At 57.7% G+C, this 44,105-nt stretch carries 40 protein-coding genes, 1 pseudogene and 1 riboswitch (1 of these 42 cut by a window edge); of the genes and pseudogenes, 22 read left to right on the top strand and 19 right to left on the bottom strand.

What is annotated here, in order from left to right; translation table 11 throughout:
- Window positions 1–294 precede the first annotated feature (294 nt).
- The 7 genes and pseudogenes from C816_RS25490 to C816_RS13850 all read left to right on the top strand — a co-directional run bounded on the left by C816_RS25490 (window position 295) and on the right by C816_RS13850 (window position 7,490).
- Entirely contained in the window at window positions 295–912 is a 618-nt protein-coding gene (locus C816_RS25490) for a PLDc N-terminal domain-containing protein (RefSeq protein ID WP_016323031.1), read from the top strand.
- Between the two features lie 9 nt (window positions 913–921).
- On the top strand, window positions 922–1,887 hold the full coding sequence (locus tag C816_RS25485; RefSeq protein WP_305809363.1) for a phospholipase D-like domain-containing protein: 966 nt from the start codon (window positions 922–924) through the stop codon (window positions 1,885–1,887).
- A gap of 109 nt (window positions 1,888–1,996) precedes the next feature.
- Window positions 1,997–2,593, top strand: coding sequence for a helix-turn-helix domain-containing protein (locus C816_RS13865; RefSeq protein WP_207636929.1), 597 nt, complete (start codon window positions 1,997–1,999; stop codon window positions 2,591–2,593).
- A 647-nt stretch (window positions 2,594–3,240) separates the two neighbouring features.
- The gene (locus C816_RS13860; RefSeq protein WP_016323028.1) at window positions 3,241–4,644 is read left to right on the top strand and encodes a YfcC family protein; all 1,404 of its coding nucleotides are present in this window, start codon (window positions 3,241–3,243) and stop codon (window positions 4,642–4,644) included.
- A gap of 157 nt (window positions 4,645–4,801) precedes the next feature.
- Complete coding sequence (locus C816_RS13855) at window positions 4,802–5,992, top strand: metal-dependent hydrolase family protein (RefSeq protein WP_016323027.1); 1,191 nt, start codon at window positions 4,802–4,804, stop codon at window positions 5,990–5,992.
- A gap of 31 nt (window positions 5,993–6,023) precedes the next feature.
- Window positions 6,024–6,167: pseudogene (locus C816_RS25695) on the top strand (GntR family transcriptional regulator); the annotation flags it as partial.
- A 267-nt stretch (window positions 6,168–6,434) separates the two neighbouring features.
- Entirely contained in the window at window positions 6,435–7,490 is a 1,056-nt protein-coding gene (locus tag C816_RS13850) for an aminotransferase-like domain-containing protein (protein ID WP_242832204.1), read from the top strand.
- 706 nt (window positions 7,491–8,196) lie between these two features.
- Here C816_RS13850 and C816_RS13845 read toward each other — a convergent pair.
- Genes C816_RS13845 through C816_RS13825 form a run of 5 tightly spaced genes read right to left on the bottom strand, consistent with a single transcriptional unit; the run spans window position 8,197 to window position 13,287 of the window.
- The gene (locus C816_RS13845; protein WP_016323025.1) at window positions 8,197–8,958 is read right to left on the bottom strand and encodes a DUF169 domain-containing protein; all 762 of its coding nucleotides are present in this window, start codon (window positions 8,956–8,958) and stop codon (window positions 8,197–8,199) included.
- A gap of 12 nt (window positions 8,959–8,970) precedes the next feature.
- The gene (locus tag C816_RS13840) at window positions 8,971–9,897 is read right to left on the bottom strand and encodes a beta-keto acid cleavage family enzyme (protein WP_016323024.1); all 927 of its coding nucleotides are present in this window, start codon (window positions 9,895–9,897) and stop codon (window positions 8,971–8,973) included.
- A gap of 30 nt (window positions 9,898–9,927) precedes the next feature.
- Entirely contained in the window at window positions 9,928–11,112 is a 1,185-nt protein-coding gene (locus C816_RS13835) for a mandelate racemase/muconate lactonizing enzyme family protein (RefSeq protein ID WP_016323023.1), read from the bottom strand.
- A 26-nt stretch (window positions 11,113–11,138) separates the two neighbouring features.
- Complete coding sequence (locus C816_RS13830; protein ID WP_016323022.1) at window positions 11,139–12,359, bottom strand: lactate racemase domain-containing protein; 1,221 nt, start codon at window positions 12,357–12,359, stop codon at window positions 11,139–11,141.
- 49 nt (window positions 12,360–12,408) lie between these two features.
- A complete protein-coding gene (locus C816_RS13825) occupies window positions 12,409–13,287 on the bottom strand; it encodes a DUF6282 family protein (protein WP_016323021.1) in 879 nt (292 codons plus the stop codon).
- Between the two features lie 99 nt (window positions 13,288–13,386).
- Here C816_RS13825 and C816_RS13820 point away from each other — a divergent pair, with 99 nt between their 5' ends.
- Window positions 13,387–14,835 carry a sigma-54 interaction domain-containing protein gene (locus C816_RS13820; RefSeq protein WP_016323020.1) on the top strand — a complete coding sequence of 483 codons (1,449 nt, stop codon included), beginning with the start codon at window positions 13,387–13,389 and terminating at the stop codon, window positions 14,833–14,835.
- Window positions 14,836–14,838: 3 nt separating this feature from the next.
- Here the strand turns inward: C816_RS13820 and C816_RS13815 are convergent, their stop codons facing one another.
- From C816_RS13815 to C816_RS13780, 8 genes are all read right to left on the bottom strand, one after another.
- Entirely contained in the window at window positions 14,839–16,020 is a 1,182-nt protein-coding gene (locus C816_RS13815; protein ID WP_016323019.1) for an amidohydrolase family protein, read from the bottom strand.
- Between the two features lie 41 nt (window positions 16,021–16,061).
- A complete protein-coding gene (locus tag C816_RS13810; protein WP_016323018.1) occupies window positions 16,062–16,985 on the bottom strand; it encodes an AEC family transporter in 924 nt (307 codons plus the stop codon).
- 275 nt (window positions 16,986–17,260) lie between these two features.
- A complete protein-coding gene (locus C816_RS13805; protein WP_016323017.1) occupies window positions 17,261–18,547 on the bottom strand; it encodes a TRAP transporter large permease in 1,287 nt (428 codons plus the stop codon).
- Window positions 18,544–19,152 carry a TRAP transporter small permease gene (locus tag C816_RS13800; protein ID WP_016323016.1) on the bottom strand — a complete coding sequence of 203 codons (609 nt, stop codon included), beginning with the start codon at window positions 19,150–19,152 and terminating at the stop codon, window positions 18,544–18,546. Before C816_RS13800 ends, C816_RS13805 begins: the two co-directional genes overlap by 4 nt.
- Before the next feature lie 49 nt (window positions 19,153–19,201).
- Entirely contained in the window at window positions 19,202–20,380 is a 1,179-nt protein-coding gene (locus tag C816_RS13795) for a TRAP transporter substrate-binding protein (RefSeq protein WP_016323015.1), read from the bottom strand.
- 77 nt (window positions 20,381–20,457) lie between these two features.
- Window positions 20,458–21,204 carry an MBL fold metallo-hydrolase gene (locus C816_RS21910; protein ID WP_016323014.1) on the bottom strand — a complete coding sequence of 249 codons (747 nt, stop codon included), beginning with the start codon at window positions 21,202–21,204 and terminating at the stop codon, window positions 20,458–20,460.
- Between the two features lie 427 nt (window positions 21,205–21,631).
- Entirely contained in the window at window positions 21,632–22,429 is a 798-nt protein-coding gene (locus C816_RS13785; protein ID WP_016323013.1) for an HpcH/HpaI aldolase family protein, read from the bottom strand.
- 103 nt (window positions 22,430–22,532) lie between these two features.
- A complete protein-coding gene (locus tag C816_RS13780) occupies window positions 22,533–23,009 on the bottom strand; it encodes a cupin domain-containing protein (protein WP_016323012.1) in 477 nt (158 codons plus the stop codon).
- Window positions 23,010–23,211: 202 nt separating this feature from the next.
- Between C816_RS13780 and C816_RS13775 the strand changes: the two genes are divergently transcribed.
- Window positions 23,212–24,084 (top strand): hypothetical protein, encoded by an 873-nt coding sequence (locus C816_RS13775; protein ID WP_016323011.1) that lies wholly within the window; start codon window positions 23,212–23,214, stop codon window positions 24,082–24,084.
- 174 nt (window positions 24,085–24,258) lie between these two features.
- Here C816_RS13775 and C816_RS13770 read toward each other — a convergent pair whose 3' ends face one another.
- The 3 genes from C816_RS13770 to C816_RS13760 all read right to left on the bottom strand — a co-directional run bounded on the left by C816_RS13770 (window position 24,259) and on the right by C816_RS13760 (window position 25,646).
- Window positions 24,259–24,630, bottom strand: a complete 372-nt coding sequence (locus C816_RS13770; protein ID WP_016323010.1) for a hypothetical protein — start codon at window positions 24,628–24,630, stop codon at window positions 24,259–24,261.
- 98 nt (window positions 24,631–24,728) lie between these two features.
- Window positions 24,729–24,911: a hypothetical protein gene (locus tag C816_RS13765; RefSeq protein ID WP_051147102.1), complete on the bottom strand. Its 183-nt coding sequence runs from the start codon at window positions 24,909–24,911 to the stop codon at window positions 24,729–24,731.
- Window positions 24,912–25,145: 234 nt separating this feature from the next.
- Window positions 25,146–25,646 (bottom strand): hypothetical protein, encoded by a 501-nt coding sequence (locus C816_RS13760; protein ID WP_016323008.1) that lies wholly within the window; start codon window positions 25,644–25,646, stop codon window positions 25,146–25,148.
- Between the two features lie 465 nt (window positions 25,647–26,111).
- On the opposite strand from C816_RS13760, the gene C816_RS13755 reads away from it, so the two are divergent.
- The 8 genes from C816_RS13755 (at window position 26,112) to C816_RS13720 (ending at window position 36,267) form a co-directional block, all read left to right on the top strand.
- The gene (locus tag C816_RS13755) at window positions 26,112–26,909 is read left to right on the top strand and encodes a tyrosine-type recombinase/integrase (protein ID WP_016323007.1); all 798 of its coding nucleotides are present in this window, start codon (window positions 26,112–26,114) and stop codon (window positions 26,907–26,909) included.
- A gap of 161 nt (window positions 26,910–27,070) precedes the next feature.
- Window positions 27,071–27,176, top strand: a riboswitch (cyclic di-GMP riboswitch).
- A 169-nt stretch (window positions 27,177–27,345) separates the two neighbouring features.
- On the top strand, window positions 27,346–29,661 hold the full coding sequence (locus C816_RS13750; protein WP_016323006.1) for a doubled motif LPXTG anchor domain-containing protein: 2,316 nt from the start codon (window positions 27,346–27,348) through the stop codon (window positions 29,659–29,661).
- A gap of 94 nt (window positions 29,662–29,755) precedes the next feature.
- Window positions 29,756–31,483: a hypothetical protein gene (locus tag C816_RS13745; RefSeq protein ID WP_016323005.1), complete on the top strand. Its 1,728-nt coding sequence runs from the start codon at window positions 29,756–29,758 to the stop codon at window positions 31,481–31,483.
- Between the two features lie 12 nt (window positions 31,484–31,495).
- Window positions 31,496–32,284, top strand: coding sequence for a class B sortase (gene srtB, locus C816_RS13740; protein WP_016323004.1), 789 nt, complete (start codon window positions 31,496–31,498; stop codon window positions 32,282–32,284).
- A 213-nt stretch (window positions 32,285–32,497) separates the two neighbouring features.
- On the top strand, window positions 32,498–33,031 hold the full coding sequence (locus C816_RS13735) for an RNA polymerase sigma factor (protein WP_016323003.1): 534 nt from the start codon (window positions 32,498–32,500) through the stop codon (window positions 33,029–33,031).
- Window positions 33,018–34,163, top strand: coding sequence for a DUF4179 domain-containing protein (locus C816_RS13730; RefSeq protein ID WP_016323002.1), 1,146 nt, complete (start codon window positions 33,018–33,020; stop codon window positions 34,161–34,163). Before C816_RS13735 ends, C816_RS13730 begins: the two co-directional genes overlap by 14 nt.
- Before the next feature lie 117 nt (window positions 34,164–34,280).
- A complete protein-coding gene (locus C816_RS13725; protein WP_016323001.1) occupies window positions 34,281–35,708 on the top strand; it encodes a hypothetical protein in 1,428 nt (475 codons plus the stop codon).
- Window positions 35,709–35,796: 88 nt separating this feature from the next.
- A complete protein-coding gene (locus C816_RS13720) occupies window positions 35,797–36,267 on the top strand; it encodes an LURP-one-related/scramblase family protein (protein WP_016323000.1) in 471 nt (156 codons plus the stop codon).
- A 42-nt stretch (window positions 36,268–36,309) separates the two neighbouring features.
- Here C816_RS13720 and C816_RS13715 read toward each other — a convergent pair whose 3' ends face one another.
- From C816_RS13715 to rimM, 3 genes are read right to left on the bottom strand one after another with little or no spacing between them, the layout of a single operon-like run.
- On the bottom strand, window positions 36,310–37,047 hold the full coding sequence (locus C816_RS13715; protein WP_016322999.1) for a hypothetical protein: 738 nt from the start codon (window positions 37,045–37,047) through the stop codon (window positions 36,310–36,312).
- Complete coding sequence (trmD, locus tag C816_RS13710) at window positions 37,034–37,816, bottom strand: tRNA (guanosine(37)-N1)-methyltransferase TrmD (protein WP_016322998.1); 783 nt, start codon at window positions 37,814–37,816, stop codon at window positions 37,034–37,036. The genes C816_RS13715 and trmD overlap by 14 nt, the downstream gene beginning before the upstream one ends.
- The gene (rimM, locus tag C816_RS13705; RefSeq protein WP_016322997.1) at window positions 37,806–38,312 is read right to left on the bottom strand and encodes a ribosome maturation factor RimM; all 507 of its coding nucleotides are present in this window, start codon (window positions 38,310–38,312) and stop codon (window positions 37,806–37,808) included. Before rimM ends, trmD begins: the two co-directional genes overlap by 11 nt.
- 348 nt (window positions 38,313–38,660) lie before the next feature.
- On the opposite strand from rimM, the gene C816_RS13700 reads away from it, so the two are divergent.
- From C816_RS13700 to C816_RS13680, 5 genes are all read left to right on the top strand, one after another.
- Window positions 38,661–39,503 (top strand): hypothetical protein, encoded by an 843-nt coding sequence (locus C816_RS13700; RefSeq protein ID WP_016322996.1) that lies wholly within the window; start codon window positions 38,661–38,663, stop codon window positions 39,501–39,503.
- Window positions 39,504–39,512: 9 nt separating this feature from the next.
- Window positions 39,513–40,823, top strand: a complete 1,311-nt coding sequence (locus C816_RS13695) for a chloride channel protein (RefSeq protein ID WP_016322995.1) — start codon at window positions 39,513–39,515, stop codon at window positions 40,821–40,823.
- A gap of 830 nt (window positions 40,824–41,653) precedes the next feature.
- A complete protein-coding gene (locus tag C816_RS13690) occupies window positions 41,654–42,181 on the top strand; it encodes an RNA polymerase sigma factor (RefSeq protein WP_016322994.1) in 528 nt (175 codons plus the stop codon).
- Entirely contained in the window at window positions 42,174–43,334 is a 1,161-nt protein-coding gene (locus tag C816_RS13685) for a hypothetical protein (RefSeq protein ID WP_016322993.1), read from the top strand. The genes C816_RS13690 and C816_RS13685 overlap by 8 nt, the downstream gene beginning before the upstream one ends.
- A gap of 43 nt (window positions 43,335–43,377) precedes the next feature.
- Window positions 43,378–44,105, top strand: partial view of a hypothetical protein gene (locus C816_RS13680; protein ID WP_016322992.1) — the 5' portion only. It continues 130 nt past the right edge of the window; 728 of the gene's 858 nt are visible here — the first part of the coding sequence; its start codon is at window positions 43,378–43,380; its stop codon lies beyond the right edge, outside the window.

Below are 44,105 nucleotides of genomic sequence, written 5' to 3'. Positions count from 1 at the left end.
AATGCCCAAACGGTGGATCTTGATCCGGCACTCTGCGTTAAATTTTCTTGCCGGGCGTCAGCCCGCCTGCAAAAATTTGCCTTGATTGGCGAAATAATCTCTCGCCGTTGGGCATTCCGCCATTTTTCAAACAAGGCCTAGCTACTATGCTCATAGGTCTTAAATTTTTTGGCCTCTTGGGTATGCTGGGACTTCCAATCCTGTTGTCGTTTCTGAAAAGACTTCACGATAAAGAAATTATCTGTATCGGCGCTTTAGTTTCAAAAAATGAAATGAAAATGGGGAGGGTAAATCATGAGTACAGAAAAGAATACAGATTTTGAAAGTAAGGGGCTGTCTCTGCTGAAGAAAGGGCAAAAGGGCATTGTCCACATGGTATTCAGCCGTTTGGGGCTGATCGTGCTCCTGCTGTCCATCCAGGTGTTGTTGCTGTTCAGTATCTTTCAATGGTTTGAGGAATTTCTGCCCCATATCTTGGGCGGTACGGCGCTCTTTACCGCCGTCATGGTGTTATACCTGCTCAATAGCCGCCGCCTTGACCCGACATCGAAAATTACATGGCTGATCGTTATTATGCTCCTGCCTGTATTTGGCGCACTGCTGTTTTGGTATACACAGAGCGATATAGGACACCGGGCCGTGAAAACGCGTTTAAGCCAACTGACCGAGCAGACCAAGGAAATCATTCCACAGTCAGAGCAAACCGCAAATTGTCTCGCACAGGAAAACCCAGGGGTGGCAGCTTTGGCCCGCTATATCCACAGGAGTGGCTGCTATCCGGTGTTTGAGCGGATGGCTGCTACCTATTTCCCCATCGGTGAAGAAAAGTGGCATGAAATGCTTCGACAACTGGAGCAAGCTGAACATTTCATTTTCTTGGAGTATTTCATTGTAGATGAGGGTCTGATGTAGGGAAAGGTTTTGGAGATTTTGGCCCGGAAAGCTGCGGAAGGCGTGGATGTTCGTGTTATGTACGATGGCACTTTCGAATTTTCCACGTTACCCCATGACTACCCTAAGCGTCTGAAAGCACTTGGTATCAAATGCAAAATGTTTGCGCCTGTGGCTCCCTTTGTCTCTACGCACTACAACTACCGTGACCATCGGAAAATACTTGTTATCGACGGCCACACCGCTTTTAATGGGGGCGTAAATCTGGCGGACGAATATATCAACCAGATTGAAAAGTATGGTCATTGGAAGGACACAGCAATTATGCTGAAAGGGGAAGCTGTCAGGAGCTTTACGCTTATGTTCCTGCAAATGTGGGGGATAGATGAAAAGGAGCAGGAGTTTGATCGGTTCCTGTCATTCCCCTCCATTCCACCGGAAAATTGCAGCGGCTATGTTCTGCCATATGGTGATTGTCCGCTGGATAACGATAGGGTTGGAGAGCGGGTCTATATGGATATTTTGAACCGCGCACAGCGATATGTCCACATCATGTCCCCATACTTGATTCTGGATGGTGAGATGGAAACCGCTTTAAAATTTGCGGCAGAGCGAGGCGTGGATGTGACGTTGATTCTGCCGGGCATTCCAGATAAATCCGCTCCGTATTCCCTTGCCAAAACCCACTATTCCTCTTTGCTGGAATCCGGTGTAAAGATTTACGAGTACACCCCTGGCTTTGTCCATGCGAAGGTATTTGTTTGTGACGACCAGGAGGCCGTGGTAGGAACGATCAATCTGGACTACCGGAGCCTATATCATCATTTTGAATGTGCTACTTATCTTTACAACACAAGTTGTATCCCTGAAATTGAAAAAGATTTACAGAATACTTTGGAGAAGTGCCGCGAGGTAACGTCCGAAACGATACAGGAAGAAAAATGGACGTTGCGTGTGATGGGATTTGTTCTGAAAACCATTGCGCCGCTGATGTGAAAATAAGTTGTTTATAGAAAACAAGCGGTTTTATTGACGCCAGGATGGTTTTTTACTATAATTAAAAAAAACGGTGCCAGCTTACACACAGGGCATCGTTGGGAAGAGGGTGCGTCAGTTGAGCACACAATTTGGCGGAATCTTGAAAGAGCGTCGAAAGGAGAAGAAGTTGACGCTGACGCAGATTGCAGATCTGACGGGGCTATCCGCCGCTTATCTGAGCCTGCTGGAGCGGAATATGAACAGCCCTACCATTGAGAATCTGAACAAGGTATGCGCAGTATTGGATTTAACGCTTTCTGATTTGATTGAACGGGCATCCGCGCGGAGGGAAATTGTATCACATCCGGGACAGAGAGCGTTTCTCTTTAATGAGCCCGGCTATACCTACGAGGCCGCTTTTGAAGGCTCACGCTCCATAAACTGCATTATTATGACGGTTCGGGATCAGGAAAATCACACCTCTACCGCACATGTGGCTGACGAGATCGGATATGTTGTTCAGGGGGCCATGATCGTAACGGTCAACGGCGTGGAATACGCGATGGCGGCCGGCGATTTTATCTATGTTGAGGCCAATCAAAATCACAGTTACCGCAAGACCAGCGCGGAGGATTGCATCAGCGTCTGGAGCTACGCGGTAAGTCCCGGCCACGATACGGTGGAACAGTATAAAAAATGCCTAAATGACCCAAATACCGGCTGAAGTCTGTTTTCAAACCGGCGGAATGCCGGATCGAGGCAGGCTTTTTTGCCGGCGGTTTGACACAGCCATATTTTGCGTATGCAGCGCAGAGCTGCGGAAAAATATCCGCCGTTTGGACGTTTTGATATTTTACAAACAAGGCCCGGTTGTGCCCCATCATGTCATTCAGAACCTGTATTCGTAATCGAAAATTCCTCGGCCATTTGGTGTTTTCGATTATGAATGCAGTTTTTTTGACTTGCAAATATGGCGTGCACTGCCGTCAGCGGCATTGTCACAGCGAGTGCGGAGCGGGTTTCGCCGCTGGGCGGCGTGGTCATAGCCCAGCGTTCCCATCTTCCCCCGTGTGAATAAGATCCTCTGCGGCCAGACGTTTCCGGAATGCCCATTCAGCGCTTTTATGTAAGTACCATTTTTGGACTACAAAGTAGGAATGCAGATGGAGCTTTCAGGAAAACAGATAAAATGCTACAATAAAAGCACACAAGTCGGTGTTTGAAAATGTTAATATAGCCAAATGTCAGGCGTTTTTCCTCAGCGGCATACTTTTTCCGCCGCGTGTCCGCATAGGAGCTTCCCGCCAGGTAAAAACTGCAGTTGGTTTATTTCCAGCTTTCAAACAGGGCTTAGAGAAAGGGAGTGCAACTATGAAGAAAAAGGAACCATCTCTGGTCCAAGCCAGAGAACCGATGAACCCGATCCTGATCGTCGCAATCATCTTAGTAATCATAGCGATCCTCACCTACATCATTCCTGCCGGCGCATTTGACCGTGTCACCGATCTCGAAACGGGGTACGACATATTGGATGTGGATTCCTTCCACTACATTGACCGGAACCCCATCGGCTTTCTGGCGTTTTTCACTTCTCTCACAGTTGGAATGCAGTCCGCCGCCCCGATCATCTTCTTTTTGCTTGTTGTCGGCGGTTTTTTCCAAGTGGTGGAACACACCGGCGCGTTGAAGGCGGCTATGGCCAACATGGTCAAAACCCTCCACGGCGTGGAGATTCTGCTTATCCCCATCTGCGTCTTTGTCTGTGGTCTGATCTCTGCCACCGCGGGCACCTGGGAGGAGTACTTGGCCATCCTGCCTCTGGTGCACATCGTCTGTGTCAGCGCGGGATTCAACTCCCTGACAGCGGTGGCCTCCATGTTCTGCGGCGCGGGAGCCGGCTTTGCCGGAGCGGCCACCAACGCGTTCACGGTGGGTGTGGCACAGACGATTGCCGGCGTCCCCCTGTTCTCCGGGATTCCCTACCGGCTGGTGATCTGCCTCGTACTGTGCACTGTGTCCTCTGTTTTCATCATGATCTACGCACACCGGATCAAAACCCATCCGGAGCGCAATGAGATGAAAGAAATTGACGATCTGTACATTGAGCCCCTCGACCTTGAGAGCATTCCCAAAATGACGGGTTCCCAGAAGCTGGTCGTTCTGATTTTCGCACTCTCTTTTATAGTAGTGGCTCTCTGCGTGGTCAAGCTCGGTTTTTACATGGACGAAATGGCCGCCATCTTCCTGATCACCGCCCTGATCATCGGCGTGGTGGCGAGGCTCTCTCCCAATGAATTCATCAACGTGTTCCTGAAGGGGGCTGCGGACCTGGTGTGGATCGGCTTCCTGATCGGCCTGTGTATGTCCATCAGCAGCATCATGCAGGACGCCGGCATCCTGGATACGCTGATTTATCATGCGGGCAATCTGCTGCGGGGGCTCAGCGCCAGCGCCTGTGCCTGCGGCATGTTCATCGTGCAGGATCTGCTCAACTGCGTGATTCCCTCCGGCTCCGGCCAGGCCGCCGTTACAATGCCCTTCATGGCTCCCCTTTCCGATATGGTGGGAGTCTCCCGCCAAACCGCGGTGCTGGCCTTCCAAATGGGCGACGCTTACACCAATCTGATTACCCCCTCCTGCGGAGACATGATGGCCGCCCTGGCGATCTGCCACATTCCCTATAAGAAGTGGCTGAAATTCTTCTCTCCTCTGCTGGCCATCTGGGTGGTGCTGGCATTCGTGTTCCTAATCATTGCAGTCAATATCGGGTTCTGAGCCCTTACTGCAAGACAGCGCCGGACGGCAGCGGACGTGCGCCGCCGTCCGGCGTTATCATCAAGAATCTGTACTGCAATTAAAATGCCGGAGCTGCGGGATTTTAATTGTACACATGGGTTCTCCACAAGCTGACATTTCAAAGGAGGCGGAACTGTTGATCCTGCTAAAAAATTGCCGGCTCATTCCGGAGCTGGTGGAAGGCTTCTCTGAAAACCGGGCAGACATTGTAATTGACGATACTTCCATCCTGAATATCGCCCCGGCAGGGAAAATCCACTCGTTTAATGGGCAGATCATTGACGTAATGGGAAGCACCGTACTTCCGGGCTTCTTCGACTTACATACCCATCTGTATATGACCGAGCTGAACATGCTGCTCCTCGACAACAAAAACGAGGTGGACACCTGCTTTGACACCTATGCTTTCAGCCGGGAGTACCTGCGCCAGGGATATACCACCCTTCGGGACGCAGGCTGTCCCTTCCACGTAACCCGGGGATTAATGAAAGCCCGAAAAAGGGGTATTATAAATGTACCCGACATCATCACCGCCGGCCATGCCCTCACGCCCACGGAGAGCGGCAACGACGAGTATAAGCATCTCTATGAGGTGGCCGACGGTCCCGACGAGTTCCGCAAGGCGGCCCGGAAGCAGCTGGAGGCAGGCAATGACATCATCAAGGTCATGGTCACAGGGGCTTTCCTCAATGAGAGCGGCGATCCAGGACAGACCATTATAGCCGAGGACGAGCTGCGCTCCATAGTCGACGTGGCCCGGCGCAAGGGCACCTATGTCATGGGGCACGCCCACGGCGCCGACGGAATCAAGCTGGCAATTCGCTGCGGCCTGCGGACCATTGAGCACGGGTGCTTTATCGACAGTGAGGGCATTGCCATGCTGAAAGACCGGGACGACTGCTTTATGATCCCCACGGGCACTGTGAGCATCGCCAGCACAGACGAGAACATGAACGCTCTCGTCGACGGCGCCTCAGAGAAAAGCCACATCTATGAAGAGCAGGAAAAGGCCTGCGTCAATGCCGCCTACCGCGCCGGACTGAAGATGGGCTTCGGGTCTGATGCGGACTATGCCAATTTCAAGCGCAGACCAGGGCTGGAATTCATTGCCCGGACCGACTGGTACGATTTCTCCTATCTGGACATCCTGCTCCAGGCCACCAAAAACAGCGCCGAGATCGCCGGCATGGCGGACCGAAAGGGCACGATCAAGGTGGGAAAGGCCTCGGAACTGGTAGTCATAGAGGGCAACCCGGACGAGGACATTTACGTTATGCGGAAAAAGCCCCGGTACGTTTTCTTCCGGGGAGAAATAATCGAAAATTAAGCGCGGCCGCCGCGGAGAAAGGGAGAAGCCCGTGCGCATCTCTATTGACAGGGACAGCTCCATCCCCATTTACAGTCAAATTGAGGCTGAAATCAAAAAGAATATCCTGAATAACGTGCTGGTTTACGGAACCCGCCTGCCCTCTGAGCGGCGGCAGGCGTCCAACCTCGGCGTACATCGCAATACCGTCATCAGAGCTTATAAAAATCTGGCGGATCAGCAGCTTATCAGCAGCGATTTTGAGGGCAGAAAGGGCTATTTCGTCATATTCGGCGGCAATAACGCCCAGGCCCCGCCGCCATTCAAGAAGCACACTGCGGTCTTCCGGTACAGCAGAGAGGTCAACCAGTATGCAACGATTTTTGACCAAATTTACTCAGCCTCCTTTTCTGAGGGATACATCTCTTTTGGCGGACACGTGCTTCCAAAAGAACTGATCCCTTTGAAAGAGATTAAAGAGGTGCTCTTCAGCGTAGTGGAACGCCGGGGGGCCGACGCATTTTTTCATTGCTCCAGTACCGGCAGCCTGGAACTGCGCCAGCAGCTCTCTCACACCCTTTTGGAGGACGGCGTTCGTGTGACGCCCGGCAAAATCGTCATCATTAACGAGGCGGTGCAGGGGCTTGAATATGTGTCCAAGCTGCTGGCGGCTAAACACGAATATGTGATCTCCGAGACCCCTATCATGCCAGACACGTTTACAATCTTCCAAAATCAGGGGCTCCGGGTTCTGACCGCTCCGCTGGAGGAGGACGGCGTCAATCTGGTTGAGCTGGAAAATCTCATCCGGCAGTACAGGCCGAAATTCTTTCATACAATGCCCGACTACCACGCGATCACTGGGGCCTGCATGAGCCTGGAAAAACGCTATGCCCTGCTGGAGCTGGCCCGAAAATACGACGTTCCTCTGGTGGAGGAGCGGTGGCATGCGGATATATCCTTTACCAATGATGTTCTCCCCTCCCTGTACGCTCTGGACAGGCGCGAGAATGTGATCTGCATCGACGCGGCGCTGACGCACTTCTACTATGGGGCAAGAATCTGCTATCTGCTGGCGCCCACCGACATGGCCAGACGCATTTCCAAGATTATCAGCACTTCGCTGATCCATCTGCCCAGCCTGGAACAGGCCATGTTTGCGGAGTATCTGGACAGAGGATACCATATCCAGCAGCGCAAAAATATGAACTGCTTTTATCGGGAAAAGTGCCGGCGGCTCTATGAGGCGCTGGAACCGCTGAGAGCGCTGGGGCTTTTTGCCGAGAAGCCCCAGGGCGGACTGGGCCTCTGGTGCCGTCTGCCCAATGGTGTGAACGATATGAGCCTGTATAAAAATTTACGAAACCGGGGGGTGCTGATCTGCCCCGGAAAACTGTTTTACCCCTATGGGACAGGGGATGGCAGTTTTATGCGCCTGTCCTTTTCCAACATCACTGATGAAAAAATTGAGACCGGAGTGCAGATCATTTACGACGAGCTCCGCCGACAGCTTGAATGACCCCGCCCAGTCTGAACGAGTCTGTGAGACTTGACAGATTTGGCGGGGCCGTTTTTATCTTTATACCTTGCGGGGCAATTCTTTCCGATGCTTTCCCCCAAGAAGGGAAACAAGCTGCAAACAGTCTGATTTCCGAATTCACCCCCCTATGTTTCGATCTATATGCTGGAACATTTTATTTCAGCTTTCCATTTCTGGCGGCTTTAGGTCATGTTTGAAAAATGGCGGAATGCCCAACGGCGAGAGATTTTTTCGCCAATCAAGGCAAACTTTCTTGCCGGGCTGACGCCCGGCAAGAAAATTTAACGCAGAGTGGCGGATCAAGATCCACCGTTTGGGCGTTTTGTCTTTTTTCAAACAGGGCCTAGTGTATGGCTGTTCAGACTGTCCTATGAGCGGCGTCCTTTGACTTCTGGTAGAGCGATACCGGGGCCTATTTGAAGGACTGCACCGACGGTATGTGCAAAAATTTCAAGACTCCATCAAAGCGGAGCGTTATTTCGCCGCCATGGAGCACGGCGCAAACACCTGTAAGACCTGTTTGAAAAATGGCAGAATGCCGGATTAGGGCATTCTGCCATTTTTCAAACAAGGCCTAAGAAAATTGAACAAAGAACGGCACATAAACGTCCGAACGGCGTTCATCATCTAAGGTCGGGAGCGCGTCCACCCCAGCCAAGCGCAGACATTCCCCTGATTTTTGCCGCTAAAACTCCATGTAGTGCTTTGGCAGGCCGTCCAGAATATCGCTGGTCAGACTGTAAGAGGCTATGGGATAGCGCAGTCCATTCTTGAACATCCCCTCCACACCCGCCAGGGCCCGGACCAATCCGGCGGGAGTGAAGGTCAGCCGCAGGTCGTTTTCCCCCAAACCCGCAAATTTTTTATCCGCATAGCACGGAAGCGCCAGAGCGGGTTTTCCGGTCAGGAATGTGCGCACCCAGGAATCCGAGCAGGTGGACTCCCCCACGAAGGTGAACTCCAGCTTTTCATACTCCTCAAACTGATACCCCGCAAACAGGATAAATGCCTGTGAGGAGTTGGTGTACAGCACACAGACATCCGGCGCGATCCGCCCCGCCGTCAAAGGGGAGGCCACCAGAGCAATATATTCCGGCGGCATGCAGTCCAACGCCCGGTTATGGGCTTTGGACGCCTCCAGATTGCTGAACCAGACCTGATTGAACATCTCGCCGGAGTACCACTTCTCATCCCGCCGGAACATGCCGTTGATGCCCCGGCAGTAGTTGGCGTGAATGTTTTCGATCCTGCAGGCGCTGGTCCAGTTGAACTGCGCCGCATGGCTTACAATCGTGCAGGGAGGAAGGTGCTTATCATGGATGCGGACCTTGGGGATGGCGTACAGCTCCTCCTCTGTGCGAATCCACTTCATGCCTACGGGAGGCGTCTGCAAACGCAGCATTTTTGTCAGGCGGGCGGTTATATCGCCCCAGTCATATGTATCCATTAGAGTCCTCCCTCAATAGTTCACCTGTGCGCTTCCCTTCAGGCCCAGTATCCGGCGGGCCTCATCGGGTGCGGCAATCTCTCGGCCCAGGGTCTTTGCAACAGAGGCGGCGGCGAGGATCTGCTGCGCGTTGGACTCCGCCAGCCGGTGCGGCAGGATATAGAGGTTGTCCTCCAAGCCCACGCGCACATTGCCGCCCATGGCCAGGGCTGCGGCGGCCATGGGGAACTGATACTTCCCGGCGGCGGCTACGGACCAGTTGAACTCTCCCAGCTGCCGTTCCGCAGTGGAACGCAGGAACACCAGGTTGTCCACCGTGGCGGGCAGCCCCCCCTGGATGCCCAACACAAACTGGATGTAGATGGGACAGGTCAGAATTCCCTTCCGGCGGAAGTAGGCGATGTTGTTAATCATGCCGGCATCGTACACCTCAAACTCCGGAATGGTGCCGTTTTCCGCCATGGTCTTGATATAGGACTCCAGTCCTAGATAGGTGTTGGAAAATACGTTGTCGTATGTGCCGCCCAGGTATTTGCGCTCCCATTCCGGCCCGTCGGGAGAGAGTTGGGGCACCAGCCCGGCCAGGACAAAGTTCATGGAACCGGCGTTGCATGAAGCCAGCTCCGGCTTCAGTGCCGGAACCACGGACAGCCGCTCTTCCACCGTCATCATCTGGCTGGCGCCGGTGGTAATACAGATAATTACATCACACTGTTCTTTGATTCCGGAGACAATCTGACGCATCACATTCAGATCAGAAGAAGGCTCTCCGGACCGCGGGTCCCGGGCGTGAATATGAACTGCCGCGGCCCCGGCCCGGCAGGCCTCCACCGACTGACGGATGATCTCCTCCGGCGTGATGGGGAGATAGGGGCTCATGCTGGAGACATGGACCGCCCCCGTAATCGCGGCGGTCAGGATCACTTTGTCGTTTTTCATAGATAAACTCCTTTTGCGGCCGATGCGGCTTTACTTCACCGTGACCTTGACAGCGGTGTCCATGGCCTCCCGGCTCGGCTCCTGGCCTACGCCGGGCAGATCCGGAACCGTAAAATAGCCGTTTACAGGCTGATAGTCATAGATGCCGGTACGGATATTTTCCGGCAGAAGAGCGGCCTGGTGGTGCTCGTGGATCAAAAAGTTGGGAATGACCGCCTCCAGCTGCAGCGCTGCCGCCGTGGCCTGGGGACCGCCGCAGATGTGCATCTGAACGCCGATGTCATAGATTCGGGCCATATCGCAGATCTTCTTTCCCTCGGTGATGCCGCCGCAGTTGCCAAGGTCCGGCTGAATGACATGGAGGGAGTGATCCTCAAAGAAGGGACGGTAGCCCCAGCGGGTATAGATGCGCTCGCCGCTGGCCAGAGGAATGCTGACCCGCCGGGCGATCTCCTTCATGTTGGCGGGATTCATGGGCATGGTGGGCTCCTCGTAATAGAAAATGTTAAACTCCTCCAGCACATGGCCCAGCTGAACGGCGGAATTGGCATCGGTGAGAGAGTGGACCTCGATGATAATATCCATGTCATCGCCGCCGGCCCGCCGGACGGCCTCAACGCGGTCATGGGCAATTTTCAGCTGCTCTGCCTGGAGGATGCCGCTGCAGGGCCAGCCCTTGTACTTCCCCTCCATGTTGAAGCACAGAGGATCTACCTTTACGCAGTCATAGCCGTCCTCTTTGGCTTTCAGGCACGCCTCGCCGTACTCCTCTGGCCGGGTCAGAGCGCGGGCAGTCTGGCCCCAGTCAAATTGAATCTGACTGGCGTAAGCCCGCAGCTTCGTGTTGGTCTTGCCGCCCAGCAGCATATAGACCGGCACATTCAGCGCCTTGCCCTTGATGTCCCACAGGGCAATGTCAATGGCGCTCATGGCGCCGTATACCACCGGGCCGCCGCCCAATCCCCAGAAGGTGTTGTGAAGACGCGCCCAAATGGCCTCGCTGTTCATGGCGTCCATACCGATAATCAGCTTGGCGAAATCCCGGCACATGCCGAAGGGCGCCTCCTTGGTATCGCCGTAGCAGAGGCCCACCTCGCCGTAGCCGCTGATGCCGTCCTCTGTGTTAACGCGGACAACAATGGGATTCCAGGGGCTGCCGAGAACGGAGGGCCGCCCGATGGTAATCAGGAAGATGTCAATGCTTGTGATTTTCATGTGGTTCACTCCTTAAGATGTTTATTTCAGCGAAAACAGGAAATCGTACCGTCGGGGATAATGGAAGCGGCAGTCCCCGGGCCGCAGCCGGAGAGCAGGTCCATCACGTCCTCCCAGGTCTTGGCAAAGCAGACCTTTTCCGGCTCGTTCAGGCTGTATCTGCTGGTGACGTCCGGGTAAGGCGTGTAGTAGATCACCCGGCCAATATCGCTCTTAGGCCGCTCTTTCCAGGGCGTCCAGCAGGGGCCGCCATAGCTTGTGCCAAAGGCGCTGTACAGATAATGCACCACTTGGCCCATGGGGCAGTGGTTAATCAGCACCAGGTCTCCGCCGGGCTTTAAGTCCATGGCGCCGATTCGCACGGCAATCAGCGCCTCGTTGTATTTGGCGTTGGCGTTGACAAACACAACGTCCTTTTTCTCAGCTGAGGCGGGCATGGTGTTCAGCTCCTGAGAGAATCCCACCGCCTGATAGTACTCCGCATAGGGGTCGCCCGCACAGAGCTCCACGATCTCCAGCTTGGAATTCAGAACGGCGTCTATTTTGAAAAACGGGCGGACCATGTCCGTCATCGCCTCAATCTCCCGGCGCAGTCCGCAGCTCCGGGAAGAAAATGGGAGAAACTCCCGCCGCGAGTGGTTGCTGCGTGTGGTGCGGATGCCGGCGATTCCGGGAAAGAGGAGCTTGCCTCCGCCGCCAAATCCATTGAGGGGATGAGGCGACACGCTTCCGATTCCAATGCGGACATCGCAGTTCATAAATTCGCGGTTAATCAAAACGTCCTCGCCCGCGGAATCCACGCCCACCTTTACCAGGTGCTCATAGGGATTGTGGTTATAGACCGGAAAACGCTCCACAATATTTTCACCCAGCTTGCGCACAAAATCCGTGCGGGTCAGGGGCGCGTGGTTTCCCAGCGCACAGAGAAACCGGATATGCTCCGGCCCAATTCCGCCGGCCAGCAGCTCCTCCACCGCCAGCTCCGCGGGTATCTGAGCAGGGGTTCCGCGGCTGAGGTCGTCAAAGACGATCACCGCCTCCCCGCCGCTCCGCGCCAATTCCCGTATAGAGGGCATTCCAACAGGGTTTTGGATGCGCCGCGCAATTTGGCCGCGGGTCAGCGGCTGCCGCCTGTCAGCCTCCACGGCGTGGAGCGTAATGTCCCAGCTGCCGGGCAGCTCCAGGGCGACGCGGGCATCGGGGTCGTCTCTCCAGGCATTCTGCCACACCTGATATGTTTTCGTCATAGGACCTCTCTCCCCATACGCTGCGGTTTCAGACAGTAGATCCCCACGCTCAGGCCAGCCCCATCAAAATCGCGGGATTTTTCTTTGCCATCACGTCGATCTCCTCTTTTGTGACGCCAAAGCGGTCCATCATCAGGCGCATGAACCGATACATTCCCTCCACCGGGGAGCCGTTGCCCCGCTGGCCCATGTCGGAATCCAGCACCATCCGGTCCCGCGGGACCTCCCGCAGCATCTCCTCCAGCACGGAGGTCGGCAGAGGCCCCAGCTTGGAGCCCTCGGAAAACACGCAGACATTCAGCTCGATATAGGCACCCAGCGCGGCCCACTCCCGCATCTGGCGGTAGGTTGCGCCGATGTGGAAATGGGGGTGGTTCACCAGAATCTTTTTGACCCCCGCCTTGACGGCCGTCCGTACCAGGGCGTCGATCTCCCGGGCGCTTCCGTGCCCCGTTCCCAGGGCGATGTTCTTCTCCGCCATGTACTCCAGCACGCGGACGGCCTCCGGGAGCAGTTCGCCTTTTTCATCCACATAGACTACGGGCGTCTCCGGCACTGACATGTTTCCGGCGCCGGCAAATCCCCCTTTGTGCGCGTCGATGTGGTTTTTGCTGGAGACCGTGGGAAAATAGATCATCTTTGCGCCCATGCCGTACGCCGCATCCACGGCGTTGAGATTGAACACTCCCACGGCGTTGTTCAGGCACAAGCTGCCGAAGATCTCCACACTCCCGTTTCCAAGATGCCTTTGTACCATCTGACAGCCCATCATGCTGGGGAAATAGTGGTCCTTGACCAGAAATCCGCGGTACCCCGCGGCCTCCGCCTCCTTCAGCATATCCGCGGCATCCAGTTCCCGGCTGGCGACGGAGGGACCGGCGTGGACATGGATGTCCAGCACGCCCTTGAGTAATTCATTTCTATCCATAAATATCCTCCTGTTTTAATTTAATTTCAAATTGAATCGTGGACAATTCCTGTCGAAATCTGATATAATAAATCCCACCGAGGGAAAGGGGCGTTTTCTGTGAATTGCTTTTTTAAGGATATAGACTGCCGGGACATCCTGAACGCAGTGAGCGATCCGCTGCATATTATCGACACAGAGGGCATCCTGGTATTTGCCAACACCGCATGGGAGGAGATGATCGGCATCTCCCTGGCCGAGGCGAAGGGCCTGCATATCAACGAGGCCATTGAGAAAAGCAACTCCGGCTTCTACTTCTCGTTCGAGAAAGACGAGGACACCCAAACCACACAGTACACGCATTTTGACCATAAAAATTTTGACTCCGTGGCACTGACGGCGCTCAAACGGCAAAAGCCCATCTCCATGTTCGCCTATCTGCGGGAGCATCAGCGGGTTCTGCTGACCAGCTCTCCCCTCTTTCACAGCGGGCAGATCCGGTATGCGCTGACCATCTGCCGGAATCTGACCGACTTCTCCACGCTCTGTGAAGAGCTGGAAAACGCCATTGAGAAAAACAAACTGATTATGGATGAGCTGGAATTCTACCGCAACAGCATGGTCTCTTCGCAGAATATCATCGGAAAGAGCCCGGCGGTCCAGGGCCTGCTGCAAAGCGTGCAGTATGTGGCGGCCACGGACGCCACCGTTTTGATCACCGGAGAATCCGGCGTTGGCAAAGAGGTGCTGACCAACGAGATCCACCGTCTCAGCAAGCGCACGGGAGAGCCCTTTATCCGGGTCAACTGCGCCTCCATTCCGGAATCGCTGATTGAGAGCGAGCTGTTCGGCTATGAGAAGGGCGCTTTTACCGGCGCCGTGAAAAACAAGCCGGGAATGTTTGAGCTGGCCAACGGGGGTACGCTGCTGCTGGACGAGATTGGGGAACTCCCCAAAGCCCTGCAGCCCAAGCTGCTGCGGGTGCTGCAGGAGCGGGAGATCATGCGCGTCGGCGGCACAAAGACCATCCCGGTGGACGTGCGCCTCATCGCGGCCACCAACCAGGACCTGGCAGCGATGGTCCGGCGCGGCGAATTCCGGCAGGATCTCTACTACCGGCTCAACCTGATCCCCCTCCGCATTCCGCCTCTGCGGGAGCGGGCCGAGGACATCCCCCTGCTGGTACAGCACTTTTTGGACGAGTTCAACGCAAAATACGGCAAAAAGAAGCGGGTGACGGACACTGCCATGCAGACGCTGAAGCTCTACCAATGGCCGGGCAATATCCGGGAGCTGGAAAATCTTTTAGAGCGGCTGGTCATTATCGGAGACGAGACCCGTATCACCTCCAGCCAGATTTCAAAGATTCTGACCGTCCCGGAGCAGGCCGTCTCAGCCGGGGCGGAAGTCTCCGGCCTTGGCCTGAAAGAGCTGATGGAGAACTATGAGCGGGAGCTTTTGCAGGAGGCATTGTCCCGCTACGGAACCACCTATAAGGCGGCCCGGGCCCTGCGCACCTCCCAGCCTACGGTCGCCAGAAAAGCGAAGCAGTACGGACTGGAGTGGTGAGAGTCAGCGCATCATTTCGGTAAAGGCGATGTCGCGCCAGACGGTCCGCCCGGCTTTCAGCGTCATCCTGGGCAAAAGCATCCGCGAGGCCGGCAGACGGTTTCCGTAGGAGTCCTGAAATTCAAACGCGTGGGGCCTCAGCTCCATAATGGCGACGTCCGCCAGCGCCCCGGGACGCAGCGTTCCAATTTGCCCCGCCAGGCCCATCAGCCTGGCGGGCGTTTCCGTACAGCAGCGCACAACGTCGTTCAGCGGCATTCCCAACGCCAGAAAGCGGGACATGGTGACCGGCAGGGAGAAGAGCCGCTCCTGATAGGCGCTGAACGTAATCAGGTCTGTGCTGATTACATCGGGGGAAAAGCCCTGCCGGATGGCCGCCCCGGCCACAGGAAAGCAGCAGTGAATGCGCCCCTGGGCGCTGTCAAACACCACGCCGCGCTTTCTTGCCTCCCAGATTTCGGGGTAGACTCGTCCGGCTTCATCCAGGATGCTGTACGGCCCCATGGCCTGGAAGGTGTGGCACAGCACATCCCCCTCTCCCATGCGGGCGGCGATCTCCGGAAGCGGCTCCAGCGGGCAGGTGGCGTGGAGGGAGAGGCGGGTTTCAAATCTCCGCGCCAGCTTGACGCTCTCCTCCAGCGGGCGGAGCCCCTTTCCCTCAGAGATGTCCCTGCCGATCCGGAGCTTGAGTCCGTAGATATACTCCCTGTACCGCTCGAACAGGTACTCCATAGCCCGCACATCGTAGAGTTCAGGACTGATGTCCTCCATGTAGCCGGCGCCGGCCAGGCCGCCGGAGGCGACATTGATGGAGGCCTTCAATGTGACGGCAGCGGGCATCAGGCGGTGGCGCACAAAATTTTCAAAGGCATTGGTGCCGATGCTGCCCGCGTCGCAGGCCGCGGTGACGCCGCTGGGCAGGCAGTACAGATCCGGCGCAATACCGGAGGTGTTCCAGGAGAAATGCACATGATGGTCGATCAGCCCCGGGAACACATAGTGGCCGGCGCAGTCGATGATCTCCTTGACATCCGCCGGATCGATCTGTCCGTTCTCCGGCGGTTCTGCGATCCGGCTGTTGGTGATGAGAACGTCGGCTATTTCGTCCATGCCGCGGGAAGGGTCCACCACATGGCCTCCCTTCAGCCAGAAGTTGTACTTTTTCACAGGTTCAGAAATTTTCACGATACAGCCCTCCCAAAAAACAATATGGAGATATGCCGCAATCACAAAAATGATATGCAGGCCAGGTTTACCAGGGGGATCGTCAAAACCGAGAGCAGCGTGCTGAAAACCACGCAGGCTGCCGCGAAGTTTTCATCCCTCTGGTATTCCTTTGTGTAGATCACGGTCATGGCGCCTGCCGGAAGCGCGGACATCAGCACCGCCACTCCGCAGACGAGAGGGTCCAGCGGCAACAGGCGCAGCGCGAACAGCAGCAGCCCGGGAATGAGCAGCAGGCGCAGGAGGCAGAACTTCCAGACCTCCGCTTCCCGCAGCATCTCCCGTTTCAAATTCCCCACAACGCCGCCGATCAGAATCATGGAGAGCGGCGTTGTACACGTGGAGAGCGACGCGACGGCCTTTTGCGCGGGAGCGGGAAACCGCAGGCCAAACACCAGCATGACCGTGCCTATGAGAACAGCCCAAACTGCGGGATTTTTCAAAAGGCGAAGGAACCAGCGCCTGGACTGGCCGATGACAAAGTAGGAGATTCCAACGGTGAGGATAAACGCCCGAACGGGAAAAAGCGCGATAGAGAGCAGCAGCGTACCGGCGTCTCCGTAAATTCCGCCGATGACCGGCATCCCCATAAAGTTGGTGTTGGGACAGAGAACGGCGAATTTCAAAACCGCTCCGCGCCGGGGCGGCTGTCTGCCGTACAGCGCCAGGTTCAAAAGGATATAGAAGATATGTACCGCGGTCATGACTGCCAGAATCTGGAGCGACTGCCCCAGAAGGTCTGCGGACGCTCCGCCGGTAAAGGCGTTCAATATGCTGCACGGAAGGACGATGCGGACAAGGAATCCGGACAGGCCGTCTTGAAAGCCTTCGGTGATGAACCCCAGCTTTGTTCCGGCAGCGCCGGCGAGAATCAAAATGAGCAGCGTGGCCTGGAGACTGACCACCGCCGCGAAGGTCTCAAGCATAGCGAAACGGCTCCAATCAAATTTCTGCGGGACTTAGGCCTCGTTTGATAAATGGCGGAATGTCCAACGGTAAGAGATTTTTTCGCCGGGCAGGGCAAAAATTCAGAAAAATTCTTTGCGTATTTCAAGAATTTTTAATGCGGCACAGCGGAAAACGATCCGCCGCCCGGGTGTTTTGACATTATTCAAACACGGGCGAAAAGCGGTGCGGAACGGGGTTCGGCCGGGAGGACGGCAGATTCCGCCGTCCTCCCGCCTGAGGAGAAAAGAAGGGATCACCCAAACAAATTGACAAGAAGCATGCTGACGCCGGGCATAAAGCCCACGATGATCTCCGACAGAACCAGTCCAAAGATAAACGGAGCCGCCGCCTTGGAGATCTTGTCAATGCTCATGCCTGTCATGGAGGCGCCTACGAACAGGTTCGTCGCCACCGGCGGTGTGACGAACGCCACGGCCAGCGCCAGCGTGATGATAATGCCGAAGTGGACGGGATCGATGCCCACAGCCGTCGCAACCGGCAGCAGCAGCGGGGAAATGATAACGATGATGGGCGAGGTCTGCACAAACATACCTGCGATGAACAGGAAGAAGTAGATCAGCAGGACGATGATGTAGGGATTTGTGGAGACGCCCAGGAAGAAGTTCTTGATTACCGTGGTGTAGCCCAGGTAGGCGAATACCGCTCCCAGCGCGCCGGCGGGGGCGAAGCAAAACATCATCCCGCCCAGAAAGTTGACCTTCTGCTTGAACATGGGGATGATCTGGCGGACATCCAGCTCCCGGTACAGGAACAGACCCACAATGAGGCCGTACACGCAGGAAACCACGCCGGCTTCCGTGGGGGAGAATGCGCCGGAGTAAATGCCGCCCAGGATGATGGCAGGCATCAGAACTGCCCACTTGCCCTCCCATATGGCTTTGCCAAAGGCTCTCAGGCTGGTCTTTTTGGGGATCGGACTCTTATAGCCACGCTTTTTGCAGATCAGGCAGTTGGTGATAACCAGGATGGCGCCCACCACGATGGAGGGGCCCCAACCGGCCAGGAACATATCGCCGATGGACACATCGTTGGTCACGCCGTAGAGCACCATGGGGAAAGACGGCGGAACGATGATGCCCAGACCGCCGGCCACACAGACCAGACCCACGGCGTACCCCTTATCATAGCCCTCCCGGACCATCTGCGGAATCATGATGGTGCCGATGGCGGCCACGGTGGCGGGGGCGGAGCCGGATACGGCGCCGAAAAACATGCAGGCAATCACGGTGACAATGCCCAGTGCGCCGGTGATATTGCCGATCAGCGAATCCGCAATGGCCACCAGCCGCTTGGAGAGTCCGCCGCAGTCCATGATGTCGCCGGCCAGAAGGAAGAACGGCAGGGCCAGCATGGTGAAATCGGCCATTTTGGTGTACAGGAACTGGGCGATGAACTCAAAGCTGGTGCACTGCGTAACCGCGATCAAAATCGCCACGGGGATGCCGATAGAAGAACCGATGGGCACGCCCAGGAACAAAAGGACAAACATCAGGATAAAAGCGGCCGCGACCATATTCATTCCTGTACGCCCCCCTCTTCGTTGGATTTTTGCTGCGCCAAATAGGCCTCGCGGGCAGCTCTGCCCTCTTCCCAGATGGCGTCCAGATCAAAGGCCGGCTTGGCCTTGCCCAGCTCCTGCTCCTGCTCCCGGGTCAGCTTAATGATCTCCTGAACAGCGCGCAGAACGCTTAAAGCCAGCATGACGGCCATAAAGATATACACATAGACTCTGGGCATCCGGGTGACAGAGTAGACCTGCTTTAGTTTCAGCATGTTCAGAATGATCTGATACAGGTAGTAGGTCAGCCAGGCGGTGAACGCGGCGTGTATAATCGTATCCAGAATCATCATCACCTTTTTTGCCATAAACGGCACAAAGGTAAGCACCATGTCGATCCGCATATTCTGCCGGGTGGTCACAGCGCCGGAGACGCCGCAGTAGATCAAAATCACATAGCCGATTACAGAGGTCTCCTCGATCCATGCCCAGGATGTCCGAAAGAGATACCGCCCAATAATCTGAATCGTCAGAACAACCGTGATATAGAGAAACGCGGCCAGGCCGATGTAAGTCTCAAAGTGCATCAGCATCTCTTTTCCCCAGTTCTTTTCCGTTCTCAACAATCCCTATCCTCTCCTTTCCTTTCACTTCATCTTGGTGAACCGATGGAATTCAGCCGGCCTTTGCCTCGGCAGCCTCAATGGCGGACATCAGCTTGCTCCAGTTCTCAGCGCCGATGGCCTCCTCGCACATAGCGGTGGTGTTGGGAACAGATTCTGTGAACACCTGATATTCCTCGGCGGTCAGATCGGTAATGTTGATGCCGTAAGCAATCAGCTGCTCTTTCAGGATCTCCTGTGTCTCCACCAGCGTGTTATAGCAGGCCTCTGTGGCATCCTGCGCGGCCTGATCCACCCAGGCCTGCTCCTCGGCGGACAGGGACTGGTAGTAAGCGTCGCTCATGACGAAGATGGAGATGTTGGGCAGATGGTTCAGCATCGTGATATAGTTCTGGACTTCATAGAATTTCCTGGATACGACGGAGATAATGGGGTTATCCTGCCCGTCGCACAGCTTCTGCTGCAGGGCGGTGAAGAGCTCAGAGAAGGACACGGTCATCGTGGAGGCGCCCAACTCCTCGAACAGCGCCAGCTGTGTGGGATCGCTCTGCACGCGAATCTTCAGCCCCCTCAGATCGGCGGGGCTGTGAATCTCCCGGGTGTTGTTTGTGATCGTGCGCATACCAAGATACATAAAGCCCTCGGCGCGGATGCCGGTATCCGCCAGCATCTGCCCGTTCATAATCTGCCCCATCTCGCCGGACATAACCTCATAACAGACTGCGTCAGAGGCGTACAGAAACGGCGTGTTCATGGGGGTAAAGGCGCTGGTGTAGTCACCCCAGTTGCCAGTGCCCACCTCAGCCATCTCAAACGCGCCGGTCAGGATGCCGTTGACAATGTCGTCAGTGGTAGAAGCCAGCTGGCTGGCGGGATAGACCTGCGCCAGCATCTTGCCGCCGGACAGCTCTTCAATGCGGTCCACAAAGGTCTTAAACATAACGCCGGAGGCGGAAGTGCCGTAGTCGCCGGCGCCCATGGACACGGACAGACGCAGAACCTTGACGCCGGGGCCGGCGTTGGTGTAGTCGGGGATCTCATAGACATTTTGCTCCAGGCCCACCTTGACCTCGGCGCTGCCGTCGCCGGAGTCCGTATTGGCTTGCGGGTCGTCCGCAGCGGCCGGATCGGAAGCGCCGCTGTCGGCCGGCGCGCCGCTGAGGCCGCATCCGGTACACAGCATCGCCAGGATCAGGAAGAGCGCAACGATCTTGGTAAACTTTTTTGACATTTCTGTTTCCTCCAAAAAATTTTTTATTTCATCCCACCGGTTTCCGGCAGAGTGATTCGGATTCAACCCGGTATTTCTCACAGAAGAAGACTTTCGCCTGGCCGCATCGCAAGGCAGGCGCAGTCCGGGCAGCGGACGGCAAGATGCTCCCGGAACCGCTCCAGATACTCCTGCGTGCGGTAGTGCATGGGAATCACCGTTTTTGCCCCCAGCATCTCCGCACAGATCGCGGCCGCCGGAGGGTCCATCTCATCCAGGCTCCGCCCGTCCAGATCCACGCCGCCGATGCCGAGAAACGCCAGATCCGGATGGAACAGCTCTCCCCACAGCTTCATATCGCAGGTCAAGGAGGTGTCGCCGCCAAAGAAACAGGTGGGCCCGTCCTTTACACGAATTATATAACAAAGCGGTTCTCCTGTCATACAGGAGCCGTCCTCGAAGCGTTTGAACGCAATATGGCGGGCGTCTACAGCATGGATCGTAAAATCCCCCTGGACATAGGTTGCGCCGCTGGTGGTCAGTTCCATACGCGGGTCCCAGGTTCCGCCATACCCGGCCCGTTCCGCCAGACACAGCGTGCTGTGATCCCCCAGCAGTTTCGTGGTTTTGGAATTGGCTAGAATCTCCAGAGCCTGTCCAAAATGATCTCCAGCGCAATGGCTGACAATAATCAAGTCCACCTGGACATCCTCCGGTTTGACAGGGCTGGGCGGAACCTTAGTCCGGGAATTTCCGGATAAATATGGGTCCGTCACAGCTCTGGTTCCGGTGGGACCCGTCAAAATAAAGGATGCCCAGCCGAGATATTCGACTTTCAGACTCATGTGAACACTCCCCTTTCAAAAGCTGCGGCCAGATTTGGAAAAGTCAATCGCGCTGCAAATTTATAGAAGCAAAAAATATGCCAGAACCAAGCCGTCAAAAATCTTTTTTACAGGTAAAAAACTCCCCCAGGATCTTTCCGTTTTGAAGAAGAATCCCCGTCAAACTGCGCAAAAATTCTAAACTGTTTTGAGAAGATGTACCAATAGGCGGCGGTGCGCAGATAGATGGATTTTTGAGAGAATAATTCAAAATTGAATTGTTTTTATTAAAAACGCAGGTGAGATGACATCAGGTCTGCTTCCATGCCAAAACAATTCATATATAAATCAAAAATTCAAATTTGAATTGCCGCAGTTTGAAAGAAAGCGGGCAGAGTCCTCTGCCCGCTCTCTCTTATCAAACAAAATATTCCTTGCAAAGATTCCATCACTTCAAGACAAATTCCCGGACGCTCTGGATATGCCGGGCTGTGCTGCTGCGGAAAAATCCCAGATCGTTCATGCAGGTGACAAACTGGAATCCCTGCCGAATCCGGCGGGCGGCATCCTCCGCGCTGGCGGTTACAATTCCAGGGATCACATGGTTTTTTCGGCAGGCCGCCAGAATCGCGTCAATGGCCGCCACGATCTCCGGCGCGTCTACTGTGTGATTGGCTGCGGAATCGGCCTTAAAAGCAATCCCCATCTCCAAGGACAGATCTCCTGTCCCGATAAAGATCACATCCAGACCCGGCGTCGCGGCAATGGCCTCGATATTTTCCAATCCCTCCAGAGATTCGCACTGGGCAATGGACAGGCAATTCTCATTGGAGGCGTGAACATAGTCCTCATAAAGGCCCCAGCGGGGTCCGCGGCCCCCGTTGGCCCCGCGCTTACCCAAGGGCGCATATTTTGTAAAGTTAACCAAATTCTCCGCCTGTGCGCGATTTCCAACCAAAGGCGCCATCACTCCCTGCACGCCGATGTCCAGCATCCGGCTCATCATGGGGCCGTCGTCCGGATCATATACCCGAACAAGCGGAGCTGTCCCGTACATCTCCGCGGCCCGGCACATATGGACGATGGACTCCGATCCCGTCTCGGCGTGCTCGCAGTCGATCATTACAAAATCCAGCCCGTTCAGCCCCAGAATTTCGCAGTTTGTAGAGGAGCCGGAAGCAATAAATGCCCCCAGCGCATATCCGTTGGCCGCAATTTTCTCCCTGACAAAATTCCGCATTTTCATGCTGCATCCATCCTTTCAAATTCAGCGGCGAACATATAAAAACGATTTGGGCATGGGAACCGGGAACTCCCATGCCCAATTTCGTCCCATCGCCGGAAAAATATCAATCCCGGACCTCCGCGGTCTTGTCCTGCGGCTCTGTCAGATCAGGGACCTCCCGTCCGCCGGCATCCCAGTCAATGTCATACTCCGCCTTCAGCCACGCCTTGTATTCGTCACAGCTGGAAGAGCGCTTGGGGGACATGATGTCCATCTGGTAGCAAGGTCCCTGAGAGCGGTATACATGGGCGTAGTGGACGTAGTGAGGCGGGACATTTACCCAGCAGCCGGGAGAAAGACGGTAGGGTACGCCGTCCACCCAATAATCGCACTCTCCCTTTACCACAGTGGCGATCTGCTCATTGGGGTGCGTATGGGGTCCGATGGGCATTCCGTTGAACATCTGTCCAATACACATGTGCATATTGACCGCTTCCATCGCAAAGCATTTCATGTAGCACATCACTTTTCCGTCCACATCTTTCTTGTGGTTGGGCATCCACGGCAGGTCGTTGTAGTTTCCGTACATAATCTTAGCCATCGTAACAATTCCTTTCTTCTGCATGATTTTTCGGTGCCGGATGGTGCGGCCGCTGACCACACCTCAAAAAGAAATTAAGCAAACTTTATGCCAAATTCACCGTGATGCGGCAGCCCTTTCCTCTCCCAACAATGGCATAAAATTTGCTTGTATTTTGAAAACGTGATCTCCGCACGGACACTATATCGAAAGGATGTTTTATATGAATTCAGAAATTACGCAGACGGTATTTGGAAAAACGGAAACCGGCGAAACCGCCCTGCTCTACCGCATTCCCAACAATACAAACGACTATATCGAAATCACCAACTATGGATGTACTATGAAAAGCATCTGCATCCATGACGGCCAGGGATCTCTGCGGAACGTTCTCTCTGGCGGCGAAAATTTGGAGACCTGCCAGCAGTCCGCAGAGGGGCTGGGGATGATTCGTGACCACCTCTCCCCCGCCCTATCCCAATGTCTCTCCCATAAACTTTGGCAGACGCAGGAAATCGGTCAAAATCATATCTTTCTCACCTGCCGCCTCTCCGAGGCTGAGAGCGGCCTGCATACGGCGCTGACCGTTGGGGCCCGGATTATGTGGGTGAATTTGAACCGGATCGTCATCGACCTTTTCTCCGCCCCAGAGCGGGGAGCGCTGATCGCGCCGGAATGCAATCTGGTATTTCACCTGACAGACACGGACGACTACGCTCTGCGCTCTTTTTGTCCGCAGATCCTCTCCGGCGGCCAGACACTGCCGGTTGAAAAAACCGTCTATGCAGAAATGGCGTTTGTCCCGCTGGCGGAAAGCGCCCCCACCCTTCTCTCCTCTCCGGAGGAGGTAAAGCCCATTGCGGAGCTGGCAAGCGGCGCCGCCGGTCTGACCATTTCCGCTTATGGCAATATGGACTCTCTATCGGTCCAAAAGCTGCCGGAAAGCAGCGCCGCCCTCACGCAGGCCATGCTGTACGGGATAAGCCTGAAAAGCGGCGAATCCTTCGCCGGACGGCTGATTTATGGCTTTGACAGGCTGTACTCCCCGGATGAAATCAACAGTCCAAAACCGTCCCCATTCGACATCTTCTTATGATTCCCTTTCATGCGCTTCACGATATGTCCTGCGCCCGTCTCAGAAGAAAAACGAAAATTTCCTGAAAAAATTTTACCGTTCCGAAAAATAAGAGAACAGTGAGAGAAGCTGCATACGCTCTCTCACTGTCCCCGTCTGCCCCTAAGGCTTAATCTCGACTCACAACCGCGGGTTTCAGCCGTGAACTCCCCTAATCAGCGGAATCAGTATCAGCAGCATCACGATCCCCGCCAGACCAATCACGATGCCCATAACCATCTGATGAGACACCATCGTCATGCACATCCCAACACCCAGCAGCAGCGCGCCCAGAACACCCGCAAAAACGGTAAGCAGCGTCTTTCTACTGAACTTGATGGGGGCCTTATGTTCCATTTTTTGCCAGATCAGCAGAGCGGCCAGCAAGATCGCCAGGCCTATCACGCCGCAGACCGTGCCCTGGGTTTCCATTCCCCACTCCGGCAGCAGGACCATGCACATCCCCAGCGCGAAAAACACACCGCCGGCGGTTCCTAAAATCAGCGCCACAAAGCTGCTTTTTTTCATAATAAACATCTCCTGTTTTTAATTTGGCCTTGTTTACAAAATGTCAAAAACCCAAACGACGGATCTTTTTCCGCCGCCGGGATGATATTTCCCATCCCTCAGTCCTCGCTGTTGGGCGGGACCTCGCCGTTCCGTCCGCTGTCCTCCGCCTTTTCCAGGAACGTATCCACGAACTTCCTCTCGATCTTTTTGTAACCGCCTACTGCGGTCTCCTCAATCTTCTGATAGGCCCCAATCACGGCCTCCGCCTGTTTAAGCGGCTTCAGTCTATATTCGCTCACTTTACAGGCCGCAGCCGCCTCAGTTTCACGAAAGGAAGCGGCCGCCATTTCGTCCCCCCGGGAATACTCGGATGAAACTTTTTCATAATATTGTCCTCACTTTCAAAAAAATTGCTTTGAGTTCTCAACCCATGTGCCGATTATAGGCCCCTTTTGTTTTCACATTGCTTGAATTCTGTTTGAGAAATATGAAAAAGACGCTCCCTCGCGGATTTTTCCGGAGGGAGCGTTCGTTCAGTTCAGCAGTTTATTTCCCTGTGTGCAGATCTCATAGATCTCATCGTATTTCCGCTCAATCAGCTCGGCCACAACCCTGGACCGGCGGGACACGATTTTCTTGTAGACGAACAGGGGCGGTATCCAGCCCAGAAATCCAGGGACTGCCAGAATAATTGTCGCGATCCAGAGCGGCGGAACGTGCACCGCCGCGAAGGTAGCGCCCGCCATGAAAGCGGTTCCCACCACCCAAACGCACAGGGCGGCAGCGGCCGCATTCGTTGTTTTGGATTTCTCCAGCGCGGTAATCTCGTCCATACACGCCTCAAAATGACGCTGTAAGCGGGTCAATTCCACTTTATTTACGATTTTCCGCTCCCGCCTCAGAACAATTGCTCCTCTGGTCTCCTGTGTCCGCTCGTCCGGAAGCCATCCGAAATTCTGATAGCAGTCCAGACAAAACGAGGCCCGCTCTCCGCTGGCAGAAATCTCCTTGTAGTCGTTACCAACAAATTCCATGCCTTTCCTTCTTATTTCGCTCATCTCACTCGCTCTCTTTTGCCGGTATTGTCACTGTAAATGCGCTGCCCTCCCCTGGCCTGCTTTCAACGCAACTGTGCGCTTTGGCTTTCTCAAATATTTTCCGCCGTCCTGACGCCGGCAGACGCCGCGCTGTCCGGCTATTTTTCACAATAGAGCTCTGAAAATGTCAATATATCCCCGATGTCAAGAAATCCGGTGGTAAAAAAACACAGTTGGAGCAGTGTGCCGCAGCTGACACGCCAACGTGCGGAAGCTGGCAGGAAAGCGTACTTTCCTGCCAGCTTCCGCCTATTTCAATATATAGTAATATATCACAGAAGTTCCAGGATTTCAACACCGTATCCGGGAAATTTCTCCTCCCAATATGCCTTGCCAAAAAGTACACATTTTCGCAAGGCACATACGCCAGGCCTGTCCTCCGTCCTGAGGGAGGTGTTTCTAGTGGCAGTCCTTACACCCGGACTGATCGAGGAATTTCTGACCAGCCAGGAGCGCCGGGGGATTGGAGCCTCATCTCTGGAGGCCTATCGGCGGAATTTGAAAAAGCTCTACGAGTATCTGCCGGAGGGAAAAACGCTCACCGCGGAGACGGGCAGGGCTTGGAAGAAGTGGCTGGAGGCCCAGGGGGTCTCGCCCCGGAGCATCAACAGCCGCCTCTCGGCGCTGAACAGCCTGTGCGGCTATCTGGGACACAGGGAATTTCAGGTTCTCGACTTCGCGGAGGGACAGGAAGTCCTCCAGCCGGAACTGACCCGGGCGGAGTACCTGCGTCTGCTCCAGGCGGCGCGGGCGCTGGAAAAGGAGCGGGTCTACCTGCTGACAAAGACGCTGGGCGGCGCGGGCCTGCGGATTCAGGAGCTGTCCCAGCTGACGGTAGAGGCGGTGGAAGAGGGCGCCGTGGAGCTTCGCTACCACAACGGCCGCTGCAGCCGTGTCCTGCGCATTCCCGCAGAGCTCCGGGAAGAGCTGCTGGCCTACACGCAGCGGGAGAACATTTCGGATGGCCCGGTCTTTCGGACGGCGGCGGGTGCGCCCATCGCCAGGACTTATGCTGTCAAGCTCCTGCAGAGCGTCAGCCGCGAGGCGCAGGTAGCGGCGGAGAAGGCCACGCCCCGGTGCCTTTTTAATATGTACTGCTCCACCCGGGAGATGATTCTCAGTAACATTTCAATCCTGGCGGACCAGGCCTATGACCGCATGCTGGCGGAGGAACAGCGAATTGCCGGCTGGGCGGGCTGATCCGCCGGTTTTCCCGCGCCGGCAGGCGCGGACAGAGCGTGAACGCCCTCAGACAGAAAAGTGGAGAGGAGGGAGCGGAATGTGTGAGGCGGTTCCGCCGTGGAGCGCGCCCGCCGCGGTTTCACATCGGCTGCGGCGGCAGGGCCGGAGGACCGGCTGGAAAGATGTGTAGGCAAACCATTGGAAACAATGGGACGCAAAGCTACGGAACTAAGGCACCGGGAGCGAGCGGATGCTCCCGGAGGCTATGTCCGCCGGGTTGCAACTTAGCAAACTGCCGGAAACGGCAGGACGCAAAGCCACAGGGGGCTAAGGCGAATGCAAACGGGCATGCCCGTTTGCATTGGGACGGTACCGTCCCAATCACGACGCTATGCCAGCCCGGCCGCCGGATCCTTTGCATCCGAGCAATACCGCAAAGAAAGGAAGATACACCATGAAGAAGAGAAATTTGAATTTGGGAAGGCGCGCTCTGGCTATGTTCGTCTCTCTGACGATGTGCCTGGGAATGCTCCAGATCACCGCGTTCGCGGTTGATGAAGGAGCCGGTGCCACTGATACCGGCATTGAGGTCGAGGTCGAGAAATCTGAGCCCGTGGAAAACGAGGACGGCTCCACCACGGAGAGCTGGACCGCCGCAGGCGAGGATGAAAACGGCGTTGAGGTCAATGTCGAGGGAAGCACCACCGAAAAAGAAACCCCGGCCGAGACCGACGAGGACGGAAACGTCACCGAGCCCGGCAAGACCGAGACAACTGACCGCATTGACGTCACCCTGACCGAAAAGGGCGAAGACCATGTACTGGTCACTGACCCTAATGCCAAAGACGTTGCTCCTGAGGATACAACGGAAGCTAAGGACCAGACAGCCCATGAGCAAACCGGCGAGGTCGACCTTAATGGCACGGGACCGAATGGCAGTGTCACTGTTTCTGCCGATATTGGCAATGGCCACGAGAACAACACCGTTGAGGACCACAAAGAGGTGACCATCGGCTACGACGCCATCAAGGGTCAGGTGGAAGGTCTGCGGCCTGACACTTCCAATTGGGGCGAAGAAAAGACTGACGGCAACGGCAAGCCCTATTGGGAGCAGGCGGGTTCCGCTGAGAACGAGGTCGTCCGGAAGACCATTGAGGAAATCACGGACGAGAACGGCAACGTGATCGGCTACAAGACGATCACGGAGACCATCCGGACAACAGAGGGTACAATTGAGGAAGTTCCAGACGGGGAGACGCGTCTTCCCTCTAATTCTGAACTTGACCCTGTAAAGACGGAAGGCGGCTCTGAGGCGGGCAACGTTCCCACGAAGGTTCCTGCCCCTGAAAAGCCCGAAGTCGGCGCTGTGATCGGCGATGAGACCGTCACGGACGTGGTCGAAAATGAAGATGGCAGCTATACTGTCACCTATGAGAAGGTTACCGGCGAGCCCACCAGCACTCCCCGCGTGGACGAAGAGGGCAATCCGGTGCTGGACGAGAATGGCGATCAGATCGTGGACCTTGTGTATCCCACCGAGACCCGAACCGAAACCTTTAAGTATGAGACCACGGAAGATACCTATCAGGTGGAGGTAAAAGAAGAGCGGAAGGATACCGTAGTTGTCAACACCGTGGTCGACGTGAACAAGGTGGAGATTGACAATCCCACACTTAAACTCGACTTGAAAATGGACCCCGTGAAGGACGAAGGTAATGGGCTTACAGACCCGGATGGAAACGCCCTTCCCGACTACTTCAATCCCGAAGTCATTCCTGGGATGTCAGAGTATCTGAAGGAAAACACAATCGGTGTGAATTTCCTTGCCGGGACCACGGTCACGGTTGAGCAGACCCAGACTGGCAGCAGCGCTTACAGCGCAAGTGCGACGATTAAGCTGAATCTCAACAAGAGCCAGCTTAATGGCGACCTTGTGCTTACTGTAAACGGAACAGCTTACCGTGTTCCCGGTGAGGCGGCTGAAAAAGAGGGGACTAATGTCCTTGAGTTTGATGAAAACGGCAATGTCAAAGACATCAAGCTGGAAGGCATTACCACTGGGTCCATCTCCCTGCAGCTGACTGGCAAGCAGGAGTTCCGCTTCACTAGCGAAGACATTGACGGGAATAGCGGAATGGGCAGCTGCGCCTGGCTCTACAATATGCCTTTGGACAATCACGTCGACCTCTCTGCCACCATCCATGTCTCCATCACCGAGATCAAGGGCGGCGTCATGTATGAGCAGTTCAAGAAGACGGAGGAGACGGAGGACACCAAGAACTTCATTCGGACCGACACTGTCACCGAGAGCATGTCTTCTCTGACCACGACTGTCACCGAGGCGATGGCGGGCACCAAGGAGGGTACGACTACCCAGCCTTATACTCCGCCCGAGGAGCCCGATCCCATCATCCCCGATCCTATCGTTCCCACGCCTCCCGTTGTCGACGACGACGATGACAATGACGATGACGATGATGACGACATCATCATCACCGACCCCGACGTCCCCCTGGCTGGCGATCCCGGCGAGACCGACATCGCGGATGAGTCCGTTCCCCTGGCCGAGCTGCCTGAGGAGGTGGACATCCTGGATGACGAGGTGCCCCTGGCTGAGCTGCCCGAGGAGGTGGAGATCGCAGATGAGGATGTGCCCCTGGCAGATGTCCCCAAGACCGGCGACATCTCCGCCATGTGGTATGTGGTCACTCTCCTCTCCGCCTGCGGCCTGATCGGCCTGAACACCCTGAAAAAGCGTGAGGAAGCCTGATTCCCAAATTTTCTCTGAAAAACCCTAGCGACCGGACAGCCGGGGCCCGCGGGGCCTCGGCTGTCCCACCGTAACGACAACGAGGAGTGAGGACATGAGTGAAAAGCGTCCGCGCCGTCTGGCGGCGCTTTTGTCCATGGCGCTGGCCGCGGCACTGCTGCTGTCCGCCTGCGGCGGCGGCAAACAGGACATCTCGGCCTTTCAGGAGAAGGCGGAGCTGCTGCGGCGGGAGGCCCTGGCGGACTGGGTCCGCCTGGAGCTGGGCGATACCCCCGCCGGCGAGGCGGGACACGTGGTGTTCCTCTCCGTCTGTGACGGCCGGGAGCGGGCCAGCGTATACAGCGCCGCCGCCAAAACACTGGACGAAGCCTGGGAGAACGCCGTATTCGCCGCCGGAGCGGCCCTGGAGAAAAGCGGGCTGGAGCCGAAATGGCTGAAAGCCGATCTGGTCTACCTCTCTGGAAGCTTCTCCGCCCAGGAGCTGAAAGATGCCCTGGACTATTCCGAAAAGGGCTTCGTGTACTATGGTGCGGCCCTTGACTCCAATTTTGAGACCGCCCTGCTGGAGGCAGAGCTGAACGCCGCCTCCATCTATGACTACGAAAACGGCGGCATCGACCTGGACGCCCTGAACGGCTACCTGAAAGCGGCCGGGCGGGAGCAGGTCCGGGCTTTGCCGGATACATACAGGCTCTTCCGCACTGCGGGCTGGATCTGCGGGGAGGACTATCTCGTCCGGCGGATAAGCGCCAGCGGCCTGGACTACGGCCGCCGCATTGTGGAGACCGTAGACCGGGAGACTGCGGCGCCCATGATCCGCACCGCCGCCGCCTGGATCGCCGCGCAGCAGCAAAAGGACGGCGGCATCCCCGTTCAGGCAGGGGGCAATGTAGACCCGGCGGTCCACGCCCGGGCCCTGTCCGCCCTGCTGCGGGCGTACCGCCTGGAACCCAGCGAGGACCTGGAGGAGGCCATCCGCCGCGCCGCCGCGTATCTGGCGGATAAGACGGTGTACGACAGCCTGGGACGGGCCTTCCTCCCCAGCGGAGAGGAGATCACCCTGGAGGCCGGCGCGCTGGCCTCCGCGGCCCTGGCGGAGTATGAGGCCCTCTTCCAGGACGGAAAGAATCTGGAGGTCTGCCGCGCCCTGGGCAACGGCGTTCTGGCCATGCTGAACCGGACCTCCGGCCAGTTCGTCCATGTGATGGACGGCAATTTCCACCCCGTGACCGCCTCCCGGGGCCCCGGGTACGACGGCGCGGCGGTGTACGCCCTGTGCCGGCTTTACAGCCTCACCGGCGAAGCGGAGTATCTGGACGCCGCCCGCACCGCGGCGGACTTGCTCATCTCCGCCGGAACCGGGTCCGGCGACTCCCGGACGGCCCTGGCGGTAAACGAGCTGTCCAAGTGCGTGCCGGACAACGCGTCGTATTACGTCTTTGCCCTGGAAAATGCCCAGAAGAACCTGGAGGCCATCTACGGGCTGGACACCGCCTCCCCCGGGGGCCTTGTCGTGCTGATGAGTGCCTATGAGGCATACGACCGCATGACGGGCTACGGCGGCTCCGCCGAGGGCTTCTACCTGGAGCCGCTGCTGCGGACCATCTCCGCCAGGGCCCAGCGGCAGCTGGACGGCTACCTGTTCCCGGAGTACGCCATGTATCGGGAGGACCCCGGCGGGGTCCTGGGGGCTTTTATGACCCGGGAGGACGGCCTCAGCGTCCGCACTGCCCAGGTCTGCGAGAACATCGAGGGGTACAATCTGTACTGCGCAAACTATGAAAATCTCCTGGCGGACGGCCTTTTGGAAGCCGGAGAATAGGAGGCGGTCCTGTTGAACAAGAAATGCTATCGGGTTCTGGCGCTTGTGCTGGCGGTGATCCTGGTCGGAAGCGCCGGATACCTTATATGGAAAAATCTGGACTATCAAAGGGGCGGCCAGGAGAATGACGCCGCCGCGGCCATCGCAGCCGTTCCGTCCCTGCCGGAGGTGCCGCCGGCGGAAGAGGCGGAGGTCCGGGAGATTCCGGAGGAGCTCCCGGATATTCTGGCGGACGTGGACCTGGGAGCTCTGCGGGAGATCAACAGCGAGGTGGTGGGCTGGATCGCCATCCCGGGGACAGAGATCTCCTACCCGGTGCTCCAGGGAGAGGACAACAGCTACTACCTCAACCACACCTGGAACCGCGTCCAGAGCGCCGTGGGCTCCGTCTTTCTGGAGTGCCGCTGCGCACCGGACCTGACGGACTTCAACACCATCCTCTACGGCCACCGGATGAAAAACGGCACCATGTTCGGCCGCCTCCGGGACTACAACAAAGAGGACTTCTGGCGGAAGCATCCGGTGGTGTATCTGGTGACCGACGAGAACGTGTATGCATACGACATCTACGCCGCCTTTGAGTCGGGAGTGACGGAGATCATCTACCGCCTGGACCTGACGGACGCGGTGGAGAAGCGGAAGATGATCGCCTTTGCTCTCAGCCGCTCCGCCATTGACACCGGGATCACTCCCACGGCGGAGGACCAGGTGGTGACCCTGTCCACCTGCACCGGCCGGGGTCACGCCACCCGCTGGGTGGTGCAGGGTGTGCTCCGGGACCGGATTCCCCGGGAGGCGTGACGCGTTGAATTTGAAAAGAGGAGCGGCGGGCAAATGTGCCCGCCGCTCCTCTCACCTTTTGCCGGGAGGCAAATTTTTCTGTTGCACATCGGGGGCGGATGCGTTTATTGTTACTGCAGAGAAAAAAATTTTCCAGCAGTGTAATACTTTGTCCTCTCCGGCCGTTTACCAGGTGAAGAGGCGCCAATTCAACACAGAAGGAGGAGACCTTTTATGCTTGCAATCTGCCTTGCCATGCTGGAGACCGAAGGGGACCGGCGGCAGTTTACGCGGCTTTACGAGGCATATGAGAAGAAAATCTACGCGGTGGCCCTACGCATCCTGGGGGACCAGCCCCGGGCGGAGGACGCCGCCCAGCAGACGTGGCTCCAGCTGCTGCGCTCCTGGGAGCGGGTGTCCGCCCTGCCCTGGGAGGAGACGGAGGGGTACTTGGTCACCGCCGCCAAGAACTGCGCCCTGGACATCCTGCGCTCGGAGGGGCGGACCACGGCCTTTCCCGAGGACTGGGACCCGCCCGCCCGGGAGGAGCGTCAGGACGAGTACGACTACCTGGTGTCCCTCATCCGAGCCCTGCCGGAGGCCTACCGGCGGGTGCTGGAGCTCAAGTGCGTGGAGGAGCGGACCAATAAGGAGATCGCCCGCCGGCTGGGGCTCAAGGAGACCACGGTGGCGGTGCGGGTCCTGCGGGGCAGGAACATGCTGAAAGAACGGCTGGAGAAGGAGGGGTATACGTATGCGGCAGTTTGACACCATGCTGCGCCGGGGGCTCATGGACGCCAACCTGGCCCAGTATGAAAATGTCCTCCAGCGCTCCGGCGACCGTGAGCCGGACTTCTCTCCCCGGTATCTCCGGGAGCGGATGCACCTTCTGACGGACCCCTGGGGATGGGAGAAGCGCCAGCCGGAGCGGGGCGGCCTGCGCCGGGGGATTACCCGGGGCGTGGCCGTGGCGATTGCGGTGATTCTGCTGGCTGTGACGGCGGCAGCTGTCTCCGCCCCGCTGTGGATTACCTTCTTCGGCGGGCTGGACCAGCGGCAGCAGGAGATTGTGGGCGATATGGAGATCAGCGGCGAGAAGGCGGAGAAAACAGCTCCGGAAGAGACACCTTCGGAAAACCTTCTGCCGCCGCCGGCGGAACGCGACGGTGTTACCATCACGCCCCTGAGTATTCTGGGTGCGAAGAACCAGCTCTATCTGGTTTTGGAGATCCGCGCGCCGGAGGGGACGGTGTTCCATTCGGAGGATAATCTGGACCTCTCCGGCAGTCTCCGTCCCTCCGACCAATGGCGGGCGGAACATCCGGGAGAAATAGCCGCGGGCTCCGGCAGATTCACCGTGCTGGAGGCCGGCACCAGGGAGCCCAACGTGCTGGTGGGCGTCGTGGAGGAAATGGTATCCTATGATGTCGGCGGCTGTACCTACAGGGTCTGGGAGCTCGAGCGGTGGACAGAGGACGGGGAGGATGAGACCATATTCAGCAGCTGGGAGCCGGAAAAGGGACCCGCGTATTTCTGGGACATCCCCATTCCGGAGAACCTGAACCAGGACCAGGTACTGGAGCTCCAGGTGGAGGGCATGGTCATGACACAGGGTGAAAAGACGATGACGCTGCTGTCCATGAATGTCTCGCCTCTTGGGATCTGGTGGAAATACCGGCTGGAGGGCGTAGACCCGTGGCCCCAGGTCCGGATGGCGCTGCGGATGAAGGACGGCAGCGAGATCAAAGCGGACCCCAGACAGATGACGACGGGGGATATGGGCTCCGGTCTCACGGGAGCCGTGAGCTTTGTAAAGCCTGTGGACCTCAGCCAGGCGGAGGCGGTGCTGTGGGAGGACGTGGTAATCCCCCTGGAACAGCCGGAACAGGATGTGGAATAGGGCGAAAAAACATCCCCTGATTTTTGCAATTGTGAAATAGAATTGTCTTCCCCCGCCGTTTACCTGACAGAGCGGGGGAGAACATCCCCTGACAAAGAGACAGAAAGGAAGAATAACATGAGAAGATCCATTCGATCCCTGCTCTGCGGCCTGGGGACGGCCCTGCTGCTTTTGACCTGCCTGCCCGCCTCCGCTCTGGCGGCGGAAAAGAGCTTTACCTCCATGTTCCCCGGCTATGCCGACGGGGCCGCAGACCCCAAGGCCGCCGAGGCGGTTCTCAGCAGCATGGGCACCGTCATCGGCCAGAGTCAGACGGTGAACGGCGTCACCCTCACCTTGGACGGGGCAATCTGGAACAAGGACAAAATTCTGCTCTCCTTTGCCATTGACGGCGCCGACATCCCCAAAGACGTCCCCAGCGATATTTATTTGAACCGGGACGTCATGCAGGTCACCCTGGCGGAGGGCCAGCGGGAGGCCTACGTCCGGAGCGAAATGGAGGAGCATGAACAGCTCCTGGCCGAAACCTACAAGCCTTCTTCCAAAGAGGAGATGGACGCCCGGGTTCAGGCAGCCCTTGGTCACAGTAATCCCATATTTTTCCATCTTCCCACTCTGGTCCGGAGCGGCGGGAAGGACCGTATGATCCTCAGCGTCTCAGTGCTCCCCTATGTGGAGAAGCCGGAGCTGACGGTTCACATTGAGAACCTGGTGCTCTTCAAAAATGCGGAGGGCAAATACTGGTCCCGACCCTACGACGGCTACGAGCCCCTCATCCTGGCGGCCGGGCCATTTGACTTCATCTTCAAAGTAGAGAACCACATGAAGCCCCTGGTGTACACCGGCGCGGTGGATGTCACCGTGGAGGGCATCCCTGTCCAGGTGCAGAAGGTCACTGTCACCGCCTTTAACGCCGAGGTGGAGTATGGGGCACCATGTCAAGCCCTGGGGATCACCGATCCGGATGCCCCTGTCAAACTCGAAAAACTGGACTCCCTTGGCCTGCGCGGTGTCTGGACCAAGGACGACCAGCTGCTGACGGGCATTTTTGACAGCAGTCTGACCGGAAGCATCAGTACCGCAGACCCGGAGCCGGGAAAGGCCCGGGTGACCACCCGCAACACCCACCCCTACGCGATCGCCCCTGCCTCCGTGACGGCGGTGGACCTGGGCGGCGTCCGGGTGGATCTGAGCAAATTGACGCTCCAGGAGAACCCGCCCCTCCAGAGCATCACAGTCGTGGGCGGGCCCGCCGCGGCGGAGCCGGAGAAGAAGGACGCATCCGAGGCGGAGAAGGAAGCCGCCCAGGCCAACGCGGAGCGTGAGAAGAAGCTGGAGGAGGCCAAAAAAATCGCCTACCAGGACCTGAACACCGCCTCCAAGGAGATGCAGGCCAAGATCCTGGAGGCCCGGAAGCTCATCATCAACAGCACCAGCTGGGCGGCGGACGGCTATACCACCTATATCATCGACGAAAACGGCAAAAAGACGCAGCTCCCCCACTTCTCTGACCTCTTCCCCGGCTGGGAGATGCCGAAAGCCTGACCCGCCGTTTTGTCACCGATTTGTTACACATGGCCGCCGGAGACTGTGCTATCATAAAAGCATCCTATGGAAGCGGAGGAAACCGCCCATGCGTCTTCATTTCAAGCAGCGCTTCTTCTCCTGGTTTGACAGCTATGACATCTATGACGAGAATGGCAGTACCGTCTACACTGTGGAGGGCAAACTCTCCTGGGGCCACTGCCTCCACATCCTGGACGCTGCCGGGAACCACATCGGCACCGTCCAGGAGCGGGTCTTCACCCTGCTGCCCAAGTTCGAGCTCTACGAGGGCGGGGAGTACATCGGCAGCATCCAGAAGGAGTTCTCCTTCTTCCGCCCCCGATTCGACATCGACTGCCTGGGCTGGCAGGTGGAGGGGAGCTTTCTGGAGTGGGACTACACCGTTACGGAGCCCTGCGGCGCTGTGGTGGCGGTCATCTCCAAGGAGCTGCTGAACTGGACGGACACCTACTCCATCGACGTGGCGAACCCCCGGAACGCCCTGTACGCATTGATGCTGGTACTGGCCATCGACGCGGAGAAGTGTTCCAGGAAGTAGAGAAACAGGCGGGCGTCGTAAGCGCCCGCCTGTTTTACGCATTTATGGAAAAAACCGTCCGGATGATCCTGTCAGCCGCAGCTCCGCCAGATAGTAGGCGAAGGTCATGGTGACGATGGGATTTTGACCGTACAGGCCCCGGACCTCCTCCAGGGCGGCCCGGAAGCCTGCCGCGTCTCCGTGCTCCAGCCGCTTGACGGCGATAGAAAACACCGCCGGAGCCAGAGCCCGGAAATAGAGCGCCTCAATTTCGATCAGGCGGAGCTCCTGCCGCAGCTCCGCCTCCCCGATTTTCTCCAGCAGGAAGCGGGCGGAGGCAAAATCCGGCGCGGCGGCGCCTTTGGCCCGGAGACGGGTGCGGAGGAGCCTTTTGGCGTCTTTTTTTAACGCCTCATCACCGGCGATCACGGCCTCCCAGTACATGAGACAGGGGGACTCGGTCCGGGAGAGGTCCTGATAGGCGGCCTTGACCGCCGACCGGATGGCCTCTGCCATTTCCCCATACTGTCCCAGCTGCAGGCAGGCGATGCTCAGACCGTTCCAGAAGTAGTTGGAGCTCCGGTCAAATTTCACGGACGCCTCCCGCTCCAACTGAATCTGCTCCTGACACACCGGGATCAGCTCCGCGCACTTTCCCAGGCCCAGAAGGGCGTACATGTAGTTCCCCGGAAGCACGTCGCCGTACTTTTCCGGCATGGTCCGGCACAGGTGGGCCTTCTCCCGGTAAATTTTGCAGAATTCCTCGTACCGCCGCTGGCGGATCAGCTCAAAATACCCCATCGCACGTCTCCCCGTCCTCCGCAGCGAGCTCGTCCTTGGCCTGCTGGAGAACCTTTTTCTCCGCCTTGGTGGTGAGCTGCGTCTCGTCAAACCGGGCGAAGAGGTCCGGACGGCGGCGCATGGTGCGCTTGTAGCTCTCCTTCCTCCGCCAGTCCGCCACCTTGCCGTGGTCTCCGGAGAGGAGGACCTCCGGCACCGCCCGGCCGCGCCACACCGCGGGACGGGAGTACTGGGGGTACTCCAGAAGGCCGTTCCAGTGGCTCTCCTCCTGGAAGCACTCCGGGTCCGGCAGAACGCCGGGCACCATGCGGCACACCGCATCCGCCACCGCCATGGCGGGAATCTCCCCGCCGGTGAGGACGAAGTCCCCCACGCTGATCTCCTCGTCCACGCACTCATCCAAAAAACGCTGGTCCACGCCCTCGTAGTGGCCGCAGACCAGGATCAGGTGGCCGTATGCGGCGTGGAGCTCCCGGGCCACGTCCTGGGTGAAGGTCCTGCCGCAGGGGGAGAGAAAGATGGTCCGCCCGGGGCCGTGGACCTCCGTGACGTGAGCCCAGCAGCGGTACAGGGGGTCCGCCTGCATCACGGCCCCCCGGCCCCCGCCGTAGGGGTAATCGTCCACCTGCATCTGCTTGTTGGTGGTGTACTCCCTGATCTGGTGGGACCGGATGGTAATGTATCCCCGCTCCTGGGCCCGCCCCAGGATGCTGACGTTCATCATGGCGTTCACGGAGTCGGGAAAGAGGGTGAGGATGTCAATTCTCATCGCCTGCCATCCCCTCCCAGACGTGAATCTCCATGCGGTTGTCCTCCATATCAATGGATTTGATGAACACGTCCCTCACCGCAGGCACCAGGAACTCCCGCCGTCCCCGGACGGTATAGAGCTTATGGGCGGGATAGGACTCCACCGCCGTCAGCTCCCCCAGGCATTCGCCGCTGTCCGCGTCGTAGACGTCCAGACCCAGCAGCTCGTCGTCAAAGTACTCTCCCTCCGGCAGACGGGCGTCCTCCCGGCGAATATAGAGGTCCTTTCCCTTCAGGGCCAGGGCGGCGTTCATGTCGTCCACGCCGGGGAACTTCGCCAGCACCAGGCTCTTGTGGACATGGCAGGCGGTGGGAGAGACGGGCCTGCCGTCCAGCAGGAAAGTCTTGAACTGTGTGAGAAAGGCCGCCTCGCCGTCCCGGGGCTGGATACGGACCTCGCCCCGGATGCCGTGGGCGTTGACGATCTGGCCGATTTTGATGGTTTCCAATTTCATGGGACCGCTCCTTCTGTATGATTGAGATAAGTATACCGTTTTTTTGCGGATAAGGCAAGAGGCGGCGGAAAAAGGAGGTGTCCAACCGGGCATTTTATCATCCGGGATTTTGGTTTCGCAGCTCTGTAGGGGCGGGGCTCCGTCCCCGCCCGTTTTCCCGATAACGCCAGGCTGCCGGCGGACGGGCCGGAACAGAGTCCCGCCCCCACATAAAATCTACAAGGAGAAAGCTCCCCGGAAAATGGGAATCGGAAGAAATTCCGGGGAACGGTTGAATTTTAACATCTTCTTAACTATAATACGAGAGAGAGGAACGCCTCTAGTCTAGGAAAGAACGAGGGAGACTATATGAGACCGGACGGAACGCGGGTGACAAACCTGAGTCCCATCGTGCAGGCTCTGCCCCACATTATGCCCCGCCGCTTTGACGCCCAGAACTGGGCCAGCGACTATGTGGATGAGGACATCGTCAAGGGCTTTATCCGCCAGAAACGGCGGGAGGGACAGCACGTGACCCATATGAGCGTACTGGTGGCCGCCTACTACAAGGCGGCGCTGGAGCACCCCAAGGTGAACTACTTCATCATGAACCGCAAGATCTACAACCGGAACCACTTCTGCTTCAGCTTCGTGATCCTCAAGACCCGGGCGGACGGCACGCCGGATGAGACCACGCTGAAAATCTTCCTGGAGCCGGAGGACGACGTGTTCTCCATCAGCCGGAAGATCAAGGAGAATGTGGAGCTGAATCAGAACCGGGTCCACAACAACAGCACCGACAAATTCGCCAATATGGCCTTCCGCATTCCCGGCCTGGCCCGGCTGGTCTTCGGCCTTGCCTACCGCCTGGACCTCCACGGACTGCTGCCCCGGAAAATCATTGATTTGAGTCCCTTCCACACCAGCCTCTTTATCACCAATCTGGCCTCCATCAACACCAGCTATATCTTCCACCACTGCTATGAATTCGGAACCACCAGCGTGTTCGTCTGCATGGGCAAGCCGGTGCCGGACCCTCATGCCCCGGCGGGCAGCAGGAAAAAGCACATGCCCCTGGGCGTGGTCATGGACGAGCGCATCGCCACGGGCATAGAATACTCCCGATTCTTCGCCGCCTTTGAGCGGTATCTGAAAAAACCGGAGCTGCTGGAGTGCCGCCTGGACGGAAAAACAGTCCTGGCGGGCGTGTGAGGTGTCGTCATGCTTGATCGAAACCGGCTGCGGCGTTGGGCCGTCAGCACCGGGATGTATGCCGTGGTCCTGGCGAAATGGATATTGCTGTCCGTCATTGTGGGAAGCCTCTGCGGCGTTGTCGGAGCGGTCTTCCACCTGAGCGTCCACTACGCGGCCCGGACCCGGGAGGCATACCCCTGGCTGCTGTGGTGCCTGCCCCTGGCGGGGCTGGCCATCGTGGGCTCCTATAAGCTGATGGGCGCCGAGGGAATGGGAACCAACGACATCATCGACGCAGTCCATGAGGACAAACGCCTCCCCATTCTGCTGGTGCCCTCCATCTTTCTGGGGACCATGCTGACCCACCTGTGCGGCGGCTCCGCCGGCCGGGAGGGAGCCGCTTTGCAGATCGGCGGAACCATCGGCCAGCGGGTGGGAGGACTTTTGCGGCTGGACGACCAGGACCTGCGCTTGGCCACCCTCAGCGGCATGGCGGCCTGCTTCTCCGCCCTCTTCGGCACGCCCCTGACCGCCGTGATCTTTGCCGTCATGGGCATCAGTATCGGCACGTTGTATCACACGGCGCTCCTGCCTTGCCTGATGTCGGCTCTGGCGGCCTTTGGGGTGGCCCTGGCGCTGGGAGTGGAACCCACCCGCTTTGCCGTGGCGGTTCCGGAGATTGCGGCGGGCACATTTCTGCGGGTGCTGCCGCTGTCGGTGCTCTTCGCCCTGGTGTCCATCCTGTTTTGCAAGTTCATGCATGGGACAGAGCACTGGATGGAAAAGCGGCTTCCCAATCCCTGGGTCCGTGCAGCAGCGGGCGGTCTGGCCATCATCGCCCTGACGTATCTGGTGGGGACTCGGGACTACAACGGCGCGGGAATGGAAATCATCACCGCCGCCGTGGAACAGGGGACCGCCCACCCCGCCGCCTTCCTCTTAAAGCTCCTCTTCACCGCCGTCACTCTGGCGGCGGGCTTCAAGGGGGGCGAGGTGGTGCCCTCCTTCTTTGTGGGCGCCGCATTTGGCTGCGCAGCGGCACCGCTGCTGGGACTGCCGGCAGGCTTCGGCGCGGCCCTGGGACTGGTGTCTGTGTTCTGCGGCGTCACCAACACTCCTGTGGCTTCCATATTCCTGTCCGTAGAGCTCTTTGGCTCCGAGGGGCTGTGGTACTTTGCTCTGGCCTGCGGCATCAGCTATATGCTCTCGGGATACAGCGGCCTGTACAGCAGTCAGACCATCCTCTACTCCAAGCTGAAAGCACGCTATATCAACGTCCACACCAACAGCCGCCCCGCCGTTCCGGAGGAGGCGCAGGAGCCGGCGGAGCGTACATAGCCGGCATGCTTCTTCGATTCGTTTTCCGGCTGCTTCAACAGACCGCTTCGTCTGCCGCCTTATGAAAGACGCTTTCAGTTTCATACATTTTTTGCTCTGGAGCGGTGGTGTCATAAAAATTTTGATCTCTGGCACGTCGTCACAGCGCCTGCCGTGTGCAGCGTCTTTTAGCGGCTTGATTTCGCCGTATCTTCCGCTTTGCTGGTTTTTTATGCCTCTTATCCGGCATTTTTACGAAGATGGTAACACAACGCTCCAAAAGCAAAATAGAGAGATAAGGCCCAGCTGGGCTTTGTCTCTCTATTTTGTCTCTCTATTTTCGTTTTCTTTGAGAGGGAGGAACATAAAATCGCTTCTCCGCTCCAACACAGGAACTGCGTAACCGCCAGTACAAGTTCGGTGGTAATACCGGCAGTCCCGCCAGCGCTCTCTATCCGCAAAGTTCGGACTTGTCCCGGCCTGTTTTCCTTCCCGGGCCTTTGTAAAACTGGTTCCGAAATTACCGCCCGCAAACCGCTCATTTCCCACAATTAAACAGCTGGAAAAAACATTCTCAGCGGCGTTTTCCGATTCCCGAAAAAAATCCAAAAAATTTTTTCAATTTATGGGATACTTTGACGCCTTGAAACGTCCCTGTTATAGTGGTACCACTAAGCGCCGAACCCAACATAACCCGCACATCCTGCCTGCGGCTTTTCCGCCATGCTTTGTCGGTTTTTTCTGCCGGACGACACGCCCGCAAAACCGCCGGTCTGGAGGAAAGTCCGGCGGCCAGTCTGTGCGCGCCTTATCTCGGAATCGGCCCTCAAGAATCAAAGGAGGGATCTCCCATGCTGACAACCTGCCTTGCCATGCTGGAGACCGAAGCGGACCGGCAGAAGTTCACCCGGCTCTACGAGGCCCTTGAGAAAAAGGTCTACGCCGTAGCCCTGCGGGTCCTGGGAAATCCGGAACAGGCGGAGGACGCCGCCCAGCAGGCTTGGCTCCGCCTGATCCAAAAATGGGAATTGGTGTCCGCCCTCAGCCGGGAAAAGGCCGGGGGCTACGCCATTACCGCCGCAAAAAACGCCGCTCTGGACATGCTGCGGGCGCAGAGCCACACCGTGCCCCTGCCGGAGGACTGGGACCCGCCCGCACAGCAGGACGGTCAGGATGATTACAGCTACCTGGTCTCCCTGGTCCGGGAGCTGCCGGAGGGCTACCGCCGGGTTCTGGAGCTAAAGCTGGTAGAGGAGCTGGGCAACCGGGAAATCGCCAAGCGCCTGAGCATTCGGGAGTCCACGGTGTCCTCCCGGGTCATGCGGGGCAGGGCCATGCTGCAAAAACGGCTGCAAGAGGAGGGATTCCGCCATGCGTAATTTTGACCAATGGCTTCGGGACGCCCTGATGGACGCCAACCTCCTGCAATTTGAAAAGGTTCTGGCGGAGGCTGACACCCGGGAGGTTGACTTCTCCCCCCGGTATCTCCGGGAGAGAATGCGGATGCTGGCGGACCCCTTCGGCTGGGCAGAGCGGCGCGGACGCTCTGCGGGGAGCCGGGCGGCGCGGAACATCGCCTGCGCGGTCCTCGTCTGCACCCTGGCTCTGGGGGCGCTGATGGCGGCCAGTCCCACCGTCCGGGCGGCGGTTCTGAACTGGCTGCGGGAATTCAGCGGGGACACCGTCACCTACTCCACCAACCCGTATATCTCCGATTCAGCTCCGGAGGACGCCGCTCCCCAGGACTGGCAGATCACCTGGCTGCCGGAGGAGTACACCCTTTGGGATTTCTACGCAGCGACCAGTTTCAGCAAATGGACCTTTTTGTCCGTGGAGTCCGGGGACTCCCTGGACTTCGGCGTCTCCGCCCCGGGCGGAAACTCCCGCATCCAGATTGGCACCGTCCCGGACCCGGAGGCGGTGCGGGAGCGCGTCTTTGTCCGGGGCCGCGCCGCCGACTACTACGCCGACGGCAGTGAGCAGCTGCTGGTATGGGAGACGCCGGAGGGCTTCCTCCTCCGGCTGCTGGCAAAGGGCGCCATGGACCGTGAGACCCTGGTCAAGGTCGCGGAGAGCGCCGCCTGCTACGGCGGCGATGCCCCCTCCTACGAGATGGGCTGGGTACCGCCGGACTTCCACGACATAGACGGCCTGCGCGGCAACGGCGTCTGCCACCGGGAGTGGGTACGCCGGGGCGTCATCCTGTCCTGGAAATATGTGGTCCGCCCCGCCTGCCCCTTCACCGTCCCCGAGGGAACACCGGAGGAGGTGACGGTGAACGGTCTGCCGGGCCGGTTCTGGGCCAGCCTGGAGACGGTCCCGGAGGTCCCCGGCGGGCCGGACGATTCCACGTCGGAGATCGACGGCGTGACCATCACCGCAGGCGTCAGCACCGGAGACGATACCAACAGCACGCTGATGTGGGAAGACCCGGAGACCGGCGCCGTCTTCTATCTCCGGGGAGAGCTGGAGAAGTCCGATCTGCTGCGGATGGCGGAGAGTGTAAAACGAGTGGACACGCCGTCTCCATGAAACGAATTCCAAAACAAATTTCAAAAAATGAGGAGATTATATAATGAAAAAGAACAGCCTTTTCAATCGGTTTCCCGCCTTCGCCGGGGGAATGCTGGCCATGGCGATGCTGGTCACGCTGGCGGAGCCCGTGTCCGCCGCCGGAGAGAAAATCGCCTACAATCAGGTGGGCATTCGGGTCCTGCGGGAACAGCAGGTAAAGGCGGGCGAGACCTGGACCGCTTCCAACGGCCAGAAGGTGCCCTCCACCATCACCTATACCGACGCCGCCGGCGGCAAAACCAACTACATCGCCGCCTCCCGGCTCTCGGAACTGCTGGACGCGGACATCAGCTGGGACGAGGAGACGAACAGCGTGGACATCGGCGTCTCGCCGGTCCCCAGCGAGGTGACCGTCACCGTGGAAACCCGGTCCAGTGACGACCCGCCGCGGCCCACACCCCCCAACGCGCCGGAATACGGCCTTGTCATCGGCAATCTGGAGGAGATCGACCCGGAGACGGTGAAAGATGTGATTGCGGCAGATCCCAGCGGCTACTACATCCGCGAGACCCGGATGCAGTCCCCTGACGGCAGCTTTCCGGAAATCACCGCCCACCCATCCTCCAGAGGCGCAGAGTATGTGGTATACACCGTGACCAACAACGGCGAGACGCCCAAGGATGTCACGGTCACGCGGCCGGTCTCCATCGCCAGCCGGCGGGAGAGCTTTCCCACCCTCCACGTGCAGCCCGGCGAGACGCTGACCCGAGTGTTCCGGGTGCTGAAGGA

The organism is Oscillibacter sp. 1-3 (genome assembly GCF_000403435.2).
GTDB lineage: Bacteria > Bacillota > Clostridia > Oscillospirales > Oscillospiraceae > Oscillibacter.
Note: the sequence above shows the minus strand (reverse complement) of the source record. Positions and strands in the feature narration are given on the sequence as shown.

Coding starts and splice junctions, on each gene's coding strand:
- C816_RS13810 (WP_016323018.1), bottom strand. CDS start 16,985: ATGCTTGAGACCTTCGCGGCGGTGGTCAGTCTCCAGGCCACGCTGCTC.
- C816_RS13750 (WP_016323006.1), top strand. CDS start 27,346: ATGAAGAAGAGAAATTTGAATTTGGGAAGGCGCGCTCTGGCTATGTTC.
- C816_RS13720 (WP_016323000.1), top strand. CDS start 35,797: ATGCGTCTTCATTTCAAGCAGCGCTTCTTCTCCTGGTTTGACAGCTAT.
- C816_RS13715 (WP_016322999.1), bottom strand. CDS start 37,047: ATGGGGTATTTTGAGCTGATCCGCCAGCGGCGGTACGAGGAATTCTGC.
- C816_RS13775 (WP_016323011.1), top strand. CDS start 23,212: ATGAATTCAGAAATTACGCAGACGGTATTTGGAAAAACGGAAACCGGC.
- C816_RS13730 (WP_016323002.1), top strand. CDS start 33,018: ATGCGGCAGTTTGACACCATGCTGCGCCGGGGGCTCATGGACGCCAAC.
- C816_RS13745 (WP_016323005.1), top strand. CDS start 29,756: ATGAGTGAAAAGCGTCCGCGCCGTCTGGCGGCGCTTTTGTCCATGGCG.
- C816_RS21910 (WP_016323014.1), bottom strand. CDS start 21,204: ATGAGTCTGAAAGTCGAATATCTCGGCTGGGCATCCTTTATTTTGACG.
- C816_RS13780 (WP_016323012.1), bottom strand. CDS start 23,009: ATGGCTAAGATTATGTACGGAAACTACAACGACCTGCCGTGGATGCCC.
- C816_RS13770 (WP_016323010.1), bottom strand. CDS start 24,630: ATGAAAAAAAGCAGCTTTGTGGCGCTGATTTTAGGAACCGCCGGCGGT.
- C816_RS13690 (WP_016322994.1), top strand. CDS start 41,654: ATGCTGACAACCTGCCTTGCCATGCTGGAGACCGAAGCGGACCGGCAG.
- C816_RS13785 (WP_016323013.1), bottom strand. CDS start 22,429: ATGAAAATGCGGAATTTTGTCAGGGAGAAAATTGCGGCCAACGGATAT.
- C816_RS13830 (WP_016323022.1), bottom strand. CDS start 12,359: ATGACGAAAACATATCAGGTGTGGCAGAATGCCTGGAGAGACGACCCC.
- C816_RS13860 (WP_016323028.1), top strand. CDS start 3,241: ATGAAGAAAAAGGAACCATCTCTGGTCCAAGCCAGAGAACCGATGAAC.
- C816_RS25490 (WP_016323031.1), top strand. CDS start 295: ATGAGTACAGAAAAGAATACAGATTTTGAAAGTAAGGGGCTGTCTCTG.
- C816_RS13825 (WP_016323021.1), bottom strand. CDS start 13,287: ATGGATAGAAATGAATTACTCAAGGGCGTGCTGGACATCCATGTCCAC.
- C816_RS13840 (WP_016323024.1), bottom strand. CDS start 9,897: ATGAAAAACGACAAAGTGATCCTGACCGCCGCGATTACGGGGGCGGTC.
- C816_RS13725 (WP_016323001.1), top strand. CDS start 34,281: ATGAGAAGATCCATTCGATCCCTGCTCTGCGGCCTGGGGACGGCCCTG.
- C816_RS13835 (WP_016323023.1), bottom strand. CDS start 11,112: ATGAAAATCACAAGCATTGACATCTTCCTGATTACCATCGGGCGGCCC.
- C816_RS13700 (WP_016322996.1), top strand. CDS start 38,661: ATGAGACCGGACGGAACGCGGGTGACAAACCTGAGTCCCATCGTGCAG.
- C816_RS13845 (WP_016323025.1), bottom strand. CDS start 8,958: ATGGATACATATGACTGGGGCGATATAACCGCCCGCCTGACAAAAATG.
- C816_RS13805 (WP_016323017.1), bottom strand. CDS start 18,547: ATGAATATGGTCGCGGCCGCTTTTATCCTGATGTTTGTCCTTTTGTTC.
- C816_RS13695 (WP_016322995.1), top strand. CDS start 39,513: ATGCTTGATCGAAACCGGCTGCGGCGTTGGGCCGTCAGCACCGGGATG.
- C816_RS13685 (WP_016322993.1), top strand. CDS start 42,174: ATGCGTAATTTTGACCAATGGCTTCGGGACGCCCTGATGGACGCCAAC.
- rimM (WP_016322997.1), bottom strand. CDS start 38,312: ATGAAATTGGAAACCATCAAAATCGGCCAGATCGTCAACGCCCACGGC.
- C816_RS13760 (WP_016323008.1), bottom strand. CDS start 25,646: ATGGAATTTGTTGGTAACGACTACAAGGAGATTTCTGCCAGCGGAGAG.
- C816_RS13795 (WP_016323015.1), bottom strand. CDS start 20,380: ATGTCAAAAAAGTTTACCAAGATCGTTGCGCTCTTCCTGATCCTGGCG.
- trmD (WP_016322998.1), bottom strand. CDS start 37,816: ATGAGAATTGACATCCTCACCCTCTTTCCCGACTCCGTGAACGCCATG.
- C816_RS13735 (WP_016323003.1), top strand. CDS start 32,498: ATGCTTGCAATCTGCCTTGCCATGCTGGAGACCGAAGGGGACCGGCGG.